Origin of the sequence: Flagellimonas onchidii, assembly GCF_004804315.1 — a bacterium.
In the GTDB taxonomy this organism is placed as follows: domain Bacteria; phylum Bacteroidota; class Bacteroidia; order Flavobacteriales; family Flavobacteriaceae; genus Flagellimonas; species Flagellimonas onchidii.
Window position 1 is genome coordinate 184,779 of sequence record NZ_SRXX01000006.1, and the last position, 46,670, is coordinate 231,448.

Annotated in this window: 40 protein-coding genes and 3 pseudogenes (1 of these 43 only partly in view); 11 read left to right on the top strand and 32 right to left on the bottom strand. The window is 39.6% G+C overall.

The features are described 5' to 3' along the window. The 10 genes from E4661_RS08585 to E4661_RS08630 all read right to left on the bottom strand — a co-directional run. Nucleotides 1-90 carry the 5' end (the start) of a DinB family protein gene (locus E4661_RS08585; RefSeq protein WP_136466422.1) on the bottom strand. The gene continues 396 nt to the left of window position 1, outside the view, so 90 of the gene's 486 nt are visible here — the first part of the coding sequence; its start codon is at nucleotides 88-90; the stop codon falls past the left edge of the window. A gap of 5 nt (nucleotides 91-95) precedes the next feature. After that, a complete protein-coding gene (locus E4661_RS08590; protein WP_136466423.1) occupies nucleotides 96-749 on the bottom strand; it encodes a LysE family transporter in 654 nt (217 codons plus the stop codon). Between the two features lie 15 nt (nucleotides 750-764). Further along, complete coding sequence (locus E4661_RS08595) at nucleotides 765-1,211, bottom strand: YHS domain-containing (seleno)protein (RefSeq protein WP_136466424.1); 447 nt, start codon at nucleotides 1,209-1,211, stop codon at nucleotides 765-767. Nucleotides 1,212-1,385: 174 nt separating this feature from the next. After that, nucleotides 1,386-3,338, bottom strand: coding sequence for a thiamine pyrophosphate-binding protein (locus E4661_RS08600; protein ID WP_136466425.1), 1,953 nt, complete (start codon nucleotides 3,336-3,338; stop codon nucleotides 1,386-1,388). A gap of 63 nt (nucleotides 3,339-3,401) precedes the next feature. Continuing rightward, nucleotides 3,402-3,767, bottom strand: coding sequence for a DUF1622 domain-containing protein (locus tag E4661_RS08605; protein ID WP_136466426.1), 366 nt, complete (start codon nucleotides 3,765-3,767; stop codon nucleotides 3,402-3,404). 20 nt (nucleotides 3,768-3,787) lie between these two features. Continuing rightward, nucleotides 3,788-4,060 carry a hypothetical protein gene (locus tag E4661_RS08610; protein WP_136466427.1) on the bottom strand — a complete coding sequence of 91 codons (273 nt, stop codon included), beginning with the start codon at nucleotides 4,058-4,060 and terminating at the stop codon, nucleotides 3,788-3,790. Between the two features lie 3 nt (nucleotides 4,061-4,063). Further along, on the bottom strand, nucleotides 4,064-5,680 hold the full coding sequence (locus E4661_RS08615) for a glutamate synthase-related protein (protein ID WP_136466428.1): 1,617 nt from the start codon (nucleotides 5,678-5,680) through the stop codon (nucleotides 4,064-4,066). A 334-nt stretch (nucleotides 5,681-6,014) separates the two neighbouring features. After that, complete coding sequence (locus tag E4661_RS08620; protein ID WP_136466429.1) at nucleotides 6,015-6,470, bottom strand: hypothetical protein; 456 nt, start codon at nucleotides 6,468-6,470, stop codon at nucleotides 6,015-6,017. Nucleotides 6,471-6,476: 6 nt separating this feature from the next. Further along, complete coding sequence (locus E4661_RS08625) at nucleotides 6,477-6,794, bottom strand: hypothetical protein (RefSeq protein ID WP_136466430.1); 318 nt, start codon at nucleotides 6,792-6,794, stop codon at nucleotides 6,477-6,479. Nucleotides 6,795-6,846: 52 nt separating this feature from the next. Continuing rightward, a complete protein-coding gene (locus tag E4661_RS08630; RefSeq protein WP_136466431.1) occupies nucleotides 6,847-7,425 on the bottom strand; it encodes an RNA polymerase sigma factor in 579 nt (192 codons plus the stop codon). A gap of 115 nt (nucleotides 7,426-7,540) precedes the next feature. Between E4661_RS08630 and E4661_RS08635 the strand changes: the two genes are divergently transcribed. From E4661_RS08635 to E4661_RS08650, 4 genes are read left to right on the top strand one after another with little or no spacing between them, the layout of a single operon-like run. Beyond that, a complete protein-coding gene (locus tag E4661_RS08635) occupies nucleotides 7,541-7,834 on the top strand; it encodes an EF-hand domain-containing protein (protein WP_136466432.1) in 294 nt (97 codons plus the stop codon). 16 nt (nucleotides 7,835-7,850) lie between these two features. Continuing rightward, entirely contained in the window at nucleotides 7,851-8,618 is a 768-nt protein-coding gene (locus E4661_RS08640; RefSeq protein WP_136466433.1) for a YHYH protein, read from the top strand. 16 nt (nucleotides 8,619-8,634) lie between these two features. Beyond that, nucleotides 8,635-9,192, top strand: a complete 558-nt coding sequence (locus tag E4661_RS08645) for a toxin-antitoxin system YwqK family antitoxin (protein WP_240751437.1) — start codon at nucleotides 8,635-8,637, stop codon at nucleotides 9,190-9,192. Further along, complete coding sequence (locus tag E4661_RS08650) at nucleotides 9,161-9,847, top strand: SCO family protein (protein ID WP_240751438.1); 687 nt, start codon at nucleotides 9,161-9,163, stop codon at nucleotides 9,845-9,847. Before E4661_RS08645 ends, E4661_RS08650 begins: the two co-directional genes overlap by 32 nt. A 60-nt stretch (nucleotides 9,848-9,907) precedes the next feature. Here E4661_RS08650 and E4661_RS08655 read toward each other — a convergent pair whose 3' ends face one another. After that, entirely contained in the window at nucleotides 9,908-11,053 is a 1,146-nt protein-coding gene (locus E4661_RS08655) for a formylglycine-generating enzyme family protein (protein ID WP_136466435.1), read from the bottom strand. Nucleotides 11,054-11,191: 138 nt separating this feature from the next. Here E4661_RS08655 and E4661_RS08660 point away from each other — a divergent pair, with 138 nt between their 5' ends. Beyond that, nucleotides 11,192-12,412: a sulfite oxidase gene (locus E4661_RS08660; RefSeq protein ID WP_136466436.1), complete on the top strand. Its 1,221-nt coding sequence runs from the start codon at nucleotides 11,192-11,194 to the stop codon at nucleotides 12,410-12,412. Next, a complete protein-coding gene (locus tag E4661_RS08665) occupies nucleotides 12,412-12,894 on the top strand; it encodes a monoheme cytochrome C (RefSeq protein WP_136466437.1) in 483 nt (160 codons plus the stop codon). The genes E4661_RS08660 and E4661_RS08665 overlap by 1 nt, the downstream gene beginning before the upstream one ends. Nucleotides 12,895-12,917: 23 nt before the next feature. On the opposite strand, the gene E4661_RS08670 is transcribed toward E4661_RS08665, so the two are convergent. From E4661_RS08670 to E4661_RS08725, 12 genes and pseudogenes are all read right to left on the bottom strand, one after another. Continuing rightward, on the bottom strand, nucleotides 12,918-14,168 hold the full coding sequence (locus E4661_RS08670; RefSeq protein WP_136466438.1) for a M14 family metallopeptidase: 1,251 nt from the start codon (nucleotides 14,166-14,168) through the stop codon (nucleotides 12,918-12,920). 15 nt (nucleotides 14,169-14,183) lie between these two features. After that, nucleotides 14,184-15,716, bottom strand: coding sequence for a glutamate racemase (locus E4661_RS08675; RefSeq protein WP_136466439.1), 1,533 nt, complete (start codon nucleotides 15,714-15,716; stop codon nucleotides 14,184-14,186). Nucleotides 15,717-15,752: 36 nt separating this feature from the next. Then, nucleotides 15,753-17,327 carry an N-acyl-D-amino-acid deacylase family protein gene (locus E4661_RS08680; protein ID WP_136466440.1) on the bottom strand — a complete coding sequence of 525 codons (1,575 nt, stop codon included), beginning with the start codon at nucleotides 17,325-17,327 and terminating at the stop codon, nucleotides 15,753-15,755. Then, nucleotides 17,308-18,498: a M14 family metallopeptidase gene (locus E4661_RS08685; protein ID WP_136466441.1), complete on the bottom strand. Its 1,191-nt coding sequence runs from the start codon at nucleotides 18,496-18,498 to the stop codon at nucleotides 17,308-17,310. The genes E4661_RS08680 and E4661_RS08685 overlap by 20 nt, the downstream gene beginning before the upstream one ends. A 125-nt stretch (nucleotides 18,499-18,623) precedes the next feature. Beyond that, nucleotides 18,624-20,246, bottom strand: a complete 1,623-nt coding sequence (locus E4661_RS08690) for a gamma-glutamyltransferase family protein (protein WP_136466442.1) — start codon at nucleotides 20,244-20,246, stop codon at nucleotides 18,624-18,626. A gap of 7 nt (nucleotides 20,247-20,253) precedes the next feature. Continuing rightward, a complete protein-coding gene (locus E4661_RS08695; RefSeq protein ID WP_136466443.1) occupies nucleotides 20,254-21,642 on the bottom strand; it encodes a SusD/RagB family nutrient-binding outer membrane lipoprotein in 1,389 nt (462 codons plus the stop codon). Nucleotides 21,643-21,651: 9 nt separating this feature from the next. Further along, the gene (locus E4661_RS08700) at nucleotides 21,652-25,248 is read right to left on the bottom strand and encodes a SusC/RagA family TonB-linked outer membrane protein (RefSeq protein ID WP_136466444.1); all 3,597 of its coding nucleotides are present in this window, start codon (nucleotides 25,246-25,248) and stop codon (nucleotides 21,652-21,654) included. Between the two features lie 81 nt (nucleotides 25,249-25,329). Next, nucleotides 25,330-26,541: a FecR family protein gene (locus E4661_RS08705; protein ID WP_136466445.1), complete on the bottom strand. Its 1,212-nt coding sequence runs from the start codon at nucleotides 26,539-26,541 to the stop codon at nucleotides 25,330-25,332. Nucleotides 26,542-26,679: 138 nt separating this feature from the next. Then, a complete protein-coding gene (locus E4661_RS08710; RefSeq protein ID WP_136466446.1) occupies nucleotides 26,680-27,267 on the bottom strand; it encodes an RNA polymerase sigma factor in 588 nt (195 codons plus the stop codon). A 158-nt stretch (nucleotides 27,268-27,425) separates the two neighbouring features. Next, entirely contained in the window at nucleotides 27,426-28,568 is a 1,143-nt protein-coding gene (gene moeB / locus E4661_RS08715; RefSeq protein WP_136466447.1) for a molybdopterin-synthase adenylyltransferase MoeB, read from the bottom strand. Nucleotides 28,569-28,759: 191 nt separating this feature from the next. Continuing rightward, the gene (locus tag E4661_RS08720) at nucleotides 28,760-29,875 is read right to left on the bottom strand and encodes a DUF1343 domain-containing protein (RefSeq protein WP_136466448.1); all 1,116 of its coding nucleotides are present in this window, start codon (nucleotides 29,873-29,875) and stop codon (nucleotides 28,760-28,762) included. An 87-nt stretch (nucleotides 29,876-29,962) separates the two neighbouring features. After that, a pseudogene (locus E4661_RS08725) lies at nucleotides 29,963-30,810 on the bottom strand (integrase core domain-containing protein). Between the two features lie 198 nt (nucleotides 30,811-31,008). Here E4661_RS08725 and E4661_RS19395 point away from each other — a divergent pair. Further along, on the top strand, nucleotides 31,009-31,179 hold the full coding sequence (locus E4661_RS19395) for an SUMF1/EgtB/PvdO family nonheme iron enzyme (RefSeq protein WP_240751441.1): 171 nt from the start codon (nucleotides 31,009-31,011) through the stop codon (nucleotides 31,177-31,179). 297 nt (nucleotides 31,180-31,476) lie between these two features. Here the strand turns inward: E4661_RS19395 and E4661_RS08735 are convergent, their stop codons facing one another. From E4661_RS08735 to E4661_RS08770, 8 genes are all read right to left on the bottom strand, one after another. Continuing rightward, complete coding sequence (locus tag E4661_RS08735) at nucleotides 31,477-32,772, bottom strand: hypothetical protein (RefSeq protein WP_136466449.1); 1,296 nt, start codon at nucleotides 32,770-32,772, stop codon at nucleotides 31,477-31,479. Between the two features lie 52 nt (nucleotides 32,773-32,824). Then, on the bottom strand, nucleotides 32,825-35,383 hold the full coding sequence (locus E4661_RS08740) for a TonB-dependent receptor (RefSeq protein WP_136466450.1): 2,559 nt from the start codon (nucleotides 35,381-35,383) through the stop codon (nucleotides 32,825-32,827). Beyond that, on the bottom strand, nucleotides 35,384-36,298 hold the full coding sequence (locus E4661_RS08745) for a FecR family protein (protein ID WP_136466451.1): 915 nt from the start codon (nucleotides 36,296-36,298) through the stop codon (nucleotides 35,384-35,386). Nucleotides 36,299-36,309: 11 nt separating this feature from the next. Continuing rightward, complete coding sequence (locus E4661_RS08750; RefSeq protein WP_313779588.1) at nucleotides 36,310-36,825, bottom strand: RNA polymerase sigma factor; 516 nt, start codon at nucleotides 36,823-36,825, stop codon at nucleotides 36,310-36,312. A gap of 118 nt (nucleotides 36,826-36,943) precedes the next feature. Beyond that, the gene (locus E4661_RS08755; RefSeq protein WP_136466453.1) at nucleotides 36,944-37,177 is read right to left on the bottom strand and encodes a hypothetical protein; all 234 of its coding nucleotides are present in this window, start codon (nucleotides 37,175-37,177) and stop codon (nucleotides 36,944-36,946) included. 1 nt (nucleotide 37,178) lies between these two features. Beyond that, nucleotides 37,179-37,931 (bottom strand): ThuA domain-containing protein, encoded by a 753-nt coding sequence (locus E4661_RS08760; protein WP_136466454.1) that lies wholly within the window; start codon nucleotides 37,929-37,931, stop codon nucleotides 37,179-37,181. A gap of 1 nt (nucleotide 37,932) precedes the next feature. Next, nucleotides 37,933-39,081, bottom strand: a complete 1,149-nt coding sequence (locus E4661_RS08765) for a 3-keto-alpha-glucoside-1,2-lyase-like domain-containing protein (protein ID WP_136466455.1) — start codon at nucleotides 39,079-39,081, stop codon at nucleotides 37,933-37,935. A 74-nt stretch (nucleotides 39,082-39,155) separates the two neighbouring features. After that, nucleotides 39,156-39,725, bottom strand: coding sequence for an RNA polymerase sigma factor (locus tag E4661_RS08770; protein ID WP_240751439.1), 570 nt, complete (start codon nucleotides 39,723-39,725; stop codon nucleotides 39,156-39,158). A 111-nt stretch (nucleotides 39,726-39,836) separates the two neighbouring features. Here E4661_RS08770 and E4661_RS08775 point away from each other — a divergent pair, with 111 nt between their 5' ends. The 4 genes and pseudogenes from E4661_RS08775 to E4661_RS08790 form a co-directional block, all read left to right on the top strand. Next, nucleotides 39,837-40,991 carry a FecR family protein gene (locus E4661_RS08775; protein ID WP_136466456.1) on the top strand — a complete coding sequence of 385 codons (1,155 nt, stop codon included), beginning with the start codon at nucleotides 39,837-39,839 and terminating at the stop codon, nucleotides 40,989-40,991. 175 nt (nucleotides 40,992-41,166) lie between these two features. Further along, complete coding sequence (locus E4661_RS08780) at nucleotides 41,167-44,589, top strand: SusC/RagA family TonB-linked outer membrane protein (protein ID WP_168796350.1); 3,423 nt, start codon at nucleotides 41,167-41,169, stop codon at nucleotides 44,587-44,589. Nucleotides 44,590-44,600: 11 nt separating this feature from the next. After that, complete coding sequence (locus E4661_RS08785; RefSeq protein WP_136466458.1) at nucleotides 44,601-45,587, top strand: RagB/SusD family nutrient uptake outer membrane protein; 987 nt, start codon at nucleotides 44,601-44,603, stop codon at nucleotides 45,585-45,587. A 15-nt stretch (nucleotides 45,588-45,602) separates the two neighbouring features. After that, a pseudogene (locus E4661_RS08790) lies at nucleotides 45,603-46,280 on the top strand (RagB/SusD family nutrient uptake outer membrane protein); the annotation flags it as partial. A 266-nt stretch (nucleotides 46,281-46,546) separates the two neighbouring features. Here the strand turns inward: E4661_RS08790 and E4661_RS19400 are convergent. Continuing rightward, nucleotides 46,547-46,670: pseudogene (locus E4661_RS19400) on the bottom strand (IS1595-like element ISIse1 family transposase); the annotation flags it as partial.

Consider the following 46,670-nt stretch of genomic DNA (forward strand, 5'->3'; position numbering starts at 1 on the left):
GACCTCACAGCAATTTGAGTAACACCCTTCGGGGAGTTGCAACAAAATTTTCTTGAATTGCTCAATAGTATCTATCGAAGATTTGAACATAGTAGTTATTGTGTTTTAAATTTAAGCCGCTTTTTGACCAATAGAAACATAAGGTAGATAGAAAATCCAAGGTACAATAGTCCCATCAATAAATTGGTCAACATGCTGTAGCTTTTATAGTTTGAAAAAATATACTTTCCGGCGAAAATGAAGACACCAAGTCCCATCAAGGACCCGATACCAATTCCTAAAATATAAAGTGAGTATGATTTTTTTGAGGTCTCCAATATCCCTTTTGACGCAAGTACTTTGTTCCAGGTCATCCAAAAAGGAATATGCAAAGGATTTAGGGCACTCAATAAAAACCCCAACAAGAATGCCGAACTTATCTTGGGAAGCAGATTTATCCTTGATCCCACTTCAGAGATTTGGGAAGAAGCCATAAAACTGCCAACCGCCAAATACAAAAGCAACAATATCCCAAATGGGATAAGATAGTAAGATAACTTCTCTCCCAGTTCCAACTTTTCATTTCCGAAAAGGGTCAATCTTACAACAATGAGTTCCACCAATACTACCGCTATTGCAAACCATATAGCTGAAACCAAACTTTGAGAGGCGGCAATGTCAAAAGCTGTGATATTAAGAGTTCCCAAGGGCAATGCGCCCAAAAAACTCACCAGCAATCCAGAAAAACCAATCTTTGCGTACTTGTTCATTTTAAGGGTCAAAAACTACTTGTTTTTTATTTTTTCCCAGTTTTTGTCGGCTTTAGCTTGAAGTTTTTTTGGTGATTCCTTTGTCCACAGTTTTAGGGTATTGGTACGCCCGGTGTTATAAAAAAGGTATAATTTCCCATCCCTAATTTCAAATGTTTCTGGGTTGACGCTTACTTTTTTGCCAGATTTCGCTATGGCATAAGCACAGTATCCCCCATATTGTGGAGTAAATTTAGATGGATTTGCCATGAACTTATCCAAGTTTTCCTGTGTTGAAAATTTAAACTTGGCCCCATCATATTCAGTACTAAATTTCTTATCTCCATTACTAGCCTGTCCTTCAAAATAGGCCACTACATCATAGCCATTGACGGCAAACCCTTTTTTTGTGTTATAATCAATGGATTGGGCAAACGTTATGGAGCCCAACATCAAAAACAGTACTACAGTAACTTTTTTCATTCTAATAAATTGACAGTTCCTTTCCATTTTTCAATTTCCCCTTTTTAATAGTGAAAATTCTCCTATATACGATAGTATGTCTTTATGTATTGAATTTCCTTTCAAATCCGCAATAAAAAGTAATTAACAAGGTGGGCATCATTTCCCAAGAAAAGTGACAGCGGTTTTTCAACATCAAATGAGATTTACATCTGCCATAACCTCCAAAACGGCGGGTCCTTTTTCCTCAAACAATGACTTCATGGCATCTTCTAAATCCGTTTTACTTTCAACTCGACTTCCCCATGCACCGCATGATTGAGCAAACTCGGCAAAATTGGGATTATGCAAATCGGTTTTCCAAACATCAAATTCACCCGCTCGCTGTTCCTTGGAGATTTTCCCCAACTCTCCATTGTTGACCACAATCAATTTCACTGGCATTTTGTATTTGACCAAAGTTGTGATTTCAGCCAAATATTGACATAATCCCCCATCACCTGCAACGGCGACAATTGGTCTACTATTCCCAACAGCTGCAAAGGCACCCATGGATGCGGGTAGCGCAAAACCGATAGAACCTAAATATCCCGACATTAAAAAATTGTGTTGTTCCGATTCAAAATAACGCCCAAAGGAATAGGCATTATTCCCCACATCAACGCACATAATGGCATTCTTAGGGGCAAACCTTGTTAAACTGTCAAAAATGGCAATAGAGCTTATTCCATATCCTTCATCTTCCAACAAACGTTTTGCTTTCTCTTCCTTCCAGATTTTAGTACGTGCTTCTATTTCAGGGCGTTGGTCAACAGTATTCATTTGCCCTTTCAAAACATCTGTCAGTTGTGCCATTGTGGTTGAAATCTCTCCCCAAAGCGGAACATCAATGGCATGAAACTTACTCAAAACTAGAGGATCAAAATCTATCTGTATGGTTGGTTTTTTAGGTGTGATTCCTGTGTGGTTAGAAAAAGAGGCCCCAATAACCAATAACGCATCACTTTCATTCATAAACCAAGAAGCTATTGGGGTTCCGCTTCTTCCCAAAACTCCACAACCCAATGGGTGGCTGTCCGCAATTTGTCCTTTTCCTTTGAAAGTGGTCAATACAGGTGCATTTATGCTTTCTGCAAATGAGATTATAGCTTCCATGTTAAAACGCGCACCGTGTCCTACAATGATTACCGGACGCTTTGATGATTTTAGTAAATCGACTGCTTTATCAAAGGCTTCTTTTGGAGATGCAATCGAAAAGGAAGGCATTCTTCCCACCGGTGTCTGCGCCCGCTCTCCTTTAGGAGGCAATTGTGTCTGTATGTCGTCGGGAAACGTAAGGTGAGAAACCTCACGATTGATAATAGCATGTTTCACGGCCAAGCTCATTAATTCGGCATGCTTGCTAGCACCTTCCACCCTATGATTGAAGGGCGCAACAGACTCAAAGGCATTTACAAGGTCCACTTCTTGAAAATTTCCTGTGCCCACAACTTGTGTGGCCACTTGCCCAGTAAGAGCCAATAAGGGTGCACGATCTACCTTGGCATCCCATAAGCCCGTATATAAATTAGTAGCCCCTGGGCCTGCTATGGTAAAGCACGCAGCAGGTTTTCCCGTAAGTTTTCCATAGGCCGAAGCAGCGAACGCCGCTGCTCCTTCATGTCGAATTCCGAAAAATTTCAGGTCACCCTTTTCTTCCTTTCTTCGAAGGGCATCTGCAACACCCAAATTGGAATGTCCTACCATTCCGAAAACACGGTTTACACCCCAATTTACCATGGTTTCCACCATAATATCGGAAATGGTCGCCTCATGCTCCACCTCTTCCTCAACACCAACAAAAACAGCATCGCCTTCTTCCTTCACTTCAAATGTTTTTACGCCATCGTCATATCCTCCCGGAGGCAATCCAGTGCAAGGGTCAAAATCCCATCCATGCCATGGACACCTCAACATTCCATTTTCGATAGAGCCCTCACCCAAAGGCCCTCCCTGATGGGGACATCTGTTATCCAAGGCCGAAAATTTGCCCTTATAATGGGTTAAACAAATCCCTTGATGATTTGCAGTGACTGTTTTAACCCGTCCTTCGGGAAGGTCCTTTTTAGACTCAAGAACCTTATACCATTTAACGTTTTTTGAAGCCATGTTTAGTTATGTTTTTAGTTTGTTATAGTTGCTTTCAATAAAATGAAAGTAGAAGTATACTCCTTATACATTCGTCTGCTCTTTTTCTGCAGATGAATGGATTTCAGTTATTTCCTTTCCCAAAAAATATCCTATCGCAATTCTTATGACGATAACAATCCCCAGTTTGGTAAGTTCATCAATATTTCTATGAATCACGGAATCGATAATATCTGCGGCAATCAAAAAATCCAACGCCAATAATATGTACAGACCTATTTTGGAGCGAACATTTTGAGTGGCCTTAAAGAAATCATCCTTTCTTTTCAAGGTAGTTTCAGTTTTTACCAACTGAATTAACCCCTTAGCAAAACCGTACATTAAAATTACTACACCAATGTAGCTCACAATTTCACTTAAAACAGATAATCCTTCTTTTATATGCTCCATAGTCCTTGTATTACCAATTACTAAGACTTCACCCTACAGGTAGGACACTTGAATCCCGAACCATCTATTTTTAGTCTAATACCGTCAACATGGTTTACAATGAAATCTTGAATAAAAGCATAGTTTTCTTCGTGGTTATTGACATCTACTTGTTTGTCTTTAAATATTTCCCTGAATTGTCCATCATAATCCTGTGTTCCCCAACAGTTGGGACAAACACCATCTGGAGTTTTTAAAGCTTCTCCTTTATCCTTTTTAGAGAAGTAATCTAAAATTGAATTGTATAAGCTCATTATTTAAGGATTTATTCCGGCGTATTGAATACCGGTAAGTTTATGAATGTCAAGATTAAAAGTGCTTAGGTCTTGCTGGTTGAACTTATTTACATCATCGTATCCACAAGAACGGGCCACGACTTTAATTAAATCATTGGTAGCAGTAAAGAAGTTATACAACTGCTTTGCCGAAGCATCGATAATCAATCTACTACGCAAACTTTCCTTCTGGGTTGCAATTCCAACCGGGCAATTATTGGTTCCGCATGCTCGCATACCCAAACACCCTACCGCCTGAATGGCTGCATTTGAAACGGCAATAGCATCAGCACCCAACATCATCGCTTTCGAGAAATCCTCTGCAATACGCAGTCCACCTGTGATAACCAATGTCACATCTTCTGCACCCACTTTATCCAAATAGGTCCTTGCTCTCGCCAACGCTGGTATAGTAGGCACGTTTATATTGTCCCTTAGAACTGTCGGCGCCGAACCTGTTCCTCCCCCTCGGCCATCTAAAATGATATAATCTACACCTACATCCAACGCAAATTGTATATCCTTTTCGATATGACTTGCCGCAATCTTAAATCCTACCGGAATTCCACCAGTACGTTCGCGAACTTTTTGAGCAAAAGATTTAAAATCTTCTACCCCATGAAAATCGGGAAATGTTGCTGGGCTTATAGCCGTTTGTCCTTCTTTCAATCCCCTAACCTCAGCAATTTCCTTGCTTACTTTGCTTCCAGGTAAATGTCCTCCCGTACCCGTTTTGGCACCTTGCCCTCCTTTAAAGTGAAAAGCCTGCACATTGTCGAGTTTATCCCAAGAAAAACCAAATTGGGCCGACGCCAATTCATAAAAATATCTAGAATTATTCTGTTGTTCTTCCGGAAGCATTCCTCCTTCTCCCGAACATATTCCCGTTCCTGCCATCTCGGCTCCTTTGGATAAGGCGATTTTCGCTTCTCTCGACAACGCCCCAAAACTCATATCACTCACAAATAGAGGAATATCCAGAACCAAAGGTTTCTTTGCTTTTGGTCCAATTACAACCTTAGTGGCCACCTCTTCTTCATCCAACAATGGTCTTGTGGCCAATTGCGCTGGTAAAAATTGGATATCGTTCCATTTAGGTAATGTATTTCTATCCACTCCCATGGAAGCCGAGAACCCATGATGTCCCAAATTCTTTAGGCCATTTCTGGCAAGTTCTTTTATATATCCGGTATAGGGTTCCGTTTCTTCTGGATGAGTATCAGCGTAAGTACCCAGATATGCATCTCTCTCAAACGGCTGCGGGTGTACTTTTTCAAAATCAGCCACTTCGTTCTCATCAACTTGAAGTGAATCACCATCAATATATTCTTGGAATTTGTGGAGTTGTTCGTCATTATTGTATTCACTGACTCCAGTATCGTATCGGTAATCCCATCCATGAACTCCACAAATAAGATTGTGCCCCTTAACATGTCCATCTGCCAAAAGGGCTCCACGATGATGGCACCTTCCATACAAAACAGATATCCCTGTTTCATGTTTTATAATCACCAAATCGGTGTTCCTAACTAAGGCGTAAGCAGGTTTTTTTTCTTCAAGATGGGAAACCTTGGCAATCTCAATAAGTTTTTGTGACATTGTTGGTTCAGTATTTAGAGTTAGTAGAATTAGGTTTTAGGTCGAAGAATTTTAACACTCATTACAATAGTAAGTTAAGGTTAAAACCCGTGCTATCCATAAAAACCAGAGTAGTATACCCTCTAAAATCCCTATTATGTCAACTTTAAAAAGAAAACCCAAGAACATTTAGCTCTTGGGTTCCATTAACCAACTAATCTAATCATCAATCCAAAACATGATTTGCTGCTCCACCTATTGCCCCATCATTTCATAAGGTACGAGTCGTAGAGCATATATAACTTTAGATGCAGGTATTCCGAAAAACTTGTGATGAAAATCCAATTTTTGAATACTAATGAGGGGGAGGGGGGCCATGAGGTTTAGGCCCACGTTTCAAGGCCTGCTGTACAATTATCCCCAACTTTATCTTCTGATCTTTGTTACAGATACTTTCTATTCGCTTGAAGTAGCTGAAAACTTCATTTTCTTTGTCAGCACTCAACCTTCCTATTAAATTGGTAATAGAATCCAATTTTTGCTCGGTAAAATTGGTGTCGCCGATTCTGGAGAACAGATATTCCTTCAGGTCTCTTGATCGATTGCTTATTTCTCTCATCTTAAGATGGTGTATTCTATCAATCTCCAAAAACTCCGATTGTTGGCCTTTATCAAATCCAAGCTGGCCGGAGATAAACATTCGAGGAGGACCTTTTCTTTTATCGGGCTTGTTCAGCACCAAAAACAGCAGGACTCCATTCATCACCATTAAAAAAACCAGCAGAATTGTAAGAAGTAAATTTTTTTTCATGACCTCTTAATTTAAAATGGATTCATTTTCAGTGTTTGAAAACCCAAAAGCCTCCGCGAAAGCTGTCATTTGTTCTTGTTGATTTGAGATTCGGTACGAATAAATAGCCCCTATATTTAAAATTGCAAGAAGCAACAGGACAGCCACTTGATACTTTGGCGTAAACCATGATAGTACAAAGTTATGCTCTCCTGGTTGTGCTAAACTGTCCAAACGGTGAAGTACCTTGTCCTTAAAAAATGGAGAAATGTTTACCGACTCAATATGCGAAGCGGCATCCAAAACCCCATCTATTTTCTGTTGCGTATTTTTTTTGCCATCCATGTTTGTTAATGTTGTATTGATTTAGATGTATTTTTTAATCGAACCTTGCGGTCTATAGTTCATTTTTATAATAAACAGTTAAAATCTTTTGCAAATTCCTTCTTGCCCTAAATAATAGAGATTCAATCGAGGACACGCTTTTTTCAGTAATCTCACTCACCTCCTTGTAACTCAACCCTTCTATTTTGTGCAATGTAAACACTACTTTTTGTCCTTCGGGCAATTTGTTTATTGCGTTGAAAAGCGTTTCGGTTCTCTCCTTGTTTTCCAGTTGAATCCCAGGGTGTTTAAATTCGGTAAAGTAGGACGATTTATCTATTGGAATGTCTCCTCCGGTTATCGATTGTATAAAACCAAACCGTTTTTTGGCGTTTTTCTTTCTTATAAATTCCAAACTCTTGTTTACTGAAATCCTATAAATCCAAGTGGAAAGTTTGGAGTTACCTTTGAATTTACCGATGGAATTATACACCTCCACAAAAACTTCTTGGGCTATATCCTCAGCATCCTCTTTATTGGGGACAAATGAGATACAGGTATTGAAGACCTTGGTTTGATACCCATCGAGTAGCCTGCCATAAGCCGACTGTCTTTGATTCTTAAGATCTTCTATAAACTGCTTGTCTTCCAATAAATTACAAGATTAACCTTAATGCAATTTAGAAGGTTTTTAGAAAAAATTTATCCCTCCGCACAAGTTTTTCAAAATATCCACATCTAAAACAAAAAAGCAAAACAATAGTATTATGATGAACAAAACTATAAAGTTAGGTCTCTATTTGGGTATTGTGGGAATGTTAACCACCTGTAACTTATCCGCACAAAAACAAACTGAAAAAAGAGAACGAAAAAGTCCACCTTCTTTTGAAGAGCTTTTGGAAAAACTAGATGAGGATGATGATGGAAAAATCTCAAAAACTGAAGCTAAAGGTCCTTTAGAAAGACATTTTGATAAAATTGATCTTAATGAGGATGGCATTTTAACCAAAGAGGAATTTGAAAAGGCACCCAAACCCAAGAGAGGCAAAAAAAAACAATAATAAAATTTTACACCCTATGAAAAAGTCCAAGATTATTTCGAAGTCATCAACTATTCTAATAGGTATTGCCGTTTTATTTGTGGGATTTATTGCCTGTAGTTCGGACAGTGAAGAAACCGATACAAACATCGTGAACAACGGAGAATTACATGCTGCCTTTGCTGAATTTGATTCAAACAACACAGATATTTACCTTGAAGGTTCCAATGTAGTGATTGAAACCAATGGATTACCAAACCATACCACCATTTATTGGGGAAATGGTTCAAATCTATATATCGAGGAACCTGACGTGGAAACCACACCAAGTATTATTCCGAACTTCAACGCTGACGCTACCTTACGAGTGCCTCAAAACCCAGAACTGGCATCCAGTAGTACCTCCACAAACATGGGTGCCATTGGTATTGCGGTGAGTGGTGCGGCAATCTTTAACGACCAAGAAGGTAGCGGCCCTCTAAACGAAGCCGCCGCATCACTGGATTATACAGGTGGACATATTGGTCCCGCTGAGTATCATTACCATCTTGAGCCAACCGCATGGTCCGAGGATGACGACGAACTTATTGGCATCTTAGCCGATGGATTTTTCATTTATGGAAGAAAATGTGACTCTACGGGAGATTATCCAACTGATCTGGATGCTTCAGGTGGTCATACATCCACAACCCAACATGCAACAGATGCTGAGTATCATTATCATATTGAAAACGAACTCTATTTAAATCAGTATTATGTTATTTTCCCAGGAGATTATCAAGGCACTCCCAATGCCATCAATTAAACAGGCTTTCCTTTGTATGCTTTGCCTTTTTCTTTTGGGAAGTTGTAAACAAAACCATACCAGAAAAAGAAACATCATACAAATAGAGGTACTCAAAAGTAAATTGGTATTGAATCAAACTGAAGGCAAATGGTATCACTTATATCTTCCATTTGACGGATATGCCGTGGAATACCATAAAAACGGAATCCTTGCTAAAAAAACAGGCTATTTAAATGGTAAAAAAGAAGGTGTGGAAAAAAAATGGTTCGATTCCGGGGCATTAAGAAGTCAAGCCTTTTACCGTGCCAATAAATTGGATGGTATCTCAAAATCTTGGTGGCCTAATGGCGTTTTGAGCACAGAGTCAAATTATTCCATGGGCGTTCGTCATGGAAAGCAAAAAAAGTGGTATACGAATGGCCAAATAGCTAGAGTCCTAAATCTTACTGATGGGATAGAAGATGGATTACAGCAAGCTTGGCTCAAGACAGGTAAACTATACGCCAATTATGAAGCCAAAAATGGTCGATTTTTTGGTTTGAAACGTTCAAATCTTTGCTATGAACTTAAGAATGAAGTGGTACAGCAATAATTCAACATGCATTAATTTTGTTTTAGGTATGGCTCTGCTTTTGGGCTGTAAAGAAGTAAACATAGAAAAAAAGGATAGCAGAGTCCACACTTTGCCCTTTTACAATGATCCCTCATTTACCCCAAAATGGATAACACCTGCCAATGATTCCATTTGGGGTATGCATGCCATCCCCAAGTTTTCTTTGGTCAATCAACTAGGTGATACAATTAGTGAAAAAACCTTTGCGAATAAAATTTATGTGGCTGATTTCTTTTTTACCTCTTGTCCAGGCATCTGCCCTAAAATGACTTCCAACATGGCTTTGGTTCAAGAGGAATTCAAAAATGACAGGGAGGTGTTATTACTATCACACTCCGTGACCCCTGAATATGATTCTGTACCCATTTTAAAAAATTATGCAGATGCCAAAGGTGTTTTAGCTGATAAATGGCATCTGGTCACAGGGTCTCGAAAAGAAATCTACAACTTAGGAAGATTCGCTTATTTCGTGGAAGAGGACTTAGGTATTCCCAAAGGGGAAAACGATTTTCTACATACCGAAAATTTTGTGTTGGTCGATAGACAAAGACACATCAGAGGAATCTATAACGGCCTCAACAAAACTGCTATTTCCCAATTGATAGCCGATATTAAAACTTTAAAAAAAGAGTAACAATCCAATGCCCTTTGGCAATAAAGTCTAGAAGTCAGGTTTTTCAATCCCTACCGCACTTCATTTGGAAAGCATGTTGGTACTTGCCACAGTCCTAAACCCTAAATGCCCCATCGATGAGTCCATTGTAGAAGCCATTCTTGCAGAAGCTCGATAACTTGCGCAGTAAGAAGCACTGCATAAATAGGACCCACCTCGAATCACTTTTTCTCTGGCGTAGGGATTGTTCGGATTATAAGGGTTTTCCGCACCTGTTGGGTTGCGCTCAATTCCTTTTGTTAAAAGTTCTTGATAGTAATTGGGGTTATACCAATCGTTGGTCCATTCCCAAACATTTCCTGACATATCGTAAAGCCCAAAACCATTGGCTGGAAAAGCTCCCACCGGTGAACTTCCTTCGAAACCGTCAACCTTTGTATTATTTACCGGAAATTCTCCTTCCCAGGTGTTGGAATATTTGGCAAGTTCCGTTACGTCATTCCCCCAAAAGAAAGTGGTCCCAGATTTCCCCCCGCGAGCTGCATATTCCCATTCAGCTTCTGTAGGCAGCCTACGATTGGCCCATTTGCAGTATGCCAATGCGTCTTCATGCGAAACATGGACCACAGGGTGATCATCTTTTCCTTTAATGGAGCTTCCGGGGCCTTCTGGGTTTTTCCAGTTGGTTCCAATAGACCAAGTCCACCACTGGGAAAAATCGTATAAATTGGGAACGGATGACTTTGTCTTCTTAAAAACCAATGAACCTGGCTGCAAAATTGAATCTGGTGGTTTGGGGGTTCCTTCCGGAAGTTGTTTCCTAAGTTCCTCCCAATCTGGAATACGCTCTGCAACCGTGACGTAACCAGTCTCCTTTACAAATTTTGAAAACTTTGCGTTTGTCACCAATGTGGTGTCCATAAAAAACCCATCTACAGCAACTTTATGAGCTGGTTTCTCATGATGCATGGCTTCATTGTCTTGTGTCACAGCTCCTTGCATAAAGGTACCTCCAGGAATCCAAACCATTCCCTGGGGAATCTTAATACTTGAGGGTAGCTTTTTAATTAAATCCGAAGTATCCAATATGGCTACTTTCTGATCCACAGGAGCCGTAGTTGCCTGTTTGTTTGATTTCTTTTTTTCCCCACATGAGATGATAGCAACTAAAATGATTAAAACTCCTAGATTTCGAAAAGTAGAATCAATAAAGGTTTTTAACAGCATGAAAATTATGGCATTTGTTTCTTAAAAGGGATATCAAAGGTAAATCATAATTATATTCAGATTTTGCAATAATTGTGTTTTTTCTATATACCTTGACTGCAAATCCTTTTACAAGGCCTATCCATAATATATGAGATAATGCAGAGAAGAAAATTTATCAAAAAAAGCACCCTAACCTCTTTATCAACTCTTCTTGGAACAGAAATTGTCTTCGGAAAAATTCTTCCTTCGGGTTACGATCTTCTGGGATTGCAAGATCCCGATCCCTTTAAACTGTTTCATAAAGACAGTCAAATGGTTGTTTTAAATGATAAACCATGGAATATTGAGGCCCAAGCACATTTATTAGATAATAGGATCACCCCGAATAAATACATGTTTATTCGCAACAATGGCATAATTCCATCTGATATTTCTGTTGATGATTGGACATTGACTTTTGATGGAGAATCTGTTTCCCAAAAGAAAACATATACGCTTGAGGAACTCAAGTCAAAATTTAAACACCATACCTATCAACTTACTCTCGAATGTGGAGGAAATGGAAGAAGTGAATTTAATCCTCCTGCAAAAGGAAACCAATGGACAGTTGGAGCAGTTTCATGTGCAGAATGGACTGGTATACGGCTAAGAGATATTCTGGAAGATGTGGGGATTGAAGATAATGCTGTTTATATTGGATACCATGCGATGGACACGCATTTAAGTGGTGACCCCAATAAAGAACCCATTTCAAGGGGGATTCCCATCGCAAAAGCACTTCAGGATGAAACCTTATTGGCTTTTAAAATGAACGGCGAGGATATTCCTTTAGCTCATGGGTATCCACTTCGATTAATAGCAGGAGGATGGCCAGCATCAGCGTCAGGAAAGTGGTTGCAAGGAATCAGTGTTCGAAACAAGGTGCATGATGGCGCAAAAATGACCGGTACTGCTTATCGCGTACCATGCGAACCTGTTGCTCCGGGTGAGAAAGTAGCAGATGAGGATATGTGCATTATTGAATCGATGCCCGTTAAATCCCTAATAACCTATCCCAAAAGTGGAGCGACAATCAATGAGGGAAAGTCTTTGAAGATACGGGGTCATGCATGGGCAGGTGAGTTAAGTGTCTCCAAAGTGGAATATTCCATCGATTTTGGGAGCACATGGAAAAACTGCTCGCTTGAGAAACCAGCAAACCGTTTGGCATGGCAGCACTTTAAGGCAGATGTCCGGTTTCCGAAAAAAGGATATTATGAAGTTTGGGCCAGAGCCACGGATTCGCAAGGAGTTTCACAACCTATGGTTTTACCAGGTTGGAATCCAAAAGGTTATTTAAACAATGCCTGCCATCGTATTGCCGTAAAAGTTAGCTGATGGAGGATCCCGGTAAGTTTAGAAAAAATGTAAGACAGGTATTTAAGCTCATGTACCTGATGTTCTTTGGTTTTATGCTGATTGCTGGGTTTCTGGTATACCTCATGGTTGACCCCTCCCTTTCAGTCTTTAATAAAAATGACCCCAATAATTACGAATCCATTCAAAAACATGATGAAGTTGATTTTGACAAAATTGAAAATGGTGTCCATGTACGAACCGGATTGGTTGAAGGTGATGGTCTAATGTTGGTTGTCAATAATTGCACAAGCTGTCACTCTGCCAAATTGGTCACTCAAAATCGAATGAGCAAAGAGCAATGGTCCGCTACTATAAGATGGATGCAGGAAACCCAAAATTTGTGGGACCTTGGGAAAAATGAGGAACCTATTGTAACCTATTTGGCAACCTACTACGCTCCAGAGAAAGAAGGGAGACGACAAAATCTCCAAAATATTGAGTGGTACGACTTGAAGGAATAACCTGCAATTGCCTCTACGTCAAATTATTCTTTTAAAAGTATCTGCATCATCGCTTTGGCCGAAATGGTTCCTATTTTTTTGATTCTTTCTTTTGGGGTACTATCACCAATTTCATAGGTGATTCCTGTAGCATTGTGTCCATATAAAAACCATCCTTTAGATACGGGTCTAGTGCTGTTTGCTGCGGCTTCGTTTACTTTGTAATCCTCAACATCTCTTTCCAAAACTTCAAACCATTCATCTATAAAATCTGGTAATGTGGTTCCCTCCCGCTTTACATTGGTATAGAACACGTCTTCATAGGTAGAGTGAAAATCCAATCCTAAAATAATCTCCCCTTCATCAGTTTTACTGGTGTTAAGCACATAAGTTACCACATTTCGAACTTCAGGTTGTCGATATTTTGACCAGTCCCGATTCAGGTCTACTCCATTGGCATTGTGCCTCCAATGGCCCAAATCCACTCCATCCGGATTGAGGATGGGAAACGCCAATACCCTGAACTTATTCAAAAAGTTGGTAGAAAGTTCGGATTGGTCCACTATGGTTTCCAGAAAATTTTGAAATGCAAAATAGCCGGTGACCTCCGGTGGGTGCTGCCTAGTTAACAATACTACGATGGGTTTATTTTTAGGACTACCCTGATAAATATCCAAAACAGGAATGTTTTTTCCCATCTTTGATTGGCCCGCACTTCCCAATCGCACAAAATCTTTGGAGTTCTTTATGTGCTGAAGATACCATTGCCGAACATCCGCGGATGCATTGATTTCTTGTGCAGCGACCGTTGTTTGTTCTATATTAATGTTCAGCTTAAGCAATGGTCCTTCTTCAGTTTGAATCACATCCAAAGAATCAATAATGGTCCATTGCCCGTTCATTTTCTTTTTTGGTTTATACCGATGTTTGAAACCCTCTGGATAATCAAAACCAAAATAAATCTGTTTTGGAGTATCTGACCATGCTTTAAAGGCGTAATAAGGACTTTTGTTAATCGGTGTGTTTTCCGGGTCAAATTTGAGCAATATGGTCGAATCGTTAAGTTGCTTGGCCCCACTAAGACGAGCCCCATCAAATTCATTGCTGACCCAAACTCCTGAATCCTTAAACTCATAGTTTTTTTTGATTTGAAAGCTGATAGGTTTATCCTTCGTATCAACGGGCGTTTCAAATTTCACCGTTTTAGGACCAGAACAGCCTGTCAGGCAGATAGCCAATCCGGTGCAACTCAATATGGAGGCCAACCTAATGTGAATCTTATTTGATTTTTCCATTTTTCACTTTTCGTATTATATTTTATCCTCCTCTTTAAGTTCTTCAGTCTTTGAATTTCTTTCATTGAAATTTTGCATCAGTTGATAAACATTCGGAATCTGTTTTTGGAAACGATCCAAGATATCTTCTGAAATGTTTTTTCTACTGAAAGGAACTACTTTGACATACTCTTGGATTTCATGCGCATTTCTTCCGTATTTATAGTCATACGGAAATCTGCCCTGTTTGTCAATAATGTTATTTGTGTTATCCTTATTGGGCACACTAATGTAGAATTCACTTTGTAGCATATCCCCATCAGGATTGAACAATGATTCGTTTTTTAAATGTTCATGCAACTCTTTGGCAGTATCTACTGCGGGGTCAATTAGTTTGATGTCTGCTGCCATTGAGTTTCGATATCGGTATACTCCATCCTTGTCCTTGTAGTTGTATAGTTCTTTGAGAATTTCCGAAATTTCTTGGGTCATATAGGGATAATGGGTACACCCTAAAATGATGGATTTTAATTTGTTGGTAGATTTGGAATGACGGATTTGTTCCATTAAGGTCACTAAATGATAGCGCACATAGTTTTTGGCATCGTTGATTTGAAGAATGGAGCAATCATCTGTTTTTTCACTATCACATAGCATTTTGCTGTTATCAAAATCAAAATTGTAGATGTCGAAAAGTGTTCGGTCTATTTTCACATCGCCATCTAAACTAGGACCTTTGTAGGCATCTCTAGGTTTCTTCAAGTTTCTATCAAAATAATCCGAATCTTCGTCAACAGCTTCAGCTATTCCGACACCTCCTTGCGAGAACACTTCGATATTTCCCTTATATCCCAGTTCATCCTTCATTTTCAACAAGGTATTACTATAGCCTTTTGAAGCTACGGTTCCTGCGGTTGCCAAAACACCGACAATGGCATCTTCGTCTTTTTTTATGCTTTCCAAAGTACCTCTTACTCCCGCGTCGATTACTCCAATAACCTTAATATCCGCATTGGCTTTGGCCAAAAATTCCTCTATATAATCTTTTCCGTAAGCAGTGGCAGTGTTGCACGCAATTACCAAAGCTTTAACCGGTTGTTTATCTGTATTTACATCTTTGTCGAGTCCATCGGAATAATACTTATTCCCTAACAAGAATTGGGCATCCTTGATAATATGCTCGTTTAATAAATCTACTTTGCCCACCCCAGAATAATTCCCATAGGGCATATTGGCCTGATCGCCCAGATAGATAAAGGTCTCCCTGTTAAAATCCAATTCCCCATCACTACCCTTTTCATGTGACTCGTTTTGATTTTGGTCATAATTGACTATGGCTTTTAACACGGTCAGCCCTCCTGTACCTGAATCGAAAACTCCGATAGGGAGTGTTTTATCACCGATTGGATAATTTTTGAAATCGATATGATAGAAACTATCTTCTTTTCCAATAATAGTGTTGACTATATCGGTCGTGGTTTGGTCATCAGTCGCAATTCTTTTTTTATCCTCTTTCTTGCAGCCTATAAGCACCGCCGAGGTCAAAACAAATAGAAAGTATCGTTTCATATTTTTTAGCTTGTTTATCGATTTTATAAAGTTGAACTAGTACGAATCATTCTTTCTCAACACCTTGCCGAACAACCCGTTGGTGTATTCTCCTTTTTCTACGGCCAGTTTTCCATTAATGATGGAATATTCTAATCCTTCGGCATAATCAAAAGCATTTTTATAATCAGCTTTATCTTTAAAAGTTTCCGGATCAAATAGAATTATATCAGCGAAATACCCCTCTTTCAGTTTGCCCCGATACGGAATTTTAAAAATCTCTGCTGTTTTAGCAGAACTCCGATTTATAAATGCTGGCAAATCCAAAACACCTTTTTCTTTCACATACCTGTGATATTTTCTGGGGAAGGAACCGTACTTTCTAGGGTGACCTGTATTGCCATCAGAACCAGTGACCACCCAATTCTGACGCATAAATTTGTGTATATCGTAACTGGACATATTGAATGAAGCCACCCGTATAATTCCCTTTGTCCTCAAAATTTTATACACAGCTTCTTCTGGCGGCAAATTGAGTTCTACAGCAATTTGTTTCAAGGTTTTGTTACGATAGGCTGGATTTGCGGTGACTACAATCAACAAAGATTCTGGACCACCACGGCGTCTGATATTATTCTTGGTTTCTTCTAATATTCGTGGTTTAAGGGTTGGGTCATCGAACCTAATCAACAAGGAATCCTGCCCCCCGCTTTGGGCCCATTTTGGTGTTGTGGCCGCCCTTAAACCGGTCGCTGAAGCTTCGTAGGGATATTGATTCGCAGTAACCTCTATACCTTCTTTATGTGCATTTTCGACCAACGCAATAATTGTATCACTCTGTTTCCAAACATCAACTCCCAAACATTTTATATGCGAAATATGGATGGGCAGTTTAGCCTGCCTTCCAATTTCAATGGCTTCCTCGACAGCAGCAACAAGCCCAACTGTATATGAGCTTTCGTCTCGAAGGTGTGAATCGTATATCCCGCCGTTTTCAGCGCAGGTTTTTGCCAGTTCTATCACTTCTTCAGTTTCCGCATAACTTCCTGGGGCGTAAAACAGACCTGTTGACATGCCAAAATTTCCTGCGTCGTTCATTTCTTTATCAAGAAGTTCCTTCATTTGGGCAATCTCTTCATTTGTGGCCTCTCTATCACTTAAGCCAACGACTTCTTTTCGCATCGTCTCATGGCCTATCAATAGAATAACATTGGTACCAACTCCTTGTTTTTCATATTTGTCCACATAAGTTTTAGCGGGAAAAAAGCTATCTCCATCGTTACCCACAACCACTGTGGTTACTCCTTGCATCAAAAAAGGAAGGTTATACGCCGTTTCGGGCTTGTTCAAATCTCTGTCGGCATGTGTATGTGGGTCTATAAATCCTGGCGAAACGATTAATCCTGTAGCGTCAATTGTTTTTTGGGCGATTATATGATCAGTTTGTTTTCCAACAAAAACAATTTTGTCACCTCTAATTCCTATTGCCGATGTAATAGGTTCTCTATCGATTCCATTATAAACCGTTCCATTTACAATAAGCAAATCGACTTTGAGTTGCTGTTCGGAACATGCAACTCCGAAAACAAATATCAAAATGACAACAAAAGTTTTATTTTTTAAATGCTTCATTTTTTTGTTTTTCCAATAAGGTCTGCATTAAAGTCTCGGCATAGACACTCGCTCTTTTACGAATAGTATCTCTGTCGATTTCATCCCCATCCTCGTAAGTTACCGCTTCTGCATCAAAGACTTTAAAAAAGTAGTTGTAACAATAGGGTAATTCTTGACTTCTGCGCCTTGCTTCCACTTTGAATGAAGATGAAGCTTCAATATTATTGATCCATTCAGGAATAATTCCAGAAGTTTTAGCCTCATTTATAGAATCGAGCACCAAAAGATAAGGCCCGCTATATGAAGTATGAAAATCCAAGGCAAATCGGAGTTTTTTTCCTCGTTTTACCTTTTCCTCCACAAAATGTTTGACCATTTGGGTTTCAGGTTGGGTAAAATCGACCCAATCCCTATTTAAATCCACGCCATTGGCATTGTGCCTCCAATTACCCATATCGGCACCATCGGGATTCAGTAGGGGAAAAGTATAAATGTTAAAGTTCCCTCTAAACTTCTTGGCGGTATCGGTATTGGTAAAAAGAGTCTCGTAAAAGCTTTTGAACCCAATTGTCCCACCAGGTATTTCCGGAGGATGTTGCCTTGCAATCAAAACAATGAAGTCTTCCACCCCTGTTTGCTCGTGAACCAAGACAAAGTTGTTATTATCCAAAACAGTTTTCCCAGCAACAATTTGGTCCGTATCAAATGGTTTGCCAGCAAACTTTTCCATCCAGGCATAAGTGTCTTCTGAAGTTTCAATTTCTTGAGCTGAAACAAACATTTTTTTGGCTGAAATATCCAACTGCAATGTGGCAGTATGTGCAACCGTGTCAATTTTGACCTTATCGGTATCCAGTGCCTTCCAGTTGACTCCATCCCAGCTAACTTTGGGTATATACCTGTGCTGGTATTCGCCATAATCCAGAATCAGCTTGATGTCTCTTTTATCCTTTGCATGCACTGCAAAGGCATACCACGGACTTTTGTTTACAGGTTCTGATTCGGGAAGAACTTTGGCCTTAAATATATTTTTCCCTACTTCTTTAATATCGTTAAGTCTTGCGCTCTTAAATGAGATGTCGAAAAATACCTCTTTCTCCTGCATAGCCTTTTTACTGCCCTCATTTTGCCCACAAGAGAAGAATAATATGCTGACGCTAAAAATTAATATGGAAAGCTTAAAAGACATATGTTTATTCGCTTTGAAGTTTTACCTCTTTTGATTTTGAAACAAAAAAGGCTGTCCACTGCTACATTTGAACAGCCTTTTGCACTCAAACTAATTCAAACTATGTTTAACAATTTAGGGTTTGCTCAATTTGATTTTCCATCTCTTCTAGGGTCTGCTGCTGCTTTCCATTCCCCGTTTTTAAATTCTACGGCATGCACACCACCGAAATACGCATTTCTATCTGAAATAGTTAGACCATAATAGGGAAAGGCAATTTTAAAACCATCATTCCTTAATTGATGCAACCATTCATGGTCCAAGTCAGTATCTTCGAGGTATACTTTATCACGTATCGCATGAATCCTGGGATAAGCTATAATGTCTTGAATACTGTCTTCGCTATCAATCCAAAGTTGAACAAGTTGGGATATAGTGGAAACAATCCGTTTGCTCCCAGGAGTACCAATAACCAGCACATTTTCTCCATCTTTCCTCACCAAACTTCGACTCATTGATGAAGGTATCCGTGTTTTGGGTTGCAAAGATTTTCCAAGTCCAAACCCCATAAGTGATCTTACATAACTGTTGTAAAAAAAACCTAAGCTTTTGGTCGATGCAAAGGCTCCAAAGTATCTCCCAACACTTGAGGTAACACTAACGGCCATTCCTGTTTTGTCGACAATTGAAAAATGCGTCGTTTCTCCTTCTTTGGATGCTTTTGATTTTCCATTTTTACTCTTTGCATCTTCTTGCTGCTGCCAAAGTTCCATCGCATATTCCTTGGATATTTTTTTAGACACTTCTTCGTCATAATTTGAATAATCAACAATGGCATTGTCGAGGCGATCATTGTGACTCTTATTGAGGGCTTTGATAATCAGTTCGCTTCGAAGCTTGCCAATTTTGGCAATTTTAGAAGCATCAACTTGTTCCAATAAGTTAAGAGCTTGCAACACCTGCCACCCCCCACTTGGTGGAACAAATGAGTAAACATCATAACCCCGATATGTAGTGTGTAAAGGTGTCGATTCTTCCGGGTCAGGAAAACTGGCGAGATCTTCATAAGTAATCCATCCCCCGTGCTCTTCAAAATCTTTGGCTATGGTTTTGGCTATTTCGCCTTTATAAAAGTCGTCACCTCCATACTTTGCCAATCGCTTCAGGGTTTTGGCCAAAGTGGGCTGTTTTACCAAATCTCCAACCGACGGAATTTCATTGTCAATCAACAATTCTGAATTATGGTAGGTACTTTCCTTTAAAAACTCCTCCATAGCTTTAAACACATGGTGCCTATGCATTCCAACAATAAATCCATCTTCGGCATATTTTATCGCTGGCTGTAACAGTTCTTCCCATGTAAGTTTACCACTCCCATATTTTTTCCAAGCATATTGCAATATTTTGACTTGAGAAGGAACCGCAACCTGTTTATAATAAGTAAGGTCCGCTTTTTCAATATCTGATTGCAATACCGACGGTGTCAACGCATGGCCACCGATGGTAATAGGTGGTTTATTAGGGGTTGACAATAGAATCATAGTCCTACCTCCTATTCCCGACATCGCTGGTTCGGTCACTCCCAATGTAAATGCAACCGCAACAGCAGCATCAATGGCGTTACCTCCTTTTTCAAGAATTTTGACACCTGTGTCAGTAGCTTCGGGAGTGGCGGATGCTACTAGGTCCTTTCCCTTTTTAAACCCAGGGTTTAACAACAGGGAAGCTCCAAAAGCTACTGAAACAATTAGGTCTCCAAAACCCATCATAATCCAATTATTGGTTTACCGGGGTTTTTATAAAAATGTCAGTAATGTCAGGAACATTATCACCATTGGTATTTTCTTCCGAGAACGGATAAAGAAACCTTTCGGGGTGTTGACTTCCAACATTGAACGGAACTCCCACTTGAATTGCAACGGGATCTTTCTTGGTTCTTCGTAAATCGTTGAAACTTGCCAACTCCGCAAAGAAAGAAACATATCGTTCCTGAATAATTTCCCTTAACAAAGCATCTTCCCTTGATAACGAACCATCTACATTCTCAATTCCCCCTGCGTCAAAATCGGTATCGACATAATCATCATATAGCCCAGTCGTTATTGCAAAGTACTCTCCGTCTCTCAGATTGGCCCGATGCTCATTCAACTTAGCTAGAGCCGTAGCAAAATCGTTTGATCGTATGGCCGCTTCTGCCCATGTCAACAAGTTTTCTTGAAGGGATATCAAATTCATCGGTTCTGCCACTCCTGCAATTCCATTAAGGTTTATCTGGGTTCCATCAAAGTAATATGCCGCCCTATCTACCTCATCGGTCTTGGCATTGTTTCTATTATTGGTACCTGTCATCAATTCAATCAAATATCCGCCCTCCGTTGTCAAGTCATCTGGGAAACTTCCTGTAAAAAATTGGTTCAACAAGTTCGTATCCCCTGTAAGTACCACAGCCGGAGGAGTGTATTGCATAGATTCAGATGGCGAGGAAATTCCATTTTGCGCTGCCGAAATTGCACTGCCATAATCGCCCACTTCAAGAAACAAACGTGCTTTTAGCGTATAAGCAGCTTTTATCCAGTTGCTCGAATTTCCTCCAAAGAACAAATCCTCAGAAATTCCACCGCCCGTTCCAGCAGCTTGCAAATCAGCGATAGCTTCATCCAATAGCGCTTGAACAGCATTGTACACTTCAAGTTGACCATCATACGAAGGAGTAGGGATTTCAGCATTTGCAGCTTCAGTAAAAGGAACATCCCCAAACATACTCGCTGCGGTTCCCAACGCATGTGCTTCCAGAACCTTTGATGCTCCAAAGAAGAAGTCCTTATTGGTTACCGGAATACCGCTACGCAGTTCCCGGGCCTGTTGCACAACTCCTACATAAATGTTGAACCAAGGAGTATTTGAGTTTGTGTTTCCGTATTGATAATCCTGTATTGGGGCAAATCTTCCACTTCCCACAAAATTACCTGTCCAAACACCCGCTGCCCAGTTTAAATACCCCAACTGAGCCGTAACATCGGCCAATTGCATCCCAGTAAACAGCGTTTGACCATCTACCCTACTAATGGTATTCGGGTCATTATCATTTATATCATCAACGATTTCTTGACACGCAAGAAAATTGAAAAGAATTACTATACCTGTTGCTATTTTAAATACTTTCATAACTCTTTTTTAAAATGTTAAACTCAAGTTGAACAAATAAGATTTAGTGGATGGGTTCGTATAGTAATCCAATCCCCTTGAGTTCCCGACTCCAGCAAAGTTTTTATCTGGGTCATTACCGATTACATCCGTCCAAAGCACTAGGTTTCTTCCGGTGAAACTGAGGCTTAAGTCAGATAACTTAAGCTTCTCCACAATCTTTTTACCGAGTGAATAGGTTAGAGTCAATTCCCGTAGACGGGTCCATGTAGCATCTTGAAGCCAAAGCTCGCTAAAGCCCCTGTTACCTGCTCCGTTTCCTCTGTACCAATTTTGCTCCAGAAGTACCGGACCAGCTCCAAAATCGAACAAATTCCCTCGAACCACCTCACCAGCAGTATAGGTCGCTCCAGTGACATCTGTAATACCATCATTTGGAATAGTGACCTTATTCCCCGATTCTCTACTAAAACCTCTTTGGCTATTGATTTGGCGGGTCATGTCATAGAAATCACCTCCTTGGGAATGTTCAAATAATACGTTTAATGATAAATTCTTGAACCCTAAGTTGAACCCAAGACCTCCTGTCCATTCAGGGTTAGGGTCTCCGATAACATCATATTCCGGAGTGCCGACCGGAAATCCGTTAGCATCCAATTCGATGCTTCCGTCTGCATTTCTTGGTAGTTTTCCACCGAAAATGGCACCCATTTGATATCCAACCGCGGCAACGGAATCACCGGTACCGAAACCCGTTAATCTCTGAACATCTGCACCCGCCAAACTTGTCACCTCGTTTTTATTCGTGGCAAAGTTTCCGTACGGAGTGAATGTCCAGTTATCGCTATTTCTTATAAGGTTGGCACTGAACTCAAACTCGAAACCTCTATTTTTCATGGAAGCTCCATTGGTATAGATACTTGAGAAACCACTAGATGGTGACCTATCCAAGGTCAAAAGTATATCCTCTATATCGTTGGTGTAATAAGTGAAGCTTGTATTCAACATGTTATCGAAAAACCTAAACTCAAGTCCTCCTTCTATCTCAGTCTTAATTTCAGGTTTTAAATTGGCATTGCCCAAACGGTTGTCCAGTCTGAAACCCCCACCATGATTGATCGAGGATAGGTTTCCAAAAATCCCATTGCTATAGGTAAAGTCTCCTTCATAATTGGTAGCACTTCTATAAATTGCTGGTTGAATACCCACTTTACCCCAACTCAACCTAGCTTTGGCAAAGCTTATAAAGCTTTCTTCTGGGAAGAAGTCAGCATTTGAAAATTGCCATGCAACACTAGCTGATGGGTAAAAGAACGGATCCTTAATTGTAGAAGCTGCTTCAACCGTACCTGATAGGTCTATATAGAGTTGATCGTACAATCCAAAATTCGCCGTGGCAAAACCTCTATTTGACCTTCTATGGCTGATGAAATTATCCCCTTGGATTATTCTTGAATTAGTCAACGTATAAATCTCATCATTGACTATGAAATCACTACCAACGGTTGTCTCACGATTGAACTTTCTGTCATTTATGTTCCATCCCAAAATGAAGGACGAAGTAATATCTTCCGTGAAATTGGAATCATATTTAGCAATGGCATCAAAATTCAATTCCGTTGCCCCGATGTTTTCAAATGTTAAATTTCCTTCCAATCTTGGAATCAACCCTGTTCGAGCCGAACCTCTTGGATACAGGTACGTTCTGTCATCACTGTATGTATCCACACCACCCCTGAGTTTAATGTTCAATCCTTCAATTGGATACACATCGATCTCAGCGGAATAAATATGCCTGTTCACAACGTTTGGAGCTTTTTGCTCATTGGTTGTCCATAAAGGATTGTTGTAAAATGGACGTTCCGATGCTCCAACTGGATTTCGGTAAGACCTATGGCGATTGCTAAATTCAGCTCCAGTTTCGCTGACGTATGTTCCGGTATAATCTTGAATGTTGAAATCAGATATATTTCTATAAAATCCCAGTAACAGTCCTGCAGTATTTGAATTCTGTTGAATCCTATTGGCGCTTATCCTAGAGTATTTTCCCTTTAATTTTAGATTGATGTACTCGTTAAATCTATGGGAAGCACTAAGATTGACCGTATGGCGTCGATAATCATTGTTTCTAATAATTCCTTCTTGGTCCGTGTTCCCTAAACTGAAGAAAATGTTACTTTTTTCATCACCTCCACTGATACTAACAGATTGTTCCAAAAGAACACCGGTCCTGAATACATGGTTAAAGTTTTCATCCAAAAATGTTTCCCTTGAATTTTTACCACCATGCAGGTTCTCAGTTGTCCCATCTGGAATGGGATAATATCTTTGACCTGTTTGGTCACCAATGAAAAATCCACCAGAAGTATCAAAATCATCTTCACCTCCTGACCTAGAGGATATTTCATCTCCCCATCCATGTAAATAACCAAATCTAAACCTTCCACTAAGTCCTTGACCGTAGTTTGACTGCAAGGGTGCGATAGCATTTACTTCATCCAATGATATGGATGTTTTTAAATTGACCCTGAATCCTCTTCTCCCCGATTTAGTGGTAATAATGACAACACCGTTGGATGCCCTAGACCCCCATAATGCCGCTGCAGATGCGCCTTTAAGAACTTGAAGCGTCTCAATGTCATTCGGATTGATGTCGTTTAAACGAGATTGCTGCGATGTACCATTTCCTGTAGCACTACTGGCTCCACCTTGGGTACTGGAATTGCTAATTGGAATCCCATCTACAATAATCAATGGTTGCGTACTCCCGAAAATGGTATTGGCTCCCCTAATTCTAATGTTGGAACCAGATCCAGGGTCACCGTTGGATCTTGTGATATTTACCCCCGCCATTTTACCCTGAATGGCATTGGCGACCGATGTTTCTCCAGAACGGACCAGAGCTTCCGGTTTTACACTTGAAACCGCGCTTCCCAATTTATCGGTACGCACTTCAAAACCCAAGGCCGTCACTACGACCTCATCTAAAGCTTGAGCATCTTCCTTTAGCACGACATTTATAGTTGATTGCCCATTAACGGGAACCTCAACTGTTGTATATCCGATATAGCTGACCACAAGTATCGCCTCACCGTCAGAGACTTCAATGGTATAATTACCATCAAAATCGGTAGTGGTTCCGGATGTAGTCCCTTTTACAACAATACTGGCCCCAGGAAGTGGTCCCGTGTCATCCGTTACAGTACCCGAAACCGCCATTTGTAATCCTTCGTCCTTGATGGGCGCCTTAGATTGGGTTTCATTTTTCTTTAGCACAATCTGCCTACCATTGATATGGTAATCAATGCTATTGGGCTTGAAGTGTTGCTCAAGTGCATTGTCAATCGTTTGGTTTTTGATTTTAAAATCCCCCTTCTTTTGATTTAAGGTGGTCAGTAAATCTTCACCGTACATAAAAACAAACTCACTCTGTTCTTCAATACTGTAAATGATGTCAAGTAGCGTGGCATCCTTTAGATCGACTTTTAACTTTGTCTTTTGCGAGTAAGCGTCTGTGTAAGAATAAAGTGTGAAGAGCAATAAAAATAGTGTCAGAAACCTCATCACTTTTTTGATTTTGTCCATAAAATTGCCAAAGCAATCATATGGAAACCCCTTTTTTTCCATAATTTAGTTAGTTGTTTGTTTAAACAATTCCTGTTTTTACAGGTTACACGCCAGAGCATGGTGCGAACATGCTCTGGTTTTTTATTTGGTAATCAAATATTCATCGATTCCTTTTTTTTCATATTTGGCTGAAGCCGAAACCGCTAAATTTTCCATGGTTTCTTCAATCGAATCATTAAGATCCAATTTACCCGTCAACCTAAATTGTTGGTCAATATTTTCTCCTAAATCTATTTCAATGTTGTAATAGTGTTCAACACGTTTTACAACATCTTGCAAAGTTTCTCCCTTGAATATTAATAGGCCTCTAATCCAAGAGGTGTAGATTTCAGTATCTACCTCCATTTTATTCTGGATAGTTTTGGAAGACACGCTCCATTCCGCCAATTCACCGGGCTTCATAATGGTGCTTTTTTTCTTTCCGAAAAAACGATTCTTGGGTTGATTAGTCAAATGCACTTCACCTTCGGTTAAAACCGTGGTCACCTCGTCGTTGTTGTTATAGGAGTTTACATTGAACTTTGTTCCGACAGCAGTGATTGAAAATTCACTGTCCTTTAAAACTTGCACAACAAAGGGTTTGTCTGTATTTGATTCCACTTCAAAAAATGCTTCGCCATCCAAATAGACCTCCCTTGAATCACCAATAAACCTTTTAGGAAAAACAAGCCTTGAACCAGAATTTACATGTACTATAGAGCCATCACTCAATGTAATCCTACTATGCTTACCATATGGGACTATTAGTTGGTTCATTTCCATAATGTCAGAAACGTTCTCTTCGCTAATATTCAAGGTGTCCTTTTTATTAATAATCAGATTGTCTTTTCCTGAATAATTGATTTCTGACCTTTTTTGATCTATAGCAATCTGTTGGTTATTATCAAGAATCAATTTTGTGTCGGTAGTAGAATCAATGGAAACCTGTAACAGGGATTCGATATTTGGGGCGTTACTTTTAGGTGTCCCAACACCTAAGTAGATGGCTGTACCGATGACTGCTACCACGATTGCAGCATATTTTAAAATACTAAGGTAAATGGGGCCTCGTTTTGAATTGTTAAAGGTTACCTTGTTATATATTTCATCTAAAATGTGCTTTTTATCGTCCTGAGAGAGTTTGTGGTTGGTAGCTTCCAAAGTTCCAAGACAATCTTTTAAGATTCGGATTTTAGCTTCTTCCTCAGGATTTTCTTTGATATAGGTTTCCCAATAGGCATTCTTTTCATTCGTAGGATTGGTAATCCAATCCACGAATTTTTCATCATCAAGATATTTGGTAAAATCGTCCAATTCTATGCTTATTTATACCATAGGGACAGAAGTTTTCATTTTGTGGACACTTTTTTTTGGGTTTTTTCAAATTTTTATGGAAATCCTTCAATTTTCAAGAAACGAAAATGAGTTTTCAAAGGTCAAGAAATTGGAATTCTATGCTTTTCTCAGCATTGCATAAAATAAAACGATACCCTTATAATCGTCAAAGGCCTTGCTATTTCTAAGTTTTTTTACAGCTCGATAGACCTGTTTTCTCACTGAAGAATGATCAATGCTTACAATTTCAGAAATTTCATTGTAGTTGAGTCCTACACTGAATCTTAAATACATGATTTCCTTTTGCTTCGCGGTCAGTGTTTCCAAAGCTTGGTTGACCAAACGTTTCTTTTCCTCATCCAGTTCGGACAAAATCCGTTTGTCCTCAAAATTATACCCAGCACTAACGTTTAGTTCTTGCTGTTCTTGGAATTTCGCTTTTTTTCTTTCCTTCTTTTGTTTTCTGAAAATGGTGTGCTTAAGAGCTTTAAGAATATAGAATTTGATATTATTGGGTTCGGATATAGCATTTCTATGTTCAAAAATATCAATGAATACTTCTTGAATACAATCTTTGACCAATTCTTGGTCAGGATCAATTTTTAACCCAAAGGCGAACATATCATCAACACATGAATTGTAGACTGATTCAAATGCAGTTTTATCTCCATCTCTAAATTTTGACCATAAATTGCCCTGATCCATATAAAATTGCGTTAGCAAAATTCCTTGATTACCCTTGCTCCTTCTATGCCCTTAAAACAAACTTAAAAAATATATTTAACCTTTACCCAACGCTAAAATTTTGGTGAACATTAGTCCATAAAGATAAATATGCTTAGTCTCTCAGATTGTATTAACACCTAATAGCGCTCTAATGTCTCATCTATTTCCCTAGCATATTGATCAATACCACCGATTAAATTATAAACATCTTGAAATCCAGAAGCAGTTAAAAAGTCTGCTGCCTTTTTACTTCTTCCTCCGTGATGACACATAACAATTATTTTTTTGTCTTTAGGGATTTTGGAAAGATTATCCTTCACCTGCCCCAAGGGAATCAAAACAGCTTGTGGAATATTAGAAAGGTCATGTTCAAAGGGCTCCCGAACATCGAGCAGGAAAAAGTCTTCATCCATTTTCAAAAGATTCGAAAGTTTGGTTACATCAACTTCCCCTAAACTATTCTGTTTGGCTCCCTGCTTTTTTGAAACACCACAAAATTCCTCGTAATCAATCAATTCCGTAATGGTTCTATGCTCACCACAAACAGGGCAGTTTGGATTGGGTTTCAGTTTGATTTCATTGAACCTCATATCAAGGGCATTATAGAGCAACAAGCGCCCAATAAGAGGGTTTCCTTTATCAAGTATTAGTTTGATTACTTCTGTGGCCTGAATCATTCCAATAGTACCTGGCAAGACCCCAAGAACTCCCGCTTGGTCGCATGATGGTACGGAATCCGGTTCGGGAGGGTTTGGGTAAAGACAGCGATAGCAGGGACCACCTTCCACTCCAAAGACGCTGGCTTGGCCTTCGAAACGATATACCGACCCATACACATTTGGCTTGCCCAATAAAACGCAAGTATCGTTAACCAAATATCTTGTTTGAAAATTATCCGTCCCGTCTGCAACGATATCATAGTTTTCAATAATCTGTAATGCATTTTCGGAGGTAAGCGCCTGATTATGGAGTTCTATTTTGATTTCAGGATTGATTTCCTTAAGTCGCTCAAACGCGGATTGATTTTTTGGCCGCCCAATATCCGAAGTTCCATGAACAATCTGTCTTTGTAAATTGGTAACATCCACGGTATCAAAGTCCACCAAACCTAATTTACCGATTCCTGAAGCTGCTAAATACATGACCAATGGAGAACCCAAACCTCCTATACCCACCACTAAAATCGAAGCACTTTTTAGTTTCTCTTGACCGTCAATCCCAACTTCCGATAACAATAAATGCCTAGAATATCTTTTAAGTTCTTCATTCGACAAATGCATTGGCTTTTTTGTTTAAAATTAGGTAAAGTCCTTATATACTCAAACCAAAGGATATAAATCGTCCTTAATTTAAAGCTAAGAGCAGAGAAGCTCAAGTTTTGATATTAATTCACACTAAAATCTATAAATCATTTTTTAAAATCAAAAAAACCATATAAATGGGCTTTCAATTTTATGGCGACATGGATGTCTCAATATACTTTTACTTCATCGAACTGTTTTTTATAGTCCGTAAGTATTTCAAAACCATTAGGAACTTCAACAGATTCATTTTGCTCTATCCAATTTCTTATTTTATCCGTTCCATTAATAACATCTATCGGTTTTTGCGTATAGTTATATTCATACGGAGGGTTTTTCCATTTGAAATCATCACCTAAAAAATGATACAACTCCCGCATTACAAACTGACCAACACGCCATGGCCTGAAAGTTTTCCTATTCGTTACATGAATTTGAAACCCTCCACAAACCGTGTTTCCATGTTTTTGAAAAGTGGGAAGAAAAGTTATGGGTCTTAAAACGAAACCTTCAAGCTTTGAATCCCTAATGCTCTGGTTCAAATGTTTTTCGAAAAACGAATAGGGTTCTATTTTTGGGTGTCCTACAATTTCCAAAGGTTGTGACGTTCCTCTTCCTTCGCTCAAAAGCGTCCCTTCGAAAAAAACAGTTGCAGGAAAAGTAATAGTGCTTTCCGGTTTTGCAAGATTGGGAGAAGGCAAAAACCAAGGTAGTCCTGTATCTTCAAAGTACATTTCCCTTTTCCAGTGTTTCATTTTAATAACTTCAAGCTTTGCTTTTTCCTTCGCCCATAGTTTTTGGTGCATCAGGGCTACTTCACCAATAGTCATTACATGGCGAATAGGCAATGGGTAAAGACCAACGAACGATACAAACTCTTGTTCTACCAGATTACCCTCAATATCAATCCCATTAATGGGATTGGGACGATCTAGTACAATTACCTGAATACCCTTTCCTGCACATTTATCCAATAAATGGGTGAGTGTGTATATGTAGGTATATATCCGGCACCCAACATCTTGTAAATCAACAAAAATCTGGTCAATATCCTCCAACATTTCATCAGTGGGAATGCGTGTTTCGGAATACAAGGAATACACCGGAATGTTAAAGTAAGGATGAACAACATGATCCGTTTCTACCATGTTGTCTTGAACATCTGTAGAAAAACCATGTTGAGGCCCGAAGAGTTTTATAAATCTTGGACCAAACATTACTTTAAATCGAATTGCTGCATGGGTAAGTGTACGGTCTACCGATGCTTTATGGCAAAGCAGGGCAATGTTGCCCTTGTATTTTTTTGAAGGGTTTTATCCTATTGAAGGCTTCCCTGTTTTTGAAGACTTACCCCTTTTCGTACAGCGGTTAAATTAAACAAATTGATGTTCCAAATATTCCTTTGGACTGCTCCTTCCCAATGATTTATGGGGATGGAAACAGTTGTATTGATCCCTGAACCTTTCGGTTTCGGAATTTACCTCTTCAATGTCCCTGAACAGGTGTGCGTCCGGTACCTCCTCCCTGTATGTACGGTTGAACCTTTCGATATATCCGTTCTGGCTCGGTTTGCCAGGTTGGATATACTTTATTTCGATGTCCTCCACCTGGCAATAGTTGGCAAATACCCTGGAGAGGAACCCAGGCCCGTTGTCCACCCGTATCGCCAAAGGTTTGCCGTATACCCCTATGGCCTCCCTGAGATATTCCACGACCCGTATTCCCGGCATGGAGAAGTTGCCCCTCATGCAGAGTGCCTCACGGTTGAAGTCGTCCATCAGCTTGAACACCCGGAAGTCCGGCCTGTCACCAAGCTGTCGGACATGAAGTCGGCACTCCAGACCTTCCTTGGTGCATCGGGGACTTCCAATGGCTCCTTTATCCTTTTGGGCAAGCGTTTCTTGGTCTTCCTCCTTTACGATGCCCTCTGCCAGCTCTCTCCGCCCACAGGGCCTCAGAGCTTTTTTTCGATGATGTCCTTTAGGATACGGTGGTCAAGGCTCAGGTCGGCGTACATCTGCTTGAGCCTGCGGTTTTCTTCCTGTAATGACTTGAGCTCTTTGAGCTGTTGGGCATCCATACCGCCATACTTGCGCTTCCAGCTATAGAATGTCGCCGTGGTGATGCCCTTGTCCCGACAGATGTCGGTCACTTTCATACCTGAATCGTACTGTTGCAACATCGCAACAATCTGTGTCTCGGTAAATCTGCTCTTCTTCATAATCTAAAAACAATTGATTTTTAAACTGTCCGAAAAACAGGGAAGCCTTCACATGTCTGGTAACGTTTGGAAATGAACCAGCGATTGGCACAACACTGCATATTATAGGGAACTGTACAAAATGGGAGGGGCAACGCACAATCCCAAGGGGGCAGCATCTGCTTATAACCCTCCAATCCACTGGTAAGGGAAAGGGTCATCAAAGGTGGTTCGTTCCTCTGCAGTGTCACCTATTGCGCCAGTTATCGTATATCCTCGCGTATGGCCACCACGGAAGATTCACCCCTGGAGCACTTGGGGTTCAGGACCGTGCTTTCATTGGATATAATCGACCAAGGCAAAAATGGAAACTCGCGTCCTAAAAGCTAAAGTTCAAGAACCCTTTAATACGTTCAAATACTATCCGTGTCTTTGTAGGGAGTTTCAGGAGTAAGGAAAAACCTCTCTGAGATTTCAATGTTTAAAAATTCCAAGCCCCAAATTCCAAATATCAAATCGATACCTTGATATAAGGTATTCCATTGGTCCGAAACAGGCTTTCAAAAGAACACCAAAAAATGGACCTAGTCCCGTTTTTAAGGGTTTTCCTAAAAACAGGGTATTTTTTCAGGAGTAGGGGATGCAAAAACACTGTTGTAATTGGATTGTATTCATTCTTGAACATCCCTAATTCAATAGCGCGTATTTAAGCAAAAAATAAATTTTATGTGTAGATGCATTTAGTCCCGCAACCTTTGAAACACCAAGGTTTTGTTCGCCTCTAATCTCAAAAGAAAGTTTTTCAGTTCCAAATCCTACGCCTATAAAATAGCCTAAATCTATATTTCTAATATTTTCAATGGCTTCTCCTTCCCTTGTTATCTGCTGATCTCCTCTTTGATCTACCTCTCCCCATTTATTGGTTTTTACAGATATAAAGTCAGTGGAAATACCTGGATTTACATAGAAAAAAGTACGTTTTCCCATAGGGGATCTCCAGCGAATCATATTATTGATACCCACGTATGAATAACCAAATTCAACATCATTATCCCTAAAGAAGGTATCAATTATCCCAAGATTGGAAAAAAGGCGGGAATTACCGGTAAGTTCAAATGCACCATATTGGGCCTCTAAACTATAATACCATATATTGTTCCTTGATGATAACGGGGCAGTAAGGAATAGCCCTAAAGTAAAATCCGAGGAATTGGAATAATCACTTTGATGAAAGTAATCAAAATCGTTATCTCCGGAAAAATTGGGGCTTGTCAGGGAGACTCCAGAAAGAACCCCTATTTGAATTCTATTTACCGAACTTTTAGGTTGTATTATCCTTTTCCCCGCACATTTTGCGTACGATCTAAATATATACCTCAAACTATTCTCCGTATACCTTACATTTTTCATCTTTTTCCCTATTGTGGAACACTTCTCTTGAAAATAGTATAATAACTGACCTTGAAATGTAGCATCTTCTTTTTCATGTGCAACACCATTTACAACCTTCAAATAACGTTTAAATCCGAGTAGCTTGAAACCTGAATCAACATAAATAAAAAAATGCTCTTCCTTGTTATCATCCATATAACCGTATACTTCCTTATCATAATCAACACTAATTATTCTCCGTAGAAAAACCGTATCCTTTCTTGATTTAAATTCAGAATCATAAATCAATTTATCTCTTTTCCTAGGAGCTTCATCAACTGTTACAATAGCACTCTTAAATACATTGTCCAAAATTGCAAATTCCGAAATATCCAATGGACCGAAAACAGTACTGTTTTCATTATTCCCTTTTTTGAACCTTATTTTTGAAGGAACAATAGTCCTGTTGGATATGTTCTCGATCATTCCATTTAGGGTATCTCCTTTTTTGGTGATTACGTATCCCATAGCGTAATCCTCTTGAGAATGTATTTTTGTGCTGAAAATGATACAAATAAGACTAAAAGAGATTGCATTTAGAGTAAATTTCATATTTTATTTTATTAAGAAAATCCAAAATAGTTTTTTTTGCTCAAGTAATCAACTAAAAAGAAAATCGCAATACAATATTTGGCGTAAAACCCAATGACAATTGGTCTACTGGTGTTATTTCTCCATTGGTACCAATTTCATCAAGTGCAAAAGTGTGCAGATAGTTTCGGTTAAGTATATTTTTCTTATTGTAAAGATTAAGCAGGGAGAACCCGATTTTTCCTTTGGTGGAGGCATCCTTTTTTGATAGCGCAAAATCATAGGCCATTGAAAAATCCAAACGATGGTAATCTGGCAATGTCAATGCATTAACATCGTTAAAAACGATTTCATAGATTCCGTCTTGATTCTGTACTGCTTTTGCTGAAGTATTTGGTATGCCGGTACGGTATTTCCAACCCAAGGAAAATTGAAGGTTCTTCCATTTATAAAAGTGTGACCATGTAAGGGAATGGGCAATATCGTTATTGCCCCTAAAAGGTTTTCCGTTATTCAGCCCATCAAATTCAAAATCGGTTCTGGCATGGGTATAGCCCAACCAGCTCGAATAGTTTCTCCATTTCTTTTTGATCAGCACGTCCAATCCAAGGGAAGTGCTTTCACCAAATGTAAAAATCTCGTTTGTGTTTTCAAATCCACTTACCAAAGAGGTCAGGCCCACAATATCTTTATAATAGGCATCCACGTCAATGTTCCAACCTTTCTTATTCACTAAAAACCCTCCAGAAAATTGTTGGCTTTGAAGTACAGGAACCATAAACTCATTTGCCAATGCCCAAACTTGGTTTTCAAGGCCAAAATCCGCAGTAGCAAATTCAATGATATGGCTTACTGCTTGATTTTTCAGTTCCAAGGTACCTTTTACCCTAAAGGAATCGCTAATGACTTTCTCGATATATGCCCGTGGTTCCAATACAAACTCGTTAACTGCGCCATAAAAGTTACTTCTGAACCCAATATCGAAATACCATTTTCTTTCTTTTTCAAAATTCAATTGAGCATAGAGGGCATAGGTAGGATTGTTATTGTTACTACTTTCATCGAACATTGAATTGCTCAATTCGTATTGCACTTGATTGTTGAAAAATTGATACCCGCCTGACAGTGTAAGTCCTCTTTTCAGAATCCAATCCGTATGCAGTGAGCAACCGACTTCTTTGATATTGTTTGTTTTTTGTGGAACAAACCGTTCCTCAACAAAAGGGTTGGAATTTTCATACTTTAAATCGTATTGTGAGTAATAGAACTGTGCGGTCGATGAAACATTGGTATTCCATTTTTTGTTCCAACGTGCATTGGCCCCAATATTCTCAATATTCAGGTCGTAAGAAAATGGAGTGTCCATCTGGTCAAAATCGAGTGAGTAATCGAGTTGGTTTGATGTATAGAAATTGGAGAAAGTAAATTTATCGCTCTCAGAAACTTGCAAAATCACTTTAAAGTTGACATCCGAAAAATAAAATCGTTCCTCGGCCCCGGAAGCGTCACCTCCCAAGTTATTGTTATTGGCATCGATTCCCGTATTCTGAAACACCCTATCGGAAAAATTGTTGTACGTTGGTGTCTGTAAAAAATCGGTAAACGATCTTCTGGCCGATAGAAAAAAACCTAGTTTTTTGGATATGGGCACTTTTAGAAATCCGTCTACATTAATCATATTGAGCCCAAATCCACCTTGTGTTTTTTTAGGAATTTTCGAATCTGTTTCGATGTCAATAACCCCGGACACACGATCTCCATATTGAGGTTTGGTCCCGCTTCGATAAATCTTCACATTATCCGTAATGTATGGATTGAAAGCAGAAATCAGGCCAAAAAAATGTCCGTAATTATACATTTTGATTCCATCGAGCAATATCAGGTTCTGGTCGGGAACACCACCTCGTACGTACAAACCAGATGCTGTTTCTGTAGGACTTTCAATCCCTGGTAAAAGCTGAATGCTTTGTAGTACATCGGGCTCTGATTGTCCCGAAAGTAGATCCATCTGTAAAGGGTCGATGACAATACCACCATCTTTCGACTTGACCATGCCCGAGACCATATATTCCTGTACCACGACTTCGTTCAACACAAAGTTTGCAAGCACCATGTGATATGTTCCACATTCTTGCCTCTTTATTTTGTCAACAGGAAGAATCAAGGGTTCATATCCCAAATAAGTAATAAAAAGTGTATCTGCCTTATGTGCCTCACCAAAATCAAAATATCCCTTTTCATCTGAGATCGTACCCAATGACCTGTCCTTGACGTCTACTATGGATGCTCCTTGTAACGGTATATTCCCATTGCTATCCCTTACATAACCGCACACCGTGATCAAAGTGTTCTTTTTGAGGATATAGTAGCGGTCATCGATTTTTTCGAAAATGATCTCTGTCTGTTTTTGTAGTTCGTTTATCAAGGATTCCAGTGAAGTATTGGATCGGCTCAATGTAACCGAGACCCCGTCAACAAGGGTGGGATTATATGAAAATTTTACGTCATAAGAAGTCTCTATACCCAGCAAGATTTTATCCAGTGGCACATTGGTATATTGAAAATCACTGGTCTGGGCAATGGCACCAGAGTAACTTAACCCGAAAAAAACAAAACAGAAAAATATCTTCATTTACTCTTGAACAAGTACTACCGTATTCTTGTCCGCAAAAGTAAATTTAATTTCCATGGGTTCAAATACAGTACGTAATGCCAGTCTTACATTGGCATGTGAAAAGCTTCCTGTAAACCGTAATCCGTCAATGGCCACTTTCTTATGATCGACATGAATCCCAAATTGTTTTTCAAGGGTTTTTATGACCTGCAAAAGTGGGGCATTGGTAAAACTGCTCTCTCCTTGTAACCATTGTGGTGAAACATCTTCCATATTCCACTGCTCAAATGATCCGTTGAACATTCGTACAGCTTCTCCCTCGCCAATAATCTCAGTGACATCATTGCTATGGACACTGACCTCGCCCTCATAGCAAATGACTTGAAAGTAATCAGCTCCGGCATTCACGGTAAATTCGGTCCCCAATACGATGACGGATCCTTTCTTGGTGTTCACTGTAAAGGTAGCTCCTTTGTTAACCTTAAAATATGCTTCGCCCTGTAGCGAAATTTCCCTGTTGTTCTCCCAATTCCTCTTTTTATGTTCCAATTGTGATTTGGCATTCAATATCACCTCTGAACCATCTGGGAGAACAATGGCCATTTGTTCTCCAAAAGTGGTGCTGTATTCAAGATCTGAATTGAACACATAGGCAATGCCCAATAGCAAAGCAATGGAAGCGGCAACACCATAGACCCATTTGGGAACGAGAGGTATTACCTTCTTGTTTTTCTCCCTTGAAATCCCTTGCCTTATCCTTGCATAAAGTGCCTCGGAATCATAATCAGAAACCTGCAATAGATCCGTACCGTCCAAAATGGCCTTGAAATGCTCATGTTCCTTGGATTTTTCAAACTCCTCCTGCTCTTTATTGGACAAATTCCCACTCGCCCATTTGGCTAAAAAATCGTCTGTGTACTTATTTTCTTCCATCTTTCGGTCTTTCAAATAATGTCCCCTATCTTTTTCCGTAGCTCCAATAGGGCCAAATGCATCCTACGTTCCACAGCTTTCTGGCTCAACCCAATGATCTCGGCTATTTCTCTATAGGTCTTTTTGTCCTTTCTGCTCAACAAAAATACTTCCCGCTGTTTTTCGGGCAGCTCGGCAATGCTCTTTTGCAACTTATGCATAAACTCCTTTTCTTCAAGCAAGTATTCAGGGCTTTGCCCATCTACCTTACTGGCAAAAGACTGGGAGGCATTATATTTCAGGACCACCTTTTTATGGGCGGTCTCGTTGTAAAATGCGTTCTGTGCTACTTTCAACACAAACGATCTAGCCTTTTTGAACGTTACTTTTTGACAGTTTTTCCATAGCTTTATAAATGCATCTTGCACAATGTCCTCCGCTTGGTCCATATCTCCACATTTGTAATAGATAAAGTTGCGGACCACCTTGGAGTGCTTATCAAAAATTACTTTATAAACTTCTTCGTCGCAAACAGATTTTTCTTGCATTTCAATTGTTCAAATCTCAATTTTCCAAAATTAAGATTAAAGTAGTACAATTGAAACACCCAACAATCATCATATATATACAACAGGTAATATAGTGTTTACCCTATTTATTGAAGTTTTAAAGTACGGTACATTTAAAACCATGTTGTTTGGAAAGGATTTTGGCTAACATGGGAAGAGATTCTTCGGAACGGTATTCTTCATCTCCCGAAATAAGCACAATATGAAACGTATCTTCTTTGTCTTTGCTACCATCATAACTAAGCCATTGTTCTTGAACATTTATAGAAAAAGATAGAAATGCAAACAACGCACTTGCTATTGAAATGAACATATAACTGAAGTGTACCATCTTACTTATTTTCCTTTTCTTCCAACAACCACAACAATCCATTAAGTATCAATTGCTGAAAATGCTTGTTGGTGGCAGCTCCTACGCCATGCCCCAATGAGGTATAAAACACCTTGCCTTTTCCGTATTGGCGTGTCCAGGCTATAGGGGTTGTTTTGTCTTCGTGTTCGGCTTCTATCAATACATTGTTTCCAGCTATATCAGTATTGTAAAAATACATTTCGTCATAGATTTCGAAATTCCCTATGTTTTTGGTGATGGCATGGTCTGCTTGTGCCACCTTTACGGGAAAGGTATGTATGGGAGGATGACTGGTAAAATTAGCACCTAATATGGTATTGTAGCGATTTCGGTCTTCTTCAGTGTCCTGTTGCAAAGCTGCGGTAGCGGCATGCAAGCCCAATAACGGTTTTCCGTTTTTTACAGCTTCTTCCAGACCTTTTAGTTGAGCTTCACTCATCTTATCTGGCATACCGTTAATGAGGATAACATCATAGACATCTAATGACCTAGCAAGTACCCCAAGGTCTTCGGTGTACGTGGTGTGGTATTCATGGCGTATTTCTAAAAATCGTCTTAAAATATCAGCTACCCCTAATAAGTCATGCCAACTACCGCCTCCTAAATAAAGAATATGTACTTTATTTTCGGGGGTTCGTTCACGAAAATCGTAATAGCGGTTTTGTGCAAAAAGTGCATTGCTACTAACTAGTATCAATCCTATAATGAGGGTATATTTTTTTAGTGCTTGCATATTAATCTAATTTTTTAAGGAGAATATCTCTGAAGCGGATATGAAATTCATCTCCTGCATGTATTTGTAAGCCAATTTTTCCTTTCATTCCCACATTTTGTTTTTGGTGAATGGCATCATCTAAAATGCCCTTACCATCATAATCGGTAGTCACTACGCCATTAAGTATAACGGTAATCTGGGAGCCTTTACATATGACATGAAGGTGATTCCATTCTGGTGTATCATCCGCATAATAGTAGGCAGCCCTGTTTTTGCCTTGTTCAGGGGTGATGTTCCAATCGGGTAAACTTGGAGATAGCCAGCGATTGTATTCGTCCGATTCATCGTAGAGCAATCCGGTACGGAATGGTGCCGGAGGATGAATGTCTATCTGGGGGCCGTCTATGTCACCACCTTCATAATAACGACTCCTTACTTGAACACCTCCATTTCCCGACAGCTTGCGTGGTGTTTGAAACGTGAGCTTTAATTCGAAATCGGTGAGTTCTTCTTCATAGAAAAACCATACAGCTCCGTGGTTTTTATTGCCTACGGTGCTTCCGGTGATAGTACCGTTTTCTAATTTCCAGTAGTTTTTCTTTTTGTCGGTTTCACTGGCATAGGTTTTCCAACCGTTGAGGGTTTCACCATCAAAAATGGATTGGAATCCTTCGGGACTTACAGGAATTACTGCTACTTCATCTATCATGGCACCTATGCCTTTATGACCGTAATGGGTGTCTTCAAAAGCAATGGTAAGCGTATTTTCCGCAGCGCGAAGGGTATAAACATATTGCTCCCAAATACCAAGTTTTGGTTGCAGCTTCAATTGAAGCGTACCAGCGGAAAAGGTAAAATGACTTTCTCGAACTTCTACTCCGGGGCGTGCTTGGGCATAAAACGAAATATGATACAGTTGACCTGGTGTTACGTTTACCTTTTGTGACAGTTTGTAACCGCTATCACTAGCTAGTTCGGCATAATATTTGCCATCGTAGGGCCGTGCGCCCAGTATACTTTGGTGGTGGCGTTCCATCTTATCGCCCTTAGCTTGCCAAGAGGTGTCTCCATTTTCAAAACTACTGTTTTTAATAAGGTTTTGTGAAAGGGCACTACTAACACTCAACAGAAGTAGTGCAAAACATGCCATTGTACTTAAATATCTCATATTCTTTTTTTTTGTTTTTGATAAGCTTCTTTAAAACTGGGCCAAAAAGTTTGGTTACGTCTGAACCTATTTTTTCATCTAAACCCGAACAACAGAAACAACACAGACTCCTTAGTTTCGGAATTCAATTTTTCTCTAAGGATTTTGAACGCTTGAGTGATATGCCAATCAACTGTTTTAATTGAAATATTTAGGTATTTGGAAATTTCAATATGTGTCAATCCTTCTTTTTTGTTTAGTAAAAACACCTGTTTGCATTTCGGGGGTAAATTTTCAATTTCAGAATTGACCATTCCAATAAGTGGAGTGATATCTTCAGATTCATCAAGAACCACTTTTTCCAATCTTTCAAAATATTCCTTTTCCAAATAGGTAACATCTCTCTCCTTCCTATACTGGTCAACAAATTCGTTGTAGACAGATTTGTATAGAAAGTTCTTGATTGAAAGATTTGGATTTATACCCTTTCTATTAATCCAAAGACGAACAAAAACGTTTTGCACTATGTCCTCTGTTTTGCTATGATCTTGTACCAATGTATACGCATAGGCACATAATTTTTGGTAAAAAGAATCCATTAAAAAATCATAAGCCTCAACCTTTCCAGATTTTAACTGTTGCGCCAAAAAAAAATCATCTCCCACCTCTTATTAATGATATTTTTAATTAAAAGTTAGGGAAATGTAAAAAAAATTGGTGGAAAACCTAGGAATATGAAAATAATACACGTAATACTAATATAATGTATAAAGGAAATGGACAAAAAATTTAGGCTTATTGCAAAATTTCTTGGAAAGGAAGCCAATGTCCAAGAACTGGAAGAATTTAAACAAAGCCTTAAAAAAGGTAAAGCTGTTAATCTATTTGATCAAATGGTAAAAATCCATTATTTGATTGCATTGGGTATGAAGGACTACGATTTAGAAAAAGCCAAAAAGAACGTCAGAAAAAACATAAAAAAAGATATTGCCAAAAAAAGGGTCGCAATTTATACTAAGTTAGCAGTTGCGGCATCAATTCTGCTCATTGTAGCAGTTTCCTTTATAAAGTCAAAGGATTGGGATACACAGCCCATGGATCCCGGTACAGTCATGACCCAACAAATACAACCTGGAACGGATAAAGCGGTCCTCACTTTGGAAAATGGAAATCAGGTGGTTCTTGAGGAAGGAAAAAGTTATGAATCGGAAAAAGTAAGCGGGAACGGTAAAAAACTTGTTTATTCTAAAAACGATGGAAGGGAAAAACCGGCGTACAATTATTTGACAATACCAAGAGGTGGGCAATTTCATGTACAATTGCCAGATGGCAGTGAGGTATGGCTAAATTCCGACACCCAACTTAAATATCCTGTCAGTTTCACCAATACCGAATCGCGTAAGGTTGAGCTGCTTTATGGAGAAGCCTTTTTTAAGGTATCCCCAAGTGCTTTGCACGACGACGCTCCATTTGTTGTGCTTACCAAAAACCAAGAAGTAAATGTACTAGGAACGGAATTCAATATAAGAGCCTATAATGATGAAGATATAATTACCACCACTTTGGTTGAAGGTGGAGTTGACGTAGCTACTGCTCAAGGTCATAAAAAGAGATTAAAACCGAGCCAACAATCAAGAATTCAAAAAGGACTGGGAGGTATTGATGTCCAAGTGATAGATGTTTTCCATGAAATATCTTGGCGAAGGAATCTTTTTTCATTTGAAGATGAATCCTTGGGCAGGATAATGAAAACTTTATCAAGATGGTATGATGTGGAAGTGGTTTTCGAATCTGCCAATGATAAAGATTTTTTGTTTACGGGTATTTTGGAACGGACCAGCTCGGTGGAAAATATTCTAGAACATATTGAAGCGACTGGAGACGGAGAGATTGTATGTGAAATAACCAATAAAATGATAGTAATAAAATGAAGTAAAACAAACAACTAAAAAAAGAGGGAAAAGACCACTGCACTGCAAATGAGAGGCCCCTTTCCCTTAGTTCTGATTAATTAAACTAATTATTTAACCAAACCACTAATTTATGGAAATTAAATTTATTGGAAGCTATTTCCTATGTTATAGGAAAGTCTTTCTAAAATTAATTATGAAAGCCTTTATCTTTCTATGCTGTACAGTCATGTTCGGGCTAAGTCCAGGTAAGAGTTTTTCTCAAGATGTCGACATTATTATAGACAATAATGTTACGATGACGGTCAAAAAAGTGTTGAAGCTGATTCATAAACAAACTGATTACAAGTTCATTTATAAAAATGCGCTGCTCAAAAATGCATCAGCAATTCAATTTAAAAAAGGAGTCATCAAGACGAGTCATTTATTGAACCAAACACTTTCACCGAATGGGCTCGATTATGAATTTACCGCAAACAAGACTATCCAGGTAAAAAGAAAAGTTGTAAAAAAAGTCCCAAGCCCAAAAGTGGAAATTCAATATCAGGTAAATGGCACAATCACTGATCAAGATGGAATTCCATTAGCGGGTGCCAACGTTGTTGAAAAAGGTACCACAAATGGAATTCAGACCGATTTTGATGGGAACTTCGCTATTTCTGTTGCGGATGAAAATGCAACCTTGGTCATTTCCTATTTGGGCTTTGCCACCAAAGAAATACCTCTTGGGGGACAAACAAATATCTCAGTTACTCTTATTGAGGACGCCGCAGGGTTGGATGAGGTCGTAGTCGTCGGTTACGGACGTCAAACAAGAAAAACAGTTGCCGGTGCCGTTGCCCAGATAGATGGTGAAATCTTGGAAGATAGACCGATTACCAATGCCCTTAACGGATTGCAGGGAGCTGTGGCGGGTTTGACCATAACCCGTAGCAGTGGCCAGCCAGGTAATGAAAATTATCAGTTAAATGTGCGGGGACTTTCCTCATTAAACAGCGGCAATGAACCCTTGGTGCTTATCAATGGGGTGGAAGGTGACATTAACCTAATCAACCCTAATGATATTGCCTCCGTTTCTGTATTGAAAGATGCCTCTGCTGCCATATATGGTGCAAGAGCTGCCGGTGGTGTGGTTTTGATTACCACAAAATCGGGTAGTAGAAACCAAAAACTTGAAGTGGAGTATACCTCCAACGTAAGTATCAATAGACCTGCAAATTTACTTGATCGTGTAAGCTTGAGGGAATGGGTCATATTTGACTGGGAAGCCAAAACCAATGCAGGCGCTAATCCCGCCTTTTTTGCTCCGGCCGTGGGCAATAACACTTTGGAGGACGCTTTGGTCAAGATTGATGCCGGCCACCCTGTCGAGTGGAAAAACAATAACGGACAATCCCCAATATTGAACTATACAGAAACTGGTTGGGAAAACCTTATTTATAAAAAGAGTTCTATCCAACACAACCATAATATCAATATTAGAGGTGGTGGCGAAAGATCTGCGTACAATGCCTCCTTTGGATTTGTTGATTCTGAGGGAATCATTAAAGATGCCTTTAACAATTCCAGACGCTTTAACATGCGTTTGAACTATGATTTTGATCTTTCGGATAGATTTAAGATTAATAGTAACATCAGTTATACCAGTAAAAAGGATGAAAATCCCGCTTATGGTAATGAGACAATTTTTAATCTATTGAACAGGATGTTTTTATGGCACCCCTTACGTACACAGTCCGGTCAATACCTTACCCAATTTGGTTTTGGAAACCCTCGCCAACTAGCGGACAAAGATATAGGTATTCGGACCAATGTTGAAGAGGAAATACGTTTCAACTTGCAGGGGGAATATGAGATTTTTGACGGCCTAAAAGCGCACGGTCAATTGGCCCTTAATCGCAATAAATCGGACTTTGATCGTTTTGGAGATATTGTGCCCAGATACAATTATGATGATACCTCGGCTGGCCTTGCGCCGAATTTGAGAACCTCCGCCCGTTCGTATGGCTTTAGTAACTATATGAACCTAACGGGATATCTTGACTATGCAAAAACCTTTGGCGATCACAATGTTAATCTTACTGCAGGTGCTAGCCATGAGCAGAGGGAATTTGGCGGTTTTTTTGCAACGGACCGTGGATTGACCCAAACAGCAATTACCACTTTGGGTCAAGGAGACCCTGCCCTGGCACAAATAGGAGAACAGAGGGCGCACTGGGCCATAAGATCATTTTTTGCCAGAGGGACTTACATCCTCAAGGATAGATATATTCTCGAGGGGAATTACAGAAGGGATGGTACCTCAGTGTTCTCACCAGAACAGCGTTGGGGAAATTTCTTTGGGGGATCTTTTGCATGGAGGGCCTCGGAAGAGGACTTCATCAAAAAGCTGAACTTCTTTGACAATCTTAAGTTTAGGGTAAGTCATGGTGTTACAGGTAACCAAAGTCTGGACGATAGCTTTGACGATGGCGATGACATCAATCTGTACGATTATATAGCCTTGGTGAATGATGGCAACTTTAACTATCCTTTTGGCGATGGTACGGCACAACCCCAGGCAGCTGTGGAAAGAGGTTTGGTTACGAGCAATAGGACTTGGGAAGATTTAAAGACGACCAATATCGGTATCGATTTTGCCTTGTTCAACTCCAGATTTTCTGGTGCTTTTGATTGGTTCCAGAGAAAAAATGACAATATGTTGTTGGGCGTAGTGGAGTCTTCTGTCTTAGGTGGAAACCCACCCGATCTGAATATTGGGGCATTGGAAACCAAGGGTTTTGAACTCACCCTGACATGGGCGGATAAGTTGGCTTCAGGTTTCTCTTATTCCATTACCGGTATTTTGAGTGATTCGCAGAATACTTTGACCAATTTGGACGGTAACAATACAGTTCGTATTGGGTTGAACGGAAATAGAGAAGGTTATTCCCAGAACACTTGGTTTGGATACGTTTGGGACGGCATATTGACCACTCAGGATGAGGTGGATGCTTACAAAGAATTGGATGGCGTTCCCGGAAATCTTGAAATTGGGGATGCACGATACAAGGATTTGAATGGTGACGGCCGTATATCAACAGTCGATGAAGATGGCAATGATGCCGACATCGTTTCTTATGGCACCAACGCTCCTAGATACCAATATTCATTCAATTTGGGTGCCAGCTACAAAGGATTCGATTTGAGTGTTTTTATGCAAGGGGTTGCAGAAAGGACCATTTTTTATACGGATGACAGGAGATTTCCGTTCACTCAACCTTGGTGGACTCCTTTAAGAAGGTTTTATAATAATACTTGGTCGTCAGATAGACCTAATGCAAGGTATCCTAGGGTAACAACTGGCCCTCAGCGATTTTGGAACTATGATCAGTTTACAGAGAATACCATAGTAAATGGAGCTTACCTAAGGGTAAAGAATATTACTTTGGGATATACCTTACCACAGGATTTGCTTACTGACATTGGAATTGAAAAAATTCGGTTGTTCTTTAGTGGGGAAGACCTGTTCACTTTTGACCATTTAGACGGTGGGTATGATGCCGAAAATACCGATGGAGGAGCTGATTTTTACCCTTACCAGAAACGATATTCTGTTGGTATAACGGTTAATTTTTAAAAAATTGAGAGATGAAGAAAGTTATAATAAAGAATAGTAATCGGATTGTTGCAATATTGGTTTCCATGGTTGTTTTGGGCTGCACCAAAACCTTGGATCTAACTCCATTGGATACCATATCGGATGCCTCCTTTTGGAAAACTCAGAGTGACTTTGAAAAAGCGGCGAATGCTTTTTATGCGAGCATCCCTGCCAATAACAATGGTTTTATAGATTTGAATGCTGACATCGCTTCGGACTTTGGTCAAAATACAACCAGTTCTGGTAATGGTATTGTACCTCAAAATGATGGAGGATATGACAATGCCTATACCACAATTAGAGGGACTTCCAGATTGATAGAGAATTATGAATTAGCCACGGACATCCAGAGTGAGACCGCACGTTATGCCGGTGAAGCTCGATTTTTTAGAGCTTGGGCCTATTTGGGCTTGGTAGGAGGTTATGGTGATGTCCCCTTGATAACCAAGGTGCTAGATATTGATTCAGAGGAACTACAGGCTCCTCGATCTCCAAGGAGCGAGGTAATGGCCTTTGTAATGGCCGATTTGGACTGGGCCATAGCCAATTTACCTGAACAAAACGCTATTTCCGCTACAGAAACAGGTCGTATAAGCAAAGGTGCTGCTAGGGCATTAAAAGTGCGTGCAGGATTGTTTGAGGGTACTTGGGCCAAATTCCATGGTACTGGGGATCCCAATGCTTACTTGAATGCTGCGATTTCTGCTGCGGAAGAAATCATCAGTTCTGGAGAGTATGAACTGTATACAGCAGATGGTACAACGGAAAGTTATCGTAAACTGTTTTTGGATGGAGATGAAAGTTCCGAAATTATCTTATCAAGAAGATATGATGAAGACCTAAACGTATTCAGTAACATAACACGCTGGACCAATGAGGGAATAAACTCACCAACAAAACAGTTGGCCGATATGTATGTGTGCACAGATGGCTTGCCCATTAGCGTGTCCCCATTGTTCGAGGGATATGATACGTAAGCATCTGAGTTTGAAAATCGTGATCCGCGCATGAACAATACTATATTTGTACCTGGAACAGAGCAAAGTTGGTTGGGAGACACTTTTATTGTGGACCCATTTATCGCCGGAGCAAGTGGACAACCAAACACAAGAAGCGGTTATAGAACAAGAAAATATTTTTCAGATGTTTTACAATGCCAGCAAGGTCAATGCTTTATTAATTTTCCGGTAATGCGTTATGCCGAAGTACTTTTAAATTTGGCAGAAGCCTTATATGAAAGGGATGGCTCCATTTCCGATGCTGACTTGGATAGAACCATAAATATGCTTAGGGACAGAGTGGGCGTAACCCATTTGAGCAATATTTTAGTTAGTGGAAACGGGTTGGACATGCGTGCCGAAATACGAAGGGAGCGTACGGTCGAATTGGCCTATGAAGGTTTTAGATTTGACGACTTAAGGAGATGGAAAGAGGCTGAAAACCTGCTTCCTGTGGATTTGTTGGGAGTCAAATTTGTGGGAACTGAATTTGAGACAACAGAACCAAATAATGTTTATACTGCTGGCGTTGATTTGGACGTAAACCCAGATGGCTTTGTAATAGTTGATCCAGCTGGTAATAGAAATTGGGAAGATAAGAACTATTTGTCGCCTCTTCCATTGGATGAGTTGCAGATAAATCCTAATCTAGGACAAAACCCTGGCTGGTAATGTTTTGGCACAAAATAAGTTGAGTTAGTTTGTTTTATTATGCTTTTGAGGCTGTTCAATCTTTAGAACAGCCTCTTTTTTTGATATGGAGGGTAGTAAATCACCAAAGGTCGTAAACGGATTTTCGTGCTATGGATTATTTCCATAATTTGACCAGATAGTTCCAAATGAATTTTGAAGGCTTCTTGCGTAAAAGTTCCTTTAAAAAATAGTACCTGTAAGTGCCCCTTAAATCCGCTAAGATTAAAAATATAATAATTTTAGAGTCATGACAACTTAAGAGGGTTGTTTCTTAGGTTATGTATGATGAATTTATATAAATTTTCGTTTCTATAATTATATCTGAACTCTGTTTCTTTGAGGTGTAGGTAAAATGTGTTTTTGTGCATT

What these genes read in the sequence shown, in the direction of transcription:
- E4661_RS08590 (WP_136466423.1), bottom strand. Translation starts at nt 749, where the DNA reads ATGAACAAGTACGCAAAGATTGGTTTTTCTGGATTGCTGGTGAGTTTT.
- E4661_RS08595 (WP_136466424.1), bottom strand. Translation starts at nt 1,211, where the DNA reads ATGAAAAAAGTTACTGTAGTACTGTTTTTGATGTTGGGCTCCATAACG.
- E4661_RS08600 (WP_136466425.1), bottom strand. Translation starts at nt 3,338, where the DNA reads ATGGCTTCAAAAAACGTTAAATGGTATAAGGTTCTTGAGTCTAAAAAG.
- E4661_RS08605 (WP_136466426.1), bottom strand. Translation starts at nt 3,767, where the DNA reads ATGGAGCATATAAAAGAAGGATTATCTGTTTTAAGTGAAATTGTGAGC.
- E4661_RS08610 (WP_136466427.1), bottom strand. Translation starts at nt 4,060, where the DNA reads ATGAGCTTATACAATTCAATTTTAGATTACTTCTCTAAAAAGGATAAA.
- E4661_RS08615 (WP_136466428.1), bottom strand. Translation starts at nt 5,680, where the DNA reads ATGTCACAAAAACTTATTGAGATTGCCAAGGTTTCCCATCTTGAAGAA.
- E4661_RS08620 (WP_136466429.1), bottom strand. Translation starts at nt 6,470, where the DNA reads ATGAAAAAAAATTTACTTCTTACAATTCTGCTGGTTTTTTTAATGGTG.
- E4661_RS08625 (WP_136466430.1), bottom strand. Translation starts at nt 6,794, where the DNA reads ATGGATGGCAAAAAAAATACGCAACAGAAAATAGATGGGGTTTTGGAT.
- E4661_RS08635 (WP_136466432.1), top strand. Translation starts at nt 7,541, where the DNA reads ATGATGAACAAAACTATAAAGTTAGGTCTCTATTTGGGTATTGTGGGA.
- E4661_RS08640 (WP_136466433.1), top strand. Translation starts at nt 7,851, where the DNA reads ATGAAAAAGTCCAAGATTATTTCGAAGTCATCAACTATTCTAATAGGT.
- E4661_RS08645 (WP_240751437.1), top strand. Translation starts at nt 8,635, where the DNA reads ATGCTTTGCCTTTTTCTTTTGGGAAGTTGTAAACAAAACCATACCAGA.
- E4661_RS08650 (WP_240751438.1), top strand. Translation starts at nt 9,161, where the DNA reads ATGAACTTAAGAATGAAGTGGTACAGCAATAATTCAACATGCATTAAT.
- E4661_RS08655 (WP_136466435.1), bottom strand. Translation starts at nt 11,053, where the DNA reads ATGCTGTTAAAAACCTTTATTGATTCTACTTTTCGAAATCTAGGAGTT.
- E4661_RS08660 (WP_136466436.1), top strand. Translation starts at nt 11,192, where the DNA reads ATGCAGAGAAGAAAATTTATCAAAAAAAGCACCCTAACCTCTTTATCA.
- E4661_RS08665 (WP_136466437.1), top strand. Translation starts at nt 12,412, where the DNA reads ATGGAGGATCCCGGTAAGTTTAGAAAAAATGTAAGACAGGTATTTAAG.
- E4661_RS08670 (WP_136466438.1), bottom strand. Translation starts at nt 14,168, where the DNA reads ATGGAAAAATCAAATAAGATTCACATTAGGTTGGCCTCCATATTGAGT.
- E4661_RS08675 (WP_136466439.1), bottom strand. Translation starts at nt 15,716, where the DNA reads ATGAAACGATACTTTCTATTTGTTTTGACCTCGGCGGTGCTTATAGGC.
- E4661_RS08680 (WP_136466440.1), bottom strand. Translation starts at nt 17,327, where the DNA reads ATGAAGCATTTAAAAAATAAAACTTTTGTTGTCATTTTGATATTTGTT.
- E4661_RS08685 (WP_136466441.1), bottom strand. Translation starts at nt 18,498, where the DNA reads ATGTCTTTTAAGCTTTCCATATTAATTTTTAGCGTCAGCATATTATTC.
- E4661_RS08690 (WP_136466442.1), bottom strand. Translation starts at nt 20,246, where the DNA reads ATGATGGGTTTTGGAGACCTAATTGTTTCAGTAGCTTTTGGAGCTTCC.
- E4661_RS08695 (WP_136466443.1), bottom strand. Translation starts at nt 21,642, where the DNA reads ATGAAAGTATTTAAAATAGCAACAGGTATAGTAATTCTTTTCAATTTT.
- E4661_RS08700 (WP_136466444.1), bottom strand. Translation starts at nt 25,248, where the DNA reads ATGGAAAAAAAGGGGTTTCCATATGATTGCTTTGGCAATTTTATGGAC.
- E4661_RS08710 (WP_136466446.1), bottom strand. Translation starts at nt 27,267, where the DNA reads ATGGATCAGGGCAATTTATGGTCAAAATTTAGAGATGGAGATAAAACT.
- moeB (WP_136466447.1), bottom strand. Translation starts at nt 28,568, where the DNA reads ATGCATTTGTCGAATGAAGAACTTAAAAGATATTCTAGGCATTTATTG.
- E4661_RS08735 (WP_136466449.1), bottom strand. Translation starts at nt 32,772, where the DNA reads ATGAAATTTACTCTAAATGCAATCTCTTTTAGTCTTATTTGTATCATT.
- E4661_RS08740 (WP_136466450.1), bottom strand. Translation starts at nt 35,383, where the DNA reads ATGAAGATATTTTTCTGTTTTGTTTTTTTCGGGTTAAGTTACTCTGGT.
- E4661_RS08745 (WP_136466451.1), bottom strand. Translation starts at nt 36,298, where the DNA reads ATGGAAGAAAATAAGTACACAGACGATTTTTTAGCCAAATGGGCGAGT.
- E4661_RS08750 (WP_313779588.1), bottom strand. Translation starts at nt 36,825, where the DNA reads ATGCAAGAAAAATCTGTTTGCGACGAAGAAGTTTATAAAGTAATTTTT.
- E4661_RS08755 (WP_136466453.1), bottom strand. Translation starts at nt 37,177, where the DNA reads ATGGTACACTTCAGTTATATGTTCATTTCAATAGCAAGTGCGTTGTTT.
- E4661_RS08760 (WP_136466454.1), bottom strand. Translation starts at nt 37,931, where the DNA reads ATGCAAGCACTAAAAAAATATACCCTCATTATAGGATTGATACTAGTT.
- E4661_RS08765 (WP_136466455.1), bottom strand. Translation starts at nt 39,081, where the DNA reads ATGAGATATTTAAGTACAATGGCATGTTTTGCACTACTTCTGTTGAGT.
- E4661_RS08775 (WP_136466456.1), top strand. Translation starts at nt 39,837, where the DNA reads ATGGACAAAAAATTTAGGCTTATTGCAAAATTTCTTGGAAAGGAAGCC.
- E4661_RS08780 (WP_168796350.1), top strand. Translation starts at nt 41,167, where the DNA reads ATGAAAGCCTTTATCTTTCTATGCTGTACAGTCATGTTCGGGCTAAGT.
- E4661_RS08785 (WP_136466458.1), top strand. Translation starts at nt 44,601, where the DNA reads ATGAAGAAAGTTATAATAAAGAATAGTAATCGGATTGTTGCAATATTG.